This window comes from Enterococcus cecorum DSM 20682 = ATCC 43198 (genome assembly GCF_000407565.1).
GTDB lineage: Bacteria > Bacillota > Bacilli > Lactobacillales > Enterococcaceae > Enterococcus_E > Enterococcus_E cecorum.
This window is the reverse complement of the sequence record NZ_ASWI01000003.1, coordinates 350,343-408,013: the sequence shown is the minus strand read 5'-3', so window position 1 is coordinate 408,013 and position 57,671 is coordinate 350,343. Positions and strand designations below refer to the sequence as shown.

At 37.7% G+C, this 57,671-nt stretch carries 56 protein-coding genes (2 of these 56 cut by a window edge); 9 read left to right on the top strand and 47 right to left on the bottom strand.

Annotated elements, in window-relative coordinates:
- From rpoC to I567_RS02705, 7 genes are all read right to left on the bottom strand, one after another.
- Positions 1 to 2,959: the 5' portion of a DNA-directed RNA polymerase subunit beta' gene (gene rpoC, locus I567_RS02730; RefSeq protein WP_016250712.1), read on the bottom strand. Its footprint begins 698 nt before the window's first position; only the first 2,959 of its 3,657 coding nucleotides appear in the window; its start codon is at positions 2,957 to 2,959; its stop codon lies off the left edge, out of view.
- Positions 2,960 to 3,075: 116 nt separating this feature from the next.
- Positions 3,076 to 6,687: a DNA-directed RNA polymerase subunit beta gene (gene rpoB / locus I567_RS02725; RefSeq protein WP_174362041.1), complete on the bottom strand. Its 3,612-nt coding sequence runs from the start codon at positions 6,685 to 6,687 to the stop codon at positions 3,076 to 3,078.
- 517 nt (positions 6,688 to 7,204) lie between these two features.
- Entirely contained in the window at positions 7,205 to 8,371 is a 1,167-nt protein-coding gene (locus tag I567_RS02720; protein WP_016250710.1) for an MFS transporter, read from the bottom strand.
- Positions 8,358 to 9,122, bottom strand: coding sequence for an arginase family protein (locus I567_RS02715; protein ID WP_016250709.1), 765 nt, complete (start codon positions 9,120 to 9,122; stop codon positions 8,358 to 8,360). The genes I567_RS02720 and I567_RS02715 overlap by 14 nt, the downstream gene beginning before the upstream one ends.
- Entirely contained in the window at positions 9,119 to 10,342 is a 1,224-nt protein-coding gene (locus tag I567_RS02710) for a radical SAM/SPASM domain-containing protein (RefSeq protein WP_016250708.1), read from the bottom strand. Before I567_RS02710 ends, I567_RS02715 begins: the two co-directional genes overlap by 4 nt.
- A gap of 217 nt (positions 10,343 to 10,559) precedes the next feature.
- Positions 10,560 to 10,730: a KGR family RaS-RiPP peptide gene (locus I567_RS12720; RefSeq protein ID WP_016250707.1), complete on the bottom strand. Its 171-nt coding sequence runs from the start codon at positions 10,728 to 10,730 to the stop codon at positions 10,560 to 10,562.
- Between the two features lie 52 nt (positions 10,731 to 10,782).
- Positions 10,783 to 11,577 (bottom strand): hypothetical protein, encoded by a 795-nt coding sequence (locus I567_RS02705; protein WP_016250706.1) that lies wholly within the window; start codon positions 11,575 to 11,577, stop codon positions 10,783 to 10,785.
- A 1,137-nt stretch (positions 11,578 to 12,714) separates the two neighbouring features.
- On the opposite strand from I567_RS02705, the gene I567_RS02695 reads away from it, so the two are divergent.
- On the top strand, positions 12,715 to 13,449 hold the full coding sequence (locus I567_RS02695; protein WP_016250705.1) for a LytR/AlgR family response regulator transcription factor: 735 nt from the start codon (positions 12,715 to 12,717) through the stop codon (positions 13,447 to 13,449).
- Entirely contained in the window at positions 13,434 to 14,741 is a 1,308-nt protein-coding gene (locus I567_RS02690) for a sensor histidine kinase (protein WP_016250704.1), read from the top strand. The genes I567_RS02695 and I567_RS02690 overlap by 16 nt, the downstream gene beginning before the upstream one ends.
- Before the next feature lie 275 nt (positions 14,742 to 15,016).
- Here the strand turns inward: I567_RS02690 and I567_RS02685 are convergent, their stop codons facing one another.
- The 22 genes from I567_RS02685 to I567_RS02585 form a co-directional block, all read right to left on the bottom strand.
- Positions 15,017 to 15,553: a hypothetical protein gene (locus I567_RS02685; protein WP_243180779.1), complete on the bottom strand. Its 537-nt coding sequence runs from the start codon at positions 15,551 to 15,553 to the stop codon at positions 15,017 to 15,019.
- 124 nt (positions 15,554 to 15,677) lie between these two features.
- On the bottom strand, positions 15,678 to 16,343 hold the full coding sequence (locus tag I567_RS02680; protein WP_016250702.1) for a CPBP family intramembrane glutamic endopeptidase: 666 nt from the start codon (positions 16,341 to 16,343) through the stop codon (positions 15,678 to 15,680).
- 117 nt (positions 16,344 to 16,460) lie between these two features.
- Positions 16,461 to 16,760, bottom strand: a complete 300-nt coding sequence (locus I567_RS02675; protein ID WP_016250701.1) for a type II toxin-antitoxin system RelB/DinJ family antitoxin — start codon at positions 16,758 to 16,760, stop codon at positions 16,461 to 16,463.
- Positions 16,761 to 16,891: 131 nt separating this feature from the next.
- Positions 16,892 to 18,163 carry a peptidase U32 family protein gene (locus I567_RS02670; RefSeq protein ID WP_016250700.1) on the bottom strand — a complete coding sequence of 424 codons (1,272 nt, stop codon included), beginning with the start codon at positions 18,161 to 18,163 and terminating at the stop codon, positions 16,892 to 16,894.
- A 12-nt stretch (positions 18,164 to 18,175) separates the two neighbouring features.
- A complete protein-coding gene (locus I567_RS02665) occupies positions 18,176 to 19,096 on the bottom strand; it encodes a peptidase U32 family protein (protein ID WP_016250699.1) in 921 nt (306 codons plus the stop codon).
- Positions 19,097 to 19,446: 350 nt separating this feature from the next.
- A complete protein-coding gene (locus tag I567_RS02660) occupies positions 19,447 to 21,945 on the bottom strand; it encodes an ATP-dependent Clp protease ATP-binding subunit (RefSeq protein WP_016250698.1) in 2,499 nt (832 codons plus the stop codon).
- 35 nt (positions 21,946 to 21,980) lie between these two features.
- A complete protein-coding gene (locus I567_RS02655) occupies positions 21,981 to 22,439 on the bottom strand; it encodes a CtsR family transcriptional regulator (RefSeq protein ID WP_016250697.1) in 459 nt (152 codons plus the stop codon).
- Between the two features lie 83 nt (positions 22,440 to 22,522).
- Positions 22,523 to 23,086, bottom strand: a complete 564-nt coding sequence (locus I567_RS02650; protein ID WP_016250696.1) for a TetR/AcrR family transcriptional regulator — start codon at positions 23,084 to 23,086, stop codon at positions 22,523 to 22,525.
- Positions 23,087 to 23,205: 119 nt separating this feature from the next.
- Positions 23,206 to 23,589, bottom strand: coding sequence for a hypothetical protein (locus tag I567_RS02645; RefSeq protein ID WP_016250695.1), 384 nt, complete (start codon positions 23,587 to 23,589; stop codon positions 23,206 to 23,208).
- A 51-nt stretch (positions 23,590 to 23,640) separates the two neighbouring features.
- Complete coding sequence (locus I567_RS02640; protein WP_016250694.1) at positions 23,641 to 24,312, bottom strand: ABC transporter ATP-binding protein; 672 nt, start codon at positions 24,310 to 24,312, stop codon at positions 23,641 to 23,643.
- Positions 24,313 to 24,324: 12 nt separating this feature from the next.
- Positions 24,325 to 25,392: an ABC transporter permease gene (locus I567_RS02635; RefSeq protein WP_016250693.1), complete on the bottom strand. Its 1,068-nt coding sequence runs from the start codon at positions 25,390 to 25,392 to the stop codon at positions 24,325 to 24,327.
- 310 nt (positions 25,393 to 25,702) lie between these two features.
- Positions 25,703 to 25,849 carry a hypothetical protein gene (locus tag I567_RS12715; RefSeq protein WP_016250692.1) on the bottom strand — a complete coding sequence of 49 codons (147 nt, stop codon included), beginning with the start codon at positions 25,847 to 25,849 and terminating at the stop codon, positions 25,703 to 25,705.
- A gap of 116 nt (positions 25,850 to 25,965) precedes the next feature.
- Entirely contained in the window at positions 25,966 to 28,173 is a 2,208-nt protein-coding gene (gene pknB / locus I567_RS02630; protein WP_016250691.1) for a Stk1 family PASTA domain-containing Ser/Thr kinase, read from the bottom strand.
- A complete protein-coding gene (locus tag I567_RS02625; protein ID WP_018345306.1) occupies positions 28,163 to 28,909 on the bottom strand; it encodes a Stp1/IreP family PP2C-type Ser/Thr phosphatase in 747 nt (248 codons plus the stop codon). The genes pknB and I567_RS02625 overlap by 11 nt, the downstream gene beginning before the upstream one ends.
- Positions 28,910 to 28,951: 42 nt before the next feature.
- Positions 28,952 to 30,316, bottom strand: coding sequence for a 16S rRNA (cytosine(967)-C(5))-methyltransferase RsmB (rsmB, locus tag I567_RS02620; RefSeq protein ID WP_016250689.1), 1,365 nt, complete (start codon positions 30,314 to 30,316; stop codon positions 28,952 to 28,954).
- Positions 30,309 to 31,256, bottom strand: coding sequence for a methionyl-tRNA formyltransferase (gene fmt / locus I567_RS02615; RefSeq protein ID WP_016250688.1), 948 nt, complete (start codon positions 31,254 to 31,256; stop codon positions 30,309 to 30,311). Before fmt ends, rsmB begins: the two co-directional genes overlap by 8 nt.
- 4 nt (positions 31,257 to 31,260) lie before the next feature.
- Positions 31,261 to 31,755, bottom strand: coding sequence for a peptide deformylase (def, locus tag I567_RS02610; protein ID WP_016250687.1), 495 nt, complete (start codon positions 31,753 to 31,755; stop codon positions 31,261 to 31,263).
- 12 nt (positions 31,756 to 31,767) lie between these two features.
- The gene (gene priA, locus I567_RS02605; protein WP_016250686.1) at positions 31,768 to 34,182 is read right to left on the bottom strand and encodes a primosomal protein N'; all 2,415 of its coding nucleotides are present in this window, start codon (positions 34,180 to 34,182) and stop codon (positions 31,768 to 31,770) included.
- An 84-nt stretch (positions 34,183 to 34,266) separates the two neighbouring features.
- Positions 34,267 to 34,566: a DNA-directed RNA polymerase subunit omega gene (rpoZ, locus tag I567_RS02600; protein WP_016250685.1), complete on the bottom strand. Its 300-nt coding sequence runs from the start codon at positions 34,564 to 34,566 to the stop codon at positions 34,267 to 34,269.
- A gap of 5 nt (positions 34,567 to 34,571) precedes the next feature.
- Entirely contained in the window at positions 34,572 to 35,186 is a 615-nt protein-coding gene (gene gmk, locus I567_RS02595; protein WP_016250684.1) for a guanylate kinase, read from the bottom strand.
- 131 nt (positions 35,187 to 35,317) lie between these two features.
- Positions 35,318 to 36,172, bottom strand: a complete 855-nt coding sequence (locus I567_RS02590) for a YicC/YloC family endoribonuclease (protein WP_016250683.1) — start codon at positions 36,170 to 36,172, stop codon at positions 35,318 to 35,320.
- 3 nt (positions 36,173 to 36,175) lie between these two features.
- On the bottom strand, positions 36,176 to 36,400 hold the full coding sequence (locus I567_RS02585; RefSeq protein WP_016250682.1) for a YdbC family protein: 225 nt from the start codon (positions 36,398 to 36,400) through the stop codon (positions 36,176 to 36,178).
- A 366-nt stretch (positions 36,401 to 36,766) separates the two neighbouring features.
- Between I567_RS02585 and I567_RS02580 the strand changes: the two genes are divergently transcribed.
- Positions 36,767 to 37,528, top strand: coding sequence for a hypothetical protein (locus tag I567_RS02580; protein ID WP_016250681.1), 762 nt, complete (start codon positions 36,767 to 36,769; stop codon positions 37,526 to 37,528).
- Positions 37,529 to 37,572: 44 nt separating this feature from the next.
- Here the strand turns inward: I567_RS02580 and I567_RS02575 are convergent, their stop codons facing one another.
- The 12 genes from I567_RS02575 to I567_RS02520 all read right to left on the bottom strand — a co-directional run bounded on the left by I567_RS02575 (position 37,573) and on the right by I567_RS02520 (position 48,149).
- Positions 37,573 to 38,052, bottom strand: coding sequence for a hypothetical protein (locus I567_RS02575; RefSeq protein ID WP_016250680.1), 480 nt, complete (start codon positions 38,050 to 38,052; stop codon positions 37,573 to 37,575).
- Positions 38,053 to 38,180: 128 nt separating this feature from the next.
- Positions 38,181 to 38,759, bottom strand: a complete 579-nt coding sequence (locus I567_RS02570; RefSeq protein WP_016250679.1) for an alpha/beta hydrolase — start codon at positions 38,757 to 38,759, stop codon at positions 38,181 to 38,183.
- Positions 38,760 to 38,776: 17 nt separating this feature from the next.
- Positions 38,777 to 39,733 carry a VOC family protein gene (locus I567_RS02565; protein WP_016250678.1) on the bottom strand — a complete coding sequence of 319 codons (957 nt, stop codon included), beginning with the start codon at positions 39,731 to 39,733 and terminating at the stop codon, positions 38,777 to 38,779.
- A complete protein-coding gene (locus I567_RS02560) occupies positions 39,734 to 40,123 on the bottom strand; it encodes a MarR family winged helix-turn-helix transcriptional regulator (RefSeq protein WP_016250677.1) in 390 nt (129 codons plus the stop codon).
- A 618-nt stretch (positions 40,124 to 40,741) separates the two neighbouring features.
- Positions 40,742 to 40,933 (bottom strand): hypothetical protein, encoded by a 192-nt coding sequence (locus tag I567_RS02555; protein ID WP_016250676.1) that lies wholly within the window; start codon positions 40,931 to 40,933, stop codon positions 40,742 to 40,744.
- 166 nt (positions 40,934 to 41,099) lie between these two features.
- Entirely contained in the window at positions 41,100 to 41,750 is a 651-nt protein-coding gene (locus I567_RS02550; protein ID WP_016250675.1) for a tetratricopeptide repeat protein, read from the bottom strand.
- Between the two features lie 126 nt (positions 41,751 to 41,876).
- Positions 41,877 to 42,854 (bottom strand): ribose-phosphate diphosphokinase, encoded by a 978-nt coding sequence (locus I567_RS02545; protein ID WP_016250674.1) that lies wholly within the window; start codon positions 42,852 to 42,854, stop codon positions 41,877 to 41,879.
- Positions 42,855 to 43,243: 389 nt separating this feature from the next.
- Positions 43,244 to 44,617 (bottom strand): bifunctional UDP-N-acetylglucosamine diphosphorylase/glucosamine-1-phosphate N-acetyltransferase GlmU, encoded by a 1,374-nt coding sequence (gene glmU / locus I567_RS02540; RefSeq protein WP_016250673.1) that lies wholly within the window; start codon positions 44,615 to 44,617, stop codon positions 43,244 to 43,246.
- A gap of 15 nt (positions 44,618 to 44,632) precedes the next feature.
- The gene (purR, locus tag I567_RS02535; RefSeq protein ID WP_016250672.1) at positions 44,633 to 45,469 is read right to left on the bottom strand and encodes a pur operon repressor; all 837 of its coding nucleotides are present in this window, start codon (positions 45,467 to 45,469) and stop codon (positions 44,633 to 44,635) included.
- A 246-nt stretch (positions 45,470 to 45,715) separates the two neighbouring features.
- Positions 45,716 to 46,534, bottom strand: coding sequence for a metal ABC transporter permease (locus I567_RS02530; RefSeq protein ID WP_016250671.1), 819 nt, complete (start codon positions 46,532 to 46,534; stop codon positions 45,716 to 45,718).
- Positions 46,507 to 47,187, bottom strand: coding sequence for a metal ABC transporter ATP-binding protein (locus I567_RS02525; RefSeq protein WP_016250670.1), 681 nt, complete (start codon positions 47,185 to 47,187; stop codon positions 46,507 to 46,509). Before I567_RS02525 ends, I567_RS02530 begins: the two co-directional genes overlap by 28 nt.
- Positions 47,188 to 47,195: 8 nt before the next feature.
- Positions 47,196 to 48,149, bottom strand: coding sequence for a metal ABC transporter substrate-binding protein (locus I567_RS02520; RefSeq protein ID WP_016250669.1), 954 nt, complete (start codon positions 48,147 to 48,149; stop codon positions 47,196 to 47,198).
- 370 nt (positions 48,150 to 48,519) lie between these two features.
- On the opposite strand from I567_RS02520, the gene I567_RS02515 reads away from it, so the two are divergent.
- From I567_RS02515 to I567_RS02490, 6 genes are all read left to right on the top strand, one after another.
- Complete coding sequence (locus tag I567_RS02515) at positions 48,520 to 48,738, top strand: hypothetical protein (protein ID WP_016250668.1); 219 nt, start codon at positions 48,520 to 48,522, stop codon at positions 48,736 to 48,738.
- Positions 48,739 to 49,047: 309 nt separating this feature from the next.
- A complete protein-coding gene (locus tag I567_RS12895) occupies positions 49,048 to 49,359 on the top strand; it encodes a helix-turn-helix domain-containing protein (RefSeq protein ID WP_016250667.1) in 312 nt (103 codons plus the stop codon).
- On the top strand, positions 49,331 to 49,891 hold the full coding sequence (locus I567_RS12335; RefSeq protein WP_016250666.1) for an Rgg family transcriptional regulator: 561 nt from the start codon (positions 49,331 to 49,333) through the stop codon (positions 49,889 to 49,891). Before I567_RS12895 ends, I567_RS12335 begins: the two co-directional genes overlap by 29 nt.
- A 151-nt stretch (positions 49,892 to 50,042) precedes the next feature.
- The gene (locus I567_RS02500; protein WP_016250665.1) at positions 50,043 to 50,930 is read left to right on the top strand and encodes an ABC transporter ATP-binding protein; all 888 of its coding nucleotides are present in this window, start codon (positions 50,043 to 50,045) and stop codon (positions 50,928 to 50,930) included.
- Positions 50,927 to 51,661: an ABC transporter permease gene (locus I567_RS02495; protein WP_016250664.1), complete on the top strand. Its 735-nt coding sequence runs from the start codon at positions 50,927 to 50,929 to the stop codon at positions 51,659 to 51,661. Before I567_RS02500 ends, I567_RS02495 begins: the two co-directional genes overlap by 4 nt.
- Positions 51,654 to 52,214, top strand: a complete 561-nt coding sequence (locus I567_RS02490; RefSeq protein ID WP_016250663.1) for a hypothetical protein — start codon at positions 51,654 to 51,656, stop codon at positions 52,212 to 52,214. The genes I567_RS02495 and I567_RS02490 overlap by 8 nt, the downstream gene beginning before the upstream one ends.
- A gap of 242 nt (positions 52,215 to 52,456) precedes the next feature.
- Here the strand turns inward: I567_RS02490 and pepF are convergent, their stop codons facing one another.
- The 6 genes from pepF to I567_RS02470 form a co-directional block, all read right to left on the bottom strand.
- Positions 52,457 to 54,274 carry an oligoendopeptidase F gene (gene pepF / locus I567_RS02485; protein ID WP_016250662.1) on the bottom strand — a complete coding sequence of 606 codons (1,818 nt, stop codon included), beginning with the start codon at positions 54,272 to 54,274 and terminating at the stop codon, positions 52,457 to 52,459.
- Between the two features lie 41 nt (positions 54,275 to 54,315).
- A complete protein-coding gene (locus tag I567_RS02480; RefSeq protein WP_016250661.1) occupies positions 54,316 to 55,314 on the bottom strand; it encodes a competence protein CoiA in 999 nt (332 codons plus the stop codon).
- Between the two features lie 75 nt (positions 55,315 to 55,389).
- Entirely contained in the window at positions 55,390 to 56,241 is an 852-nt protein-coding gene (ispE, locus tag I567_RS02475) for a 4-(cytidine 5'-diphospho)-2-C-methyl-D-erythritol kinase (protein WP_016250660.1), read from the bottom strand.
- A 62-nt stretch (positions 56,242 to 56,303) separates the two neighbouring features.
- Positions 56,304 to 56,474 carry a hypothetical protein gene (locus tag I567_RS12610; protein ID WP_154656935.1) on the bottom strand — a complete coding sequence of 57 codons (171 nt, stop codon included), beginning with the start codon at positions 56,472 to 56,474 and terminating at the stop codon, positions 56,304 to 56,306.
- Between the two features lie 40 nt (positions 56,475 to 56,514).
- A complete protein-coding gene (locus I567_RS13020) occupies positions 56,515 to 56,814 on the bottom strand; it encodes an ATP-binding cassette domain-containing protein (protein ID WP_080637640.1) in 300 nt (99 codons plus the stop codon).
- An 11-nt stretch (positions 56,815 to 56,825) separates the two neighbouring features.
- A protein-coding gene (locus I567_RS02470) for an ATP-binding cassette domain-containing protein (protein WP_016250657.1) crosses the window boundary here: on the bottom strand, positions 56,826 to 57,671 show its 3' portion. Its footprint extends 417 nt past the window's final position; only the last 846 of its 1,263 coding nucleotides appear in the window; its start codon lies off the right edge, out of view — the gene reads right to left on this strand; the stop codon is at positions 56,826 to 56,828.

The window sequence follows — 57,671 nt, the reverse complement described above, 5'->3', positions numbered from 1 at the left end:
TTGAAGCTTCTTCATTAATCTCAATGACTTCACCAGTTACTTCAGTGATCACGGCTTGTCCTTTAGGATTACGTGCTTCGAAAATTTCTTGGACACGAGGAAGACCTTGAGTGATATCATCTCCGGCAACCCCACCGGTATGGAAAGTACGCATGGTTAACTGAGTACCAGGTTCACCGATTGATTGCGCAGCGATTGTACCGACTGCTTCACCGACTTCAACTTCACTACCAGTAGCCAAGTTGCGTCCATAACAGTGTTTACATACCCCGTGACGTGTATTACATGTAAATACTGAACGAATCGTTACTTCTTCAATCCCTGCATCCACGATTTGTTTGGCAATATCTTCGGTAATCAATTCATTTGAACCAATGATTACTTCACCAGTATTTGGATTGATAACAGATTTACGAGTATAACGACCAATCATGCGTTCTTCAAGAGATTCAATGTTTTCGTTACCTTCTTTAATCGCACGGATAACTAAACCGCGGTCAGTACCACAATCATCTTCACGAATAATGACATCTTGTGCCACGTCAACCAAACGACGAGTTAAGTAACCTGAGTCGGCAGTCTTCAAGGCAGTATCGGTCATTCCTTTACGAGCCCCGTGAGTAGAGATGAACATTTCCAAGACAGATAGTCCTTCACGAAAGTTAGAGATGATTGGCAATTCCATGATTCGACCATTTGGAGCGGCCATCAAACCACGCATTCCGGCAAGCTGTGTAAAGTTAGAGATGTTACCACGAGCTCCAGAATCTGACATCATGAAGATTGGGTTTTTAGAATCCAAACCTTCCATCAGTTTCTTTTGAATTTGGTCTTTGGCATCATTCCAAACACCGATAACACGCTCATATCTTTCTTCATCCGTAATCAAACCACGACGGAAAGTACGCGTAATATTGTCGACTTGTTTGTGGGCATTTTCAATAATATCATGTTTTTCGTGTAAGACCATGATATCGGCAATCCCTACAGTAATACCCGCTAAAGTAGAATGTTTGTAACCTAAGTCTTTCATTCTATCTAGCATGTGAGAAGTTTCAGTGACTTTGAAACGTTTGAAGACTTCAGCGATAATATTTCCTAAGTCTTTCTTCTTGAATGGGGCAACTAATTCTTGACCCGCAATTAACGCTTTAATGTCCGTACCAGGTGCAACAAAGTATTTATCTGGTGTTTGGACGGTTAAGTTAAAGCTACTTGGTTCGTTTAAGTAAGGGAATTCTTGTGGCATGATTGAGTTAAAGATAATCTTACCAACAGTCGTTACCATTAACTTAGATTTTTGTTCTTCAGTAAATGGTTTGTCCCCTAAGGTATTTGGATTCACAGCGATACGAGAATGTAGGTGCACATAGCCATTGCGCCATGCAGTTACCGCTTCGTCCATATCGCGGAAGATCATACCTTCACCTTCACGACCAGCTTCTTCCATGGTTAAGTAGTAGTTACCTAAGACCATATCTTGAGAAGGAGTTACGACTGGTTTACCATCTTTAGGGTTCAAGATGTTTTGAGCCGCTAACATCAATATTCTTGCTTCGGCTTGAGCTTCTTCATTCAATGGTACGTGAACCGCCATTTGGTCCCCGTCAAAGTCCGCATTGTAGGCTTCACATACTAATGGGTGCAAACGAATCGCACGGCCTTCCACTAAGACTGGTTCAAAGGCTTGGATACCTAGACGGTGCAAGGTAGGTGCGCGGTTAAGTAGTACTGGGTGTTCTTTAATTACATCTTCCAATACATCCCAAACATCATCTTCTTGACGTTCAATTTTGCGTTTAGCATTTTTAATATTTGAAGCTAATTCGCGTTTCACTAATTCATGCATGACGAATGGTTTGAATAATTCAATCGCCATTTCTTTTGGTAAACCACATTGATACATCTTCAAGAATGGTCCAACTACGATAACTGAACGTCCAGAGTAGTCAACACGTTTACCTAATAAGTTTTGACGGAAGCGACCTTGTTTCCCTTTCAACATGTGTGATAGAGATTTCAATGGACGGTTACCTGGACCTGTTACTGGACGGCCACGACGACCATTGTCAATTAAGGCATCCACCGCTTCTTGTAACATACGTTTTTCGTTTTGAACGATGATACTTGGTGCATTTAAGTCTAATAAACGTTTCAAACGATTATTACGGTTAATCACACGACGATATAAGTCATTCAAGTCAGAAGTCGCAAAACGGCCACCTTCTAATTGAACCATTGGACGTAAATCAGGTGGGATAACTGGAATAACATCCATCACCATCCAGCTTGGTTTATTACCAGAAGACCGGAATGCTTCTAAAATATCCAAACGACGGATCGCGCGTGTACGTTTTTGACCAGAAGCTGTTTTTAATTCTTCTTTTAATTCAGCAACTTCTGCTTCTAAATCGACACCTTCTAATAATTGTTTCACCGCTTCAGCACCCATCGCAGCCGTAAATTCTTGGCCGTATTGTTCACGTTTTTCACGGTATTCACGTTCTGTTAATAATTGTTTTTTCTCTAAGCTTGTGTTACCTGGATCGATTACGACATAAGAAGCAAAATAGATGATTTCTTCTAATGCACGAGGGCTCATATCTAGGACTAATCCCATACGTGATGGAATCCCTTTGAAGTACCAAATATGTGATACAGGAGCGGCTAATTCGATGTGGCCCATACGTTCGCGGCGCACTTTAGAACGAGTTACTTCTACCCCACAACGGTCACAAGTAATCCCTTTGTAGCGGATTCTCTTATATTTACCACAAGCACATTCCCAGTCTTTTGTAGGACCGAAAATACGTTCATCAAACAAGCCTTCGCGTTCAGGCTTTAAGGTACGATAGTTAATGGTTTCTGGTTTTTTTACTTCACCAAAAGACCAGCTTCTGATTTTCTCGGGAGAAGCCAAACCTATTTGCATACTTTCGAAATTATTTACATCGATCAAAAGGGGTTCCCTCCATTTCCTTTTTTCACTCGATTTTATACAGCAAGATAAGCGGGCAGAAAATCATCCCTTCTGCCACTACTTATCATTCATTTATACTTTTGACAAGCACGATTTTAGGCTTCGTCGTTGTCCTCTTCTTCGGCTTGAATAGCGGCTAAAGCTTCTTCTTCAGCTTTGCGTTGTGCTTCTTGTTGGGCTTTTTGTTTTTCAGCATATTTTGTTAAAGCATCAACGGTAATTAGATCATCGTCATCATCCATGTCACGTAATTCAATTTCTTGATCGTCAATGTCTAATACGCGCATATCTAAACCAAGAGATTGTAATTCTTTGACTAATACGCGGAATGATTCTGGCACACCTGGTTTTGGAATTGGTTCACCTTTCACGATGGCTTCGTAAGTTTTCACACGTCCGACAACATCATCTGACTTGTAAGTTAAGATTTCTTGTAAGGTATAAGCAGCACCATAAGCTTCCAGTGCCCATACTTCCATTTCCCCGAAACGTTGTCCACCAAATTGAGCTTTACCTCCAAGTGGTTGTTGGGTAACTAATGAGTATGGTCCAATTGAACGGGCATGTAGTTTGTCATCAACCATATGGGCTAATTTGATCATATACATGACACCGACAGAAATACGGCCATCGAATGGTTCCCCTGTACGTCCGTCGTAAAGGATTGTTTTAGCATCTTTAGCTAAATCAGCTTCACGAACCGTTGCCCATACATCTTCATCGCTCGCACCATCAAATACAGGTGTTGCAACATGAATACCAAGGGCACGCGCAGCCATACCTAAGTGTAATTCTAATACTTGTCCGATGTTCATACGTGATGGCACCCCTAATGGATTCAACATGATATCCACTGGTGTTCCGTCTGGTAAGAATGGCATATCTTCTTCTGGCATAATACGGGAAACAACCCCTTTATTACCGTGACGACCGGCCATTTTATCCCCTTCATGGATTTTACGTTTTTGAACAATATAAACACGTACTAACATATTTACGCCTGGTGATAATTCATCGCCAGCTTCACGTGTAAAGATCTTCACATCGTGGACAATACCGCCACCGCCATGAGGAACACGAAGAGAAGTATCACGAACTTCACGCGCTTTTTCACCGAAGATTGCATGTAATAGACGTTCTTCTGCAGATAATTCAGTCACTCCTTTTGGTGTCACTTTACCTACTAATAAGTCCCCGTCTTTTACTTCTGCCCCGATGCGGATAATACCCATTTCATCAAGGTTCTTCAAGGCATCTTCACCCACGTTTGGAATTTCGCGAGTGATTTCTTCAGGTCCCAATTTGGTATCACGTGCTTCTGATTCGTATTCTTCAATATGCACAGAAGTATACACATCATCTTTTACTAAACGACGGCTCATGATAACCGCATCTTCATAGTTGTAACCTTCCCATGTCATGAAGGCAACTAACACGTTTTGACCTAAAGCTAATTCTCCACCTTCCATTGATGGACCGTCTGCTAAAATATCGCCTTTAGCCACGCGTTCATGCAATTGAACTAATGGACGTTGGTTGTAACTTGTTCCTGAGTTTGAACGACGGAATTTCGTTACTTTATATTTATCTAAGGTACCATCTTCACGGCGAACGCGAATTTCACTTGCATCCACGTATTCAACGATACCATCGTGTTTACATAATAAAGCTGCTCCAGAGTCATGTGCTGATTTGTATTCCATACCAGTACCAACCCATGGTGCTTTAGGATTAATCAAAGGCACTGCTTGACGTTGCATGTTGGCCCCCATCAAAGCACGGTTAGAGTCATCGTTTTCTAAGAATGGGATACATGCAGTCGCCACGGCAACTACTTGTTTAGGAGATACGTCCATGTAGTCCACTTTTTCAACAGCAACTTCGATATTTTCACTTGTTGCACGTGCCATGACAACAGGTTCAGCAAACGTACCATCTTCGTTTAACTTACTGTTTGCTTGGGCCACAACATAATGGTCTTCGATGTCAGCAGTTAGATAATCAATTTGATCAGTTACGCGTCCTGTTTCACGGTCTACACGACGATATGGTGTTTCGATAAAGCCATATTTATTCACTTTCGCATAAGTCGCTAAACTGTTGATCAACCCGATATTTGGACCTTCAGGCGTTTCAATCGGACACATACGACCATAGTGAGAGTAGTGAACGTCACGAACTTCATATCCGGCACGATCACGCGTCAAACCACCAGGCCCTAACGCAGATAGACGACGTTTGTGGGCTAACTCACTTAGCGGGTTGGTTTGGTCCATGAATTGTGATAATTGAGAAGAACCAAAGAATTCTTTGATACTTGCAACTACTGGACGGATATTGATTAATTGTTGTGGTGTTAATGTTTCAGTGTCTTGAATTGACATGCGTTCACGTACCACACGTTCCATACGCGCTAATCCGATACGGAATTGATTTTGTAATAATTCTCCAACTGAACGGATTCGACGATTTCCTAAGTGGTCGATGTCATCCACTTTACCGATACCTTCCATTAAGTTTAAGAAATAACTCATACTTGCGATAATATCTGCAGGACGAATCGTGCGCACATCGCTTGGTAAGTAGCCATTGCCAATAATATTAATTTCACGTTCTGGATCTTTTGGTGAAAAGACTTTGATTACTTGAACAGTCATCGGCTCAGTGACAACCCCATCTTCTGAAGGATAGTAAGTAACACTATTCAAGCCGTTTTCTAATTGTTCAGCAATGCTATCAATCACTTGGTGTGTTAAGACTGTGCCTTTTTCAACTAGAATTTCACCGGTTTCAGGATCTACTAAAGTTTCAGCTAAAGTTAAGTTTAAAAGACGTGTTTTTAAGTCTAATTTCTTATTCACTTTGTAGCGACCTACTGCAGCAAGGTCATAACGTTTTGGATCAAAGAAACGCGCATTTAAAAGATTTCTTGAGCTGTCGGCTGTCTTGGGTTCACCCGGACGTAAACGCTCGTAAATATCTTTCAAGCCTTCTTCTGTACGTGAATCACTCGCATTTTTATGTAAATCTTTTTCGATGGTGTTACGTAATGATTCGCTATCTCCAAAAATTTCAAAAATCGTATCATCCGAACCAAAACCTAACGCACGAACTAACACTGTCAATGGAATCTTACGGGTACGGTCAATACGTACATAAGAAATATCTTTGCTATCTGTTTCCATTTCTAACCATGCGCCACGGTTAGGAATGACAGTTGAACCGAAACCTTCTTTACCATTCTTATCTACTTTCCCATGGAAGTACACACCCGGAGAACGGACTAATTGTGAAACGATAACACGTTCTGCCCCGTTGATGATAAAGGTTCCTTGTTCAGTCATTAATGGGAAATCGCCAAAGAATACTTCTTGTGACTTGATTTCGCCAGTTTCTCTATTTGTCAAACGTAATGTTACATGTAATGGTGCAGAATAGTTTGCATCGTGTGCACGTGCTTCATCTACATCATACTTAGGTGTCTTCAACTCATAATCTACGAATTCTAGAGATAAATTGCCGTTGAAATCTTCAATCGGTAAAATATCTTCAAACATTTCTCTTAGTCCTTCATCTAAGAACCATTGATAAGAATCTGTTTGAATCTCAATCAAATTCGGTAATTCCAATACTTCACTGATACGTGCGAAACTTCTACGTTCGCGGTGCTTTCCGTATTTTACTACGTGTCCAGCCAAGCTCTTCACCCCTTCAAAAATCTTTCAAAATAGCTACCAACCAATATTACTTTTTTGTTACAAACATTAAACTTAGGTAACAAATCGTATTTTTTGCGGCTTTAAGGCAAAAAAAAATCAAAAATAGAAAGTGTTCAAATCCCTGTTCTACTTTTGTTTTCCTTATGCTACAGCCGAAACGGACAATATTTCGTTCCTACTGATAATACTTTTTGATAGTTTTTGCATCTATATATTGTAGACAATTCTAGCCTATTTGTCAAGCTTTCATGAAATTTTTCATTTTTATTCTCAACATTGATTTTTCATCCCTATGTGCGAATAAATCCAAAAGTTTTCCCACCTATACTCTAGAAAATGATGAAATCACAAAGTTTTTACACTTATATTCTAGAAAATGATGAAATCACAAAGTTTTTACACTTATATTCTAGAAAAGTAAAAAAACCGAGAACTTCCACAGAAAAGTTTCTCGGTTTTTAACTAATATGACTCTGTAAAAATATTCTAGAATATGCGCAAAAATTTACGTCTTCTTTTTCAAACTTATACTCACTAAAAGAAAAATAAGGAACATTCCCATTGCAACCAAACTAAAACTTTGGAATACAACAAAAAGCGCAGTGACATCAGGTGAAAATACTCCCACTGCCAAAACAAAGCCCCCCGAAATACTCCGACTTAAAACTTCATCCCACACCATGTAATTTTGAATCTCTTCATCAGGTAAACTTTGTTGTACATAAACATTTTGCACAAGACCAGCAATCGTTTGTCCAACCGCAAGTAAAATGTAACTAAATAAAACCTGAAAATAGCTTTTAGCAAACGAAAACAGAATCAAATACAAAATATAAATAAACATTCCTATTAAGAATACATTTTTAGGTGATTTAAACTCTTTTTTAAAACTCAACAACACACTCGTCACCAAAAAACAACCAGCTAAAAATGAGAGCGAAAAAGAATATTGCTGCTCGCTCAGTCCTATTCCTTGGATAAGATACCTCACTTCATACGTATCAAAAAGTACCCCTATTGAACTTAGCAAACCTATCACCATCATCATCAAAAAAGCAGTCGGATGTCTCATAATACTCATAAATTGATAATTATGTCTGACTTTCTCTGCTTGTTTAGTCTTTTTGTCCTCATTCATTTGGATATGCATAAATAACAAGCCTATCGAACCAATTAATACTAGCAAAGCATATAAGACAAATAGATAATGCTGATGATGCATGAGATTAACCCCAACAATCATCGGCGCTAAAAAATAAGAGAGCGAACCAATACTTGTATACACTGAATTAAACCGAATTAAATTATTACTAGCAATTAAATTGGGAACCGTCGCATACAACTTGCTAGAAAACAACGTATTGCATATCTCTAAAAGAAAAACGAGTAAAAACAGTACCAGTGATTCAAAGTAGAAAGCAAGTAATATCAACAAGAGCGCTTTCGTCACTTCCAGAGAAAATAGCACCATTCGACTATTGCTTTGTGGCAAATAATTTTTGACTTTAGCTGCGACTAGGCTGGCTAGTAGCTTCACCGCCCAAAAATACATCACAAAACGCACAGAAATTCTCGATAAATAAATGTTAATCAATATCGTATAACCATATTCAGCAATCAGCGAAATAAAACGATTCGCATAAATAATCGTTGCATTTTTATTTTTCATCATCCTTTAGATTTCCTTCTTGAATTTTCAATAAACGAGTCACAAATTGATAAAACATGATTGCATTATCTCCTCCCACTAAAGGATTATATTCAACAATATCACAAAACAATATCTGACCGACACTAAATATCCATTCGATAAAATATAATAAACAAGTAAAATTTATCCCTCCAATAATAGGAAAAGAAACTGAATCAAATTCAGCAGGTGATACCACATCCATATCAACAGACAAGTATATATCGTTCGTTCTTTCTATTAACTTACTTATACTTTCTTTTACGTATCGGCTATTATACTCTAAATCACTGCTACTGAACAAGTATATTTTTTCATGTTTCGCACACTCATGATATATATTTCTATATCCTAGAACAATAATATATTCGTATTCATCTAATAGTTCTTCAATAAAGTTCCAGTTACAGATTTCACTAGTATGATTAGGAAAATAATCCAAATGTGCATCAAATATGATTAATAGTGATTTATTTGTCATTATACTTTTACTTAAAGTGTAAGTTATAGAATGATCTCCACCAATAGCTAAACTAATATCATTATTAAAAATCAATTCATTCATGTATCTAAAATTAACTTCTGAGTTTGGTAAGTTATTGAACTTAACAGTAATCAAATTTAACTTCAAAATTCCTTTCATTATATGTTGCTCATAAAACTTTTGTATAGCAAATCGACACCCCGGAATCTTACTTGAAGCATCATAATCAATTAACAAAATATTTTTCACTCTAAAATCTCCCTAAAACTCGGCGGAGTAATTCCTGTTAAACAAAACGCCATTTTACACTCTAATATGTCTGGATCATCAATATTACCTCTATACGACTCTGCTCTGCTTCTACAACCGCCATTACAAATATAATTTAATTTACACTCCTCAAAATACTTACAACGAATATTCCTTATTCTTTTAAAAAAAGTTGAACTTTCCCAAATTTCTTTCAAACTTTGACTCCTAACATTTCCACCAGAAAATTTATTAGACGATAACGTAGGACAAAAAGTAACATATCCCTCGTTATTTATATACACATATGAGTTACCAGCTTCACAATAAAAACAACTAGTATTAATTTTTTTATGTTGCTTTAATTTGCTAAAGTCCACACTTTCTATTCTTAGCATATTATCAATATACACCTCATCAGGTAACTGTAATTCATCACCTCGTTCAAACGGGATAAATTTATCATAACGAAAACGGATATCCAGTTTCCGAGATAAAGACTCTAATGCATCAATTTCAGAAATATTCGCACTATTTAAAACCACATTTACCTCAACTGGTACACCCATTTTTTTTAACCACAATATATTGTTGTATGTTTTTTTGAATGAGCCTTTACCTCTAATATAATCATGAACCTCTGGAGTGCCTCCATCCAAACTTACTTTGAAGCTGATTCTATCACTTAAAACAATAATACGTTTAATATTATCATTTAAGTTAATTAAATTTGAAAAAATTGTAATATTCATACCTGTCTGGAGTAAATAAATTAAAATTTTTTCAATATCAGTATGAAGCAAAGGTTCTCCACCTGTGATACAAAAATTCATAACACCTAATCTTTCTGATTCATCTATAATTTTTAAAATATCTTCTACTTCTAAATCATCTGTATAACTTGGTATATAACAATGTTTACACCTCAAATTACACCTATTCGTTATCTCTAATTGAACCGTTCTCAACGGTATTTTCGAATAAAATTGAATCAGCTTAACCGTTTTTCTATTTATAACAATATTCCTAGACTTAAAAAATGATAATACAGATTTCAAAGATTTTGGAATATCATATCCAACGGTATCCGTATGTCTCAGTAAATATTCAATTGATAATAGATGAGATTTTTTTATTACATATGCCTTTTTTTCGGAATTATCAAGCATTATCCCCGTTTTACTGTAATCGTTAAAAAAAACAGATATACTTCTACACATAACTACTACATCAGCCTCCAACTAACGTTAGTAAAAAAACAAAAAATATCAATATAGTTATTATTCTTCAAACTGAATTTATGTAAATAAAAAATATATTGCATAAATTTTTGATAATTTTCAAAAATACTTAAACTCGAATAAGTATAGATCACTTTATATTTCAAAAGCAACAAAGGTGTATCTATATCACCAATATAAATACACCGAGGTTGCTTTATAAATCTTGTTCAATTTCTACAAGTCCACTAATACTTGGGGGACATCTTCCCTTCATTGAATCCACAATTTCCGAAACTGACGTAGGAACAATTTCTAAAATTTCCGTTTTTCTTTCCATTTCTTCTACTTTCTCAATAAGTTTAATTTCCTCTAACGCTGTCTCCATATCAAAGACCTCCTCAAGCATTTTTAAGATTTTTACATAGGAATCTTCTAACCTATTTCAACAGTCTCAACTTGTGTTTATTTCGTACATCTTTGCTAAATTCATTACGTAAAATGATATATTGATTGGTACGATTAAAAAGCTTTAGTCTATCCATATTTTTATAAAATGTTTCTTTAAAAATTACAAATAGCGTATCAGATTGCGATGGTGTTAATTCCATAGAAAACTTATCCCATCTAAACTCCAAGTAAAACATCAAATACTCATCTATTATAGAAGCTTTACAATTCAAAAGCCTGTATTTCATCCTGTTTTTAAACATTTTTTGATAATCTAATTCAAATTCCAACCTATTTTTGGAAACACCCGTGTCTAAAGTGGTTATGGGCACTTTAGAACGAATATACTCATGAAGTATCGGCAAGCAATCTTCTTGATTTATAGCTGTTGGAGAATCATTTTTATATTCAAACCTTGGACAAGGATGAAAAGATACTATATACCAATTTTTTATTTTTTTAATCTTCAACGGATATAATTGACATGTCAACGGCTTATCCAACCCATAACAAGTAATTTCACATCCATCATCTGTGTGAAACCAACAATTTCTCCCACAATTCAACAATGTATAATTTGATTCTAATGTTTGCGAAAAATCAAATAACATTTTAACAACATCATCATGATTTTCATTATTTCTAATAAACTTTGATGAGCTTTTTTTAGTCAGCAATAAATTATTTTTTAAAAAACAACATTGTCCTCTACACTGAAAACAATTATATGAAACCGCATTATCAAGGAATGTAAAATGAATATTGATTTCCTCCACCTCCCACATATTTATTTCCAAAATCAAAAGGAATGTCATGGATTAGTGAATCTATAGCACACTCAAAACACCTCTAATACCTTGCAATTACACTATATACTCATGTTTTTCTGGTTTCAATAATTTTTGTCGCGAACAACAGTAAATATAGGCTGAACAACAAGTCTAATAAAATTTGCTTATTACGTCTACTATATTAATTTTTTAGTGACATTAAAATAAACTTCTCAAAATTTTCTATTAAATTGGTATTATACTGAGAAATAGTGGACTTCTATTTTATCCTGGACAATGTTTATCATAGGTGTTTTTCTGCATCAAGTTGCGTTAAGCATGTATTATTTTTTAAACAGTTGATGTATTGTGCCTCGGCTTCTTCACAAATTTTATACAGTTTTAGTGTAGCGAATACACTATCTCCAGTTCCTGATTTGAGACTATTGTCAAATAATGGACAAGCAAGGGTTTGATAAATCCACCTACACCGTTAGAAGTATAGTGATTTTCTGCACATAACTGTAATTTCAGATAATATCCAGTTACACAACCAAAATCAACGAATGTGGGGACCGTATATTTGGTAATGGACGTTGTAATTTGCTTGTTCTCGGCATCAAAAAATGTCTGTATGGGTGATAATAAAATCACTGTCTTCATGAAAAGATGCACTTTATCAAGTAAATCTTGATTCACTTTTGTAGTTCTTCAATATTCTTTTCGGTAAAACAATCTAAAAAGCGAGAAATGGTAGATTGAGAAGCAAGGGGTTCTTTTTCTAATAATAACTGTCAGATAGAATCTTTACATAAAATATTGATGTCACTACCTGTGTCATATCTCTCAATAATCTAAATAATAATTTATTCTAAAAAGATTGTATTACAGTGTATAAGTTAGGTACAAATATCATGAAAATAGAGATATTGATTGGTTAGATACTTAAAACAAGAAGATGTAACAGTTGTTTGACTATAAAAAATCTGGCATCACTAGTTAAACATCTATTATCATTGGAAAATAGAAAGATTTGAAAAAAATTAAAGCCAAATTAAATCATTGAAAATTAAAGCCTGATTAAATTATTATTGTGCAAGTTAATTACAAGTATTATAATAAATATGTACAGCTATTAGCGAGGTGATTCGAATGATTTTTGCAATCTGCGATGACGAACGACTTTTTCAAGAAACATTAGAAGAACAATTATATTCTCTATGCAAAAAAATGAAAATTGATGTAACTATATTAAAATTTAATAATGGACAAGAAGTCCTTAATTACATAACTAAACCTCATTCCACCTCCATTGATATGCTATTTTTAGACATTGATATGCCAGAAATGGACGGACTCACATTAAAAGATAAGTTAAGCAATCAAAAATTAGTACGATATATCGTCTTTACTACAAACCATCAAGAACATATATATGAGGCCTTTGGTACAAAAACATTAGGCTTTTTAAACAAACCTACGAATGATTTTGACTTAGAGAAGAAAATTCAACAATACCTGCAAATCACTGAAAAAGAAAAAGTGCTTGAATTTACCGATATCTTTAATGTTATTCATCGTCATTCTATAGATGAATTTGTGTACTTCAAAGTAGATGATCGCTATATCGAAGTACACTTAGTAAATAAAAAAGACAATTTTCTGATTTTAAGTCGAATAAAAGATTTAGAACAAAAATTTGTAGAACTACCTTTCATCAGATGCCATAAATCGTATATTATTTCATTAATACAGTCGGAAAAAATTACTGTAACCTCAGCTAGCTTATCTAACCAAGAAACCATTCCTGTAGGGCGAAGATTCTATCCAAAATTAAAAGAAGCTTATTTTACATTTAGGAGAGATTTGGTATGGAGAAGCATTTAATTCCCTTTTTATGGGACTTATTAAGAATATTTTTCGATGGTAGTGCTTGTTTATTAGGGTATCAAATTCTAGAGGGCTTTTCTTTTTCTAAAAATATAACTAAATGGTTACTGGTAACAGGTGGCATGATAGCTATTTATTTCCTTTTTCTTGATACTTTACCGCCAATTTATAAAGAGCCCTTATGTATATTACTTTTTTCATTAATTCATCTATTAGTTGAACCACCCAATCGCAAACGTGCCCTAGCAATCTATCCGTTTATCTACCTAGCAACTTCAGCTATTTCAGTAACTCTATTGATGTTTGAAGGAATTTTAATAAACGGAAAAATCATTCATTTAATTTATAGTGATTTTTATTCTTTTCTACTTGTAAATATCTGTACACTTGCTATTTTGCTTAGTATTTTATATTATCGTAAAAAATTCAACAACAATCCTATTGAATTGACGATTAGACAATATATTATTTTCTACACAACAGTCTTTGCAACGCTCGCCATTCTCAGCGCTTGGCAATATGTTGCTATTCATTTTGACAATTCAAGAACATTCGTAGTTATTGGTAGTTGCACTTCTATTGCTTGTCTGTTACTCCTATATTTAGTTGTTTACCAAGCATTCTTAAATACAAATCGGCACTTATTAGAGGAAAAACAAAGATTACAAGATAAATTTTATCAAATGCAGCAGGAATATTTAAAAAATAAAATCAAACAAGATACGCAACTCAGAAAATTCCGGCATGACTACCAAGCGCATATGATTATCTTAAACACACTTATCGAAAAGCAGGACTATACTGCTCTAAAGGATTATCTAAAAAAAATGAACGAATACTCGTTACTCGAAAATCAAAAAAAATATACTGGTAATTTGATTATAGATTCTTTATTAAAAAATTTATTGGATCAAGCCAAAAGTAAAGGAATCGATGTAACAATTAACGGGCATTTACCACTTGAACTAGAAACCGATTCTTATGATTTAGGTGTCGTTTTCTACAATTTATTCAAAAACGCCTTAGAATCAGCCGAGAAAATGCCCGTAAATCAGCGGTGGATTGAAATTACAGTCAGTGAATTTACCAAATGTCGTCCTTATCTAAGTATAGTCAATCCCGTGAATCATCCAATTAAAATTGAGAACAACACAATTGTTACCTCTAAACATGATACATTTAATCATGGATTGGGACTAAGAAATGTCAAAGATATTGCTAAAAAATACGATAATCAATTCAATTTATTTTATAAACAAGGAACTGTTATTGCTGAAATTTTCCTTTAGTATTTATCTTAACTGTCATTCACCACAGATTTAATGTTGTTGAGCAAACTCCTTCTAGTCAAAAATAAAGAAGTTGCTAAACTAGTCATATCAAGAACTAGTAGGGGGAAAATAGTTATGATGTTATTGACAAATGATCTTACTTGGTTTTTTGAATGGATTCGAGGAAAAAAGTAAGTTGGATATTTCAATTAGAAAGAAATCGCACAATTGTTGATGAAACATTTGTGCGATTATTTATTACTTAGGATAACCATAAAAGGTTTTTTATAGCACTATGATTCTCTCATCACAAACCAATGAATGACAAGTAGTAACCATAATATCAAGCCTATATATGTCTCGCAAACGGAGGTATAACTAATCAAATAGAAAAATACGCCACTGAGGGTAATTACCTCTGAAACAATTATTTTTTCACGCGGTAGGAAACGAGAATCTTTAAACCAAGCGTAAAAATATAAAATCATTAATAAAATTTCTACCACAATCACTAAAGCTAACACAAATAACGGCAATGTCTTGAATACGTCTTTTTCTAAATAGGCCAATTGAAAAGCAACCGTGGACATGATTAGATATTCCCATCTTACCGGCAGAGAGGGCTGTTTTTGTTTATCGAAACGCTTAGCCCATATGTAGAAACGATAACAACTTAATCCCGCACTCAACCATAGCAAAACACCTATAGCTACCATATTAAATCCACCATACAAGCTCGCCACACTCACAAGTAAAAAGCAAGCCAAATCCACATATGGCGTTTGATATTTTTGTGAGATAAAAATGTAAAATACACCAAATACTACCATCCACAACAATTTTACCCCTCCACTCTCTAATTATTTTCTCAAAATTATTGTAACAAAAAAAACGTTTATTACAAATAGCAAAAAGAAGAACCCCAAATGATAGGATTCTTCTCTACATTATTTCTTACATCACTAACAATGCCACAAAACCGATTAAATTATTTAAGAAATGAACGGTTATACTTTCATTTAAGTTTTCGTGACGTGCATAGGTAGCGGTCAAAATCAAACTCATCACTAAGTAAATCAGTACATTCCATTCGAGCGTTTGCACATGTAACAGTGTAAAGATCAGCATTGCTACAATAAATGCCACTTTTTTATTACGAATCGTCTGAAACACTAGCGAGCGACAAAAAAATTCTTCTACTATTGGTGCCACAATCAAAATCATCAGTCCCATATACCAACGTGGCAGACTATTCATAGATTGCTCGATTACCTGTTGATTAACTGTATTACCAGAAATGCCTAGAAACTGAAAGATTAATTGTAAAGCGAGTTGCGAAATATAGGTTAAGGCAAACATCCCTAAAATAAATTTCCAGTTTTGTTTCGTAATCGTTTGACGCAGTGGCTTTAGCGAACCATTCTTTCTAGCAAGATAGCAGGCAACACTCACAACTATCCCCATCAATAAAACACCAATTGCTAATACAAATGATTGATTATCCGATATTTGCTTTCCGATAATTGGAAAGACAAAAGCAATCTGATCCAAAAGAAATAATCCGATAAACAATAATATAGCCAATAAATAGCGAATAATTGGATTTTTAATATTTTCCATTTTTTACGCCTCCTTTTAGATAACAAATTCATTATACTAAAAACAGACCAAAAACACTATCCGTCTCTGGTCTAAGTTGGATAATTTTAACCATAAAATGATTGACAAGTACAATCTCTACTTCTTTTCAAAATCTTCAAAGGCATCTTTTGCATCACAAACTCTTCCTGCAAGCACATCGTTCATTCCTGCTTGCAATAAGTCAGAAATTTCTTCTTTACTTAATCTCCCCATATCGATAGTTTCTGGTGCATGAGGCAAGGCAACTTTAAAAGGGATTCCTCCTGTCAGTGCGATTTGATTCAAATACATATCTATTGCAGTAGACATCGGTATCCCTAATTTAGACAATACACTTTCTGCTTTTTCCTTAACTGAAGCATCCACTCTTAAATTTAATGTCGCATTTTTGACCATCGACTATCCCTCCTTCATGTACAATTGTAACGCAAACGACATTACTATTCAACTCGATTGACCACTTCCTTTGATTCAAAAAAACAGACCAGAAACACTATCCGTCTCTGGTCTAAGTTTATTGGTATTCATTAGGCTTGAGCGACTTTTTTCTCTCTAACCTTTTCTTCTTTTTTCTTTCGTAACATATCGCCTGGTTTGACTGGTTCAGCAACCGGCATTGTTAAGAGCATCATCGGATTTGGTGCACGATCAATCATTTCGCCCTCTTCATTTTTCATCCATTCTACACTTTGATGGAAATGATGGAAGCCAGGTCCATAAATCTCGATTTCATCGCCTACGCTAAAGTGATTTCTTTGGCGAATGGTCGCAATTTTGGTCTCTTCATCATAGCTAATTACTTCACCAATAAATTTATATTCTGGAATTTTACGACGTGGACCAAATAATTGTTCATTTTCTGTTGGGATATGATAGTAAAAACCAGTCGCTAATTCACGTTGCGCCACTTTCCATAGTTCATCAATCCACTCTTGTTTGCAGACATAATTTTCTGGATCTGCCATAAAGCTATCCACGGCTGCACGATAAACATTACATACCGTTGAGACATAGTGAATAGACTTCATACGGCCTTCAATCTTGAAACTATCTACACCATTTTTAATCAAGTCTGGCAAATGTTCAATCATCGACATATCTACGGCACTCATCGAAAACTCTTCCGCAACTGCCCCATTTTTCACCAAGCTGCGACGTTCAGTTCCGAATGGCATGTCATATAAGTCATATTTCCAACGACAAGATTGTGAGCAACCGCCACGATTGGCATCACGCATGGACATATGGTTAGACAATGTACAACGCCCTGAATAAGAGATACACATCGCCCCATGAATAAAGGCTTCAATCTCGATATCCGTATTTTGGCGAATCGTTGCGACCTCTTCCATAGAAACTTCACGCGCTAATACCACACGCTCTAAACCTTCTTCTTTCCAAAATTCTAAGGTTTCAAAGTTGGTGGCTGAAGCTTGTGTGGATAAATGAACAGGCAATCCTGGTGCTTCAGTAATACAAATTTCGATTAAAGCCGGGTCTGAAACGATAACCGCAGAAATCCCCACATCACGCAATTCACGGAAAAATTCACCAGCCCCTGCTTGGTTGGCTTCGTGCGTGACCATATTAGCCGCCACATAGACTTTGGCATTGTGCGCCTTGGCAAACTCCACGCCTTCTTTCATTTCTTCATAGGTAAAATTACCCGCACGTGAACGCAATCCATAGGCATTTCCACCAATATATACAGCGTCTGCCCCATAATGGATGGCTGTTTTTAATTTTTCGAGTGTCCCAGCTGGTGCTAGAATCTCGGGTCGTTTATATTGAACAGTCATGATAGTCTCTCCTTATTTAATAGCATCTGGTTCGATATAGTAAAAACCAGTCGTTAATTCGCGATTGACAGGATGATTTGCCTCAATCGTAGCGACAAGTTGTGCTTGCAATTCATCGGTAAAATTGTTCGCTTCAATGGCTTTTCTGGCCGTATCAAAAGCCTTCGCAATCGCCACAAAGCCTTCTCCAGGGCAATAGATACCGTCTAATTTCCAAGTCGTAAAATGATAGGCCACTAAATCTGTTAATTCATTCATCAATTGAATATCTTTATCAGCAAAAATATGCGTGCCATGGCTATCTTCGTAAATCGAATAATGGGTTTCTTCTTTTTTTGGTTCACTTAAGAATAGTCCGCGCTCTTTTTTCACCGATTCTTTTTGTTGCGTAAAGTTATAGTAATTTTGTAAAAGCGGACGTAAGGATTGATGGATGCAAGTCGCGCCATAGACTAAAACTTCTGCGGGGACTTGTAGCTCTTGAGACATCACTTTCATCTCTTCAAAAGGCACTTCGCGGGCAAGGACAGCTCCTAATGCGCCTTTTTTCGCCCAGAAGTTAATTTGACGCGCACTCGTAACCAATGTTTCCCCATCATAAATAAAAGGTACGGTCAATTCTGGATTTTTGCGCATCACATAGATAATCCCAGGGTCGCCAAGGGAAATCACATCTACATTGATTGAACGTAGAAAAGCCAAGTATTCAGGGATTTCTTTCATCTTTTCCGGATGCATAATCCCGTTTACCGCAATCATCGCTTTTTTGCCGTGCTGATGGGCTAAGTCTACTAATTGTTTTTGTTCTTCTCTGGTAAAGCTGGCTGGCAAGCGTAGGCCAAAACGTTCTTCACCAAAAAAGATAGTATCTACATACGGTAATAATTGCTCAGCTTGGGCCAAAGATTCTACCGTTGCGACAATATTAATCATCAAAAAACCTCAATTCTTTGTCATAATTCAAATTTATATGTAACAAGCACTATTTACTGTATCATTAATTCAGTGTTTGTGCAATGAAACGGCGCCGACTTTTTATTGATACTTATGTTATTTCTTGAAAGATAACAACGATTAAAAATAGGATGATTCTAAAGGATTAAAAAACTTTCTCGTTAAAAAAATATTTCACAATTGATATTTTTATCGTATCAAACCTATCTGAGCGAATCCACCGATTTTGTGATACTTAACACGAAATCATTAAAAAGCAAGCCCTTCTTTTTAAAACAACTTCAAAAACAGACCAGAGCACAATGACCCCAGTCTGCTGAAAATCTATCTTATTTACCACTACCGACAAGTTCAAGCGGTTGGGTTTTGCTATTCTTGACAGTCAAAGTGATATTGCCTTTAGAAGCACCGATTGTCACTGCATCGCCTAATTGAACTTGGCCAGAAATCAACGCTTCACTTAGCTTATCTTCAATTTCACGTTGCAATGCCCGACGAATTGGCCGTGCACCGTATTCTGGATCAAAGCCGGCTTTACCGATGACATCAATGGCACTTGGCGTAATCTTCAATTGAATGCCTTGTTCTGCCATACGTGCGACAATTTGACGACTCATGATTTTCACAATTTCATGAATTTCGCTCGCATCTAATGAATTAAAGACCACAGTTTCATCGATACGGTTCAAGAACTCTGGACGATATGCTTTCTTCAATTCTTCTAAAATACGTTTTTCCATCGCTCTTTGGTCTTTGCTTTGGTCCACCGCATTGAAACCGACACTCTTTTCTTCGCGTAATTGCGTTGCACCTAAGTTAGAAGTCATAATCAAAATCGTATTTCTAAAATCAACTTTGCGTCCCTTGGCATCGGTTAAGTAACCATCATCCAAAACTTGTAATAAGATGTTAAAGATATCTGGATGGGCTTTTTCTACTTCATCTAACAAGATAACAGAATAAGGTTTGGTCCGTACTTTTTCTGTTAACTGTCCGCCTTCTTCATAACCTACATACCCTGGAGGCGAACCAATCAAGCGTGAAGTCGAGTATTTCTCCATGAATTCAGACATATCTACCCGAATTAACGCATCTTCACTACCGAACATCGCTTGGGCTAAGGCTTTGGCTAATTCCGTCTTCCCTACCCCAGTTGGCCCTAAGAACATGAAAGAACCAATTGGACGGTTTGGATCTTTTAAGCCACTTCTTGCACGGCGAATAGCTCTAGACACCGCTACGACTGCTTTATCTTGACCGACGACTCGTTGATGCAAGATTTTTTCTAGATCCATCAAACGTTGACTTTCTTTCTTAGCGATTTGTTGCACAGGCACACCGGTCCATTGTGACACAACTTCAGCCACATCTTCGGCACTCACCACTTGCAACTCTTGATTTTCGATTTGTTTTTGTTGGGCTTGTGCTAATTTTTCAGCAATTTTCCGCTCTTCTAAACGCAATTGAGCTGCTTGTTCAAACGCTTGATTATAAATGGCTTCTTCTTTTTCTGCATTGACCCGAACCAATTCATTTTGTAAATCAGCAACCTTTGAAGGCTTGTTGCTAGCATCTAAGCGGACCTTAGCTGCTGATTCATCAATCAAATCAATGGCTTTATCTGGCAATTGACGAGAATGAATATAGCGCACCGACATCGTTACAGCTGCTTCAATCGCTTCATCGGAAATTCTCAATCCATGGTGTTCTTCATAGCGTGGACGCAAGCCTTGTAAAATCTGAACGGCTTCTTCTTGACTAGGTTCATCGACTTGCACTTTGGCTAAGCGACGTTCTAAAGCACTGTCTTTTTCCACATATTTTTGATATTCATTCAGGGTGGTCGCACCGATTAATTGGATTTCGCCACGGGCAAGGGCTGGTTTTAAAATATTGGATGCATCCACAGAACCTTCTGCACTTCCCGCACCAATCAAGGTATGAATTTCATCAATAAAGAGAATAATATGACCATCATTGTAGATTTCGTCAATGATTTTCTTCAAACGTTCTTCAAATTCGCCTCTAAATTTCGTACCAGCGACTAAAGAACCCATATCTAGCATCATCACGCGTTTATGCAACATATCTTCTGGCACTTGACCATGAATAATGCGTTGCGCCAAACCTTCCACAATTGCCGTTTTTCCAACACCAGGTTCCCCAACAAGTACAGGATTATTTTTTGTACGTCGGCTTAAAATTTGCACTAAGCGGCGGACCTCTTTATTCCGGCCAACCACTGGATCTAAGCGTTGTTCGATGGCTTGACGGGTTAAGTCACGAGCCAAGGCATCCAACGTTGGGGTACCTTCCATAGTTTCTTGTTTTGCTTGGGTTGGTTGCTTACGACGATTAGGTGTTTGCATTTGATTGCGTGTAGGTTCTTGACCCATTTTCTTCTTCAATAATTGACGCATTCTTGACAAACTAAGCCCTAAATTGAGCATAATGCGTGAAGCTAAAATTTCTTCATCGCGTAATAAACCTAAAAGTAAATGCTCCGTCCCGATTTTTTCAGCACCAGAACGTTTGGCTTCATCATTGGCATAAGCGATAATTTGTTTCACTCGTGGCGAATAAGGTAAGAAGTAGTTATCAGGATAATGCTTCACCATGCCAAAACCGGTGTAATGTTCGATTTCTTCACGGATATCATTTTCTTGAATATTCATTTCACGCAAAGTTTTTCCCGCAATACCTTCTTTTTCCACCACTAAAGCTAATAATAGATGCTCTGAGCCAATTGTTTGATGTTTGAAGTATTTTGCTTCTTCTTGCGCTAACATCAAGACTTCTTTTGCTTTAGGTGTAAATAAATCCTCCATTTTTCATGCCCCCTTCATATCTCTAGCTATCTAGCTTAATTTTCATAACTTAAACGCTGTAATAACGCATGCATTAACTGTGCGCGAATTCGTTGATCATCGGGGTGATTAATCCCTTGTTTTGAAAATAATGATGACAAAAGATTGCCTTCACGCTGCGTTAATAAATCTTCCTCGTATAATTTTTGAATCATCGCCTTGGCATCATTTTCTGATAAATAATCCTCAAATAATTGATCCAAACTAGCTAAAAAGGCTTGGTGATTGCTGATTTGTACCTTTTCAATGCGGATATAGCCTCCACCACCACGTTTGCTGATGACGTTATATCCTTGCTGAATGGTGAAACGTGTATTAATCACATAATTAATCTGTGAAGGTACGCAATCAAACAAGTGAGCCATTTCCGCACGGCGAATCTCAATAGCGGCTTGTTCTTCTAAAAACTTCTTTAAATAGGCTTCGATTAAATCCGAGGTATTCTGATTGCTCATCTCATCCACCTTCCTTGACTAATATTGACCTTAATTATACAGAAAATTTACATAATTAGCAAAAAACTCGCCTTTGCTCCTATCTAACGCTTGATAGCCCCATATAAAAATAAATCAATGACCTGCTCGAGTGGAACTTGCTTTTTCGCATGCCCAGTGGGACGAACCATCGTATAACTCGCCAATAATGTAAAGAGCTGCGTGACCAAGACTTCTTCATTTAACCCCTGACGTAAAGGCTCTTTTCCACTCGTTAATACCTTGATAAATGGCGCTTGATAACTCTCTTGCCAAACCATTAATAAGCGTACCATCGATTCTCTAGGCAACTCATTATGAATATCCTTTAACATCTGTGCAAAATCAAAGTGGTATTCCTTTTGTAAGAAACTGGCCATCTCCACTAATTTTTCTTTTAGTGGTAAATCTTTGGCAGCTAATAAATTCAACTCAGTGGCTAATTGTTGGGAAATATGCTCCACAACAGCGACGTACAATTCTTCTTTATTCGGAAAATGATAATATAAATTAGGCTGAGTAATCCCGACTTTTTGGGCAATTTGGCGAGTTGAAGTTGCCTTAAATCCCTGTGATAAAAACAATTCCGCAGACGAAGCTAAAATTGTCTCACGTAAATCCTCCCTCATTTCTAACCTTCTTTCTATCTCTTTACTTCTATTTTAGCATTTTTCCAGGGAAATATTCACTTATTTTGATTAAATGCAAAGAAAAAAGCTAGCCCTAATTTGAAGCTAGCTTGTTAGATTCAATAGATAAAATCCACTAATATTTTAAAAAAAGGAAATGCCATCAGTAACCAACAAATTTCCCCTACTACAGTATATGGATTGAAACTTGCTCCCCACCCTGTAGGATATTTTTCATGCCAAATGAGCAAACCCGTCTTTTTACCACGCTCTGACACAAATCCTTTAAAAGCCCATAAGTAACAATCTAGCCAAAATACTAATACACCAACAGTCGCGATAATTCCGAATACTTGAGCATCTAATTGACGGTATAATATGTAACAGATAAAGCTAAAGACTGCTAAAACTAGCGCTATAATTCGATAGGTTTGCAACTTAGACTTAACTTCTTTTTCCTCATTGAACGTCTCTGATTTTAATAGTTTTTTTGCACGATTCATGTTTATCACTTCCTCATGCTCACTTTATCACTAAAACAAAAAATACAATTGTTACGCTAATTTTTCTGTTAGTACGCCATCTTTCATTTCAAAAATACGGTCGCAATACTTAGTCATACGAATATCATGCGTAACCATAATCGTTGCTTTATTTTTCAGCTTGGTTTCTTTCGCTAATAGTTCCACCACCTCAAAGGCACGGGCAGAATCTAGACTTGCTGTCGGTTCGTCGGCTAAGATAATTGTCGGATCATTATACAGCGCTCTGGCAATGGCGACTCGCTGACGTTCCCCACCGGATAAGTTTTCCGGATATTTTTTTGCTAAATGTTGAATAGATAGTTGCTCAAACAATTCCTGTACCAATTGTGGTCGTGGTTGATGCGTAATTTTATCTACCAAACGCATTTGGTCTTCAATCGTCAAAAACGGAATCAAGTTAGAGCTTTGTAGAATGAATCCAATTTCTTTAAAACGTAATTGCGCTCGCTTTTTCTCTGCTACTTGACTAAATGGCTGATTATTCACCAAAATTTCACCTTCGCTCGGCGTTAGTAAGCCTCCTGCTAAAGTTAAAAACGTGCTTTTTCCTGAACCAGATGGACCGACAATTGCAACAAATTCGCCCTTGTTAATCACCAAATTCGTTGGTTTGAGTGCTTGAATGATTTGTGAACCGTCTTGATATTCTTTACGGACATTTCTAAATTCTATTGCTTGCATCAATAAATCCTCCTAACTGATTGCTTGTAATGGATCGATTTTTACTACTGTGCTGACAGAAAAGACCGCACTTAAAATGGCAATCACCCACATGCCGACACTAACTGCGAGATATAAGCCCCAGAAAATGGCAAAAGGTACCGCAGCAGGCAAGACAAGCGAACTCAAATAGGTCAGCGCTAAGCCTAAGACAATACCGACAAAAGCTAAAATCGCCGTCTGTACAAATACGCTACGAGCAATGAAGAAATTCGAAATACCTTGGGCTTTCATCACGCCGAAAATGGCCTGTTTTTGCATCGTTAAAATATAGATGAAAATGCCAATCACAATCGCCGCGATAACAATTAAAAAGCCAATCATAAAGGCAAAGGTTAAATTTTGTGCGCGATAACCAGGTAAGTCATCAATAAAGTCACTGATTTTTATTTCTTCTAGATGATTTGCTACTTGTTTTGGTTTTTCTCTCAGTACAATCGCATTAATCTTTTGTGCCTCTTTAGGTAAAATCTGATTAAAACGAATTTCTTGAAAATCAGCCAGACTCATATAAATGACAGGTGCTACATTATACATCGCTTCATCGGTAAAACCAACAATCTTTAACGTTTGTTTACTACCAGCCACTTTTAACTGATCTCCCACTTGCAGTCCATCTTCTTTTGCTAGACTATCATTAACTACTACTTCACCAGTATTTTTGAACATGCGCCCTTTCACCAAATTAGGCGCCAAAAATTCATCTGCTTCTATGCCAAAAAAGCTGACATTGATTTGTTGGTTCTTCTTTCCTTTTTGATACACAATGCCAGGAAACTGTGCCAATGCCGCTTTATCCTCTGCTTTCACTGATTCATAATCATCCATCGTTAACATCGACATATTTAGCTTTCCATTAGCCTCGTCGGATAATAAAATACGATCTGCCTGCCATTTATCTACTGCTGTACGATTTTCTTGCGCCAATCCATAGGCTAGACCGGTTAAGAAAAAGACTAAATAAGCAATTAAAAAAACTACGCCAATCACGAGAGCATAGCGTAACTTTGAATGTTTCATTTCATTGATTGCTAAAAACATACTTACACCTCATTTTTCAATTTTTATCAACTAATAAATTTATCAGTTGATAAAAACATGATAGTCGAAACACTCAAATGTTGCAACTATTATGTATCAAAAGGGCTTTATTATTTTTAGCGAGGCTACAGCTAACTTGCTGATAAACTAAAAAATCAAATAAAACCGTCTGTATCGCAACAAACACAGGCGATTTTTTGTTATTTAATTGGATTAACGGATAGCACCGCATTAGTTGAATTTACAAGTACAGTCGTGCCCTCCTCAAATTTGATTTGTAATTGCTCTCCTTCATAATCATCCCACGTGGCTACCTTGCCTTTTTTATCGTGCCATCTACTAATTTGACCATCGCGTAGTTAAACGTATAAGTCGTATCAAAAAATTGTTTATTCCCACAGGCACCTAGTAATACTAAGCCGATACCTAACACACTGACCATGACTAACTTTTTCATTTTTTCATTCCTTTCCGTCTTTTCCTCATTATACCAAGAAGATTGAGACAACACGATACGGCTTAAGATGTAAAAAAATCCTAGCTAAACGTTTGATGTCTAGCTAGGCTATATTTTTATGGTACTTGGATAGTGGTCGCTTTAGAGACAACCATTGAGACTTCTTTACCGTTATCTCTTTGGGCATAGATGGTTGCTGTACCACCGTGAGCGACTGAAACATCGACACTCACTCGTTTATAATTACTGGACGAATCCACGATAAAGGATTGGACTTGTTTTCTCACATCACCGGTGCTAGCATCTTTTAGCCAGATGGTGATGGTTTGGCCGTTGCTATCATTTTCGCCACCTGTGAAGTTTGCAACGACATCCACAGTGAAATTACTTAAGTTGCTACCTTTAGAAAGTGTCACAGTCACGCTACTATTTTTCTTCACTTTTTCACCTGCACTAGGATTAGAGCGAATGACTTGGCCAGCTGGGACTTGGTTATCATAATCTTCTTCAAAGTTAGCTGTCAAACCTGCTTCTTTAGCGGCGTTTTGGGCTTCTGATTTACTCATTCCCGTAAAATCAGGAACACTGACTTCATTTGGTCCTGAGCTAACCACAAAATAAATCATCGTATTACCTGGTGTCACACTAGAACCAGCAGAAGGTGTTTGACTTAAAATCGTGCCAGCTTCTTTATCACTTTCTTGTTGGGTTGGTTCGACTTGTGATTCATTGATACCATTATTCGCCAAATCAAGTAAGGCTTCATTTATCGTCATGCCAACATAATCGCTAATCTTGATTGGTTTGGCCCCTTTGCTGACTACAAATTTAACCGAAGTCTTATCTGGCGTCACTTCACTGTTCGCTTCAGGCGTTTGTGAGATAATCTTCCCTTTTTCAACCGTATCACTGTATTCTTCTTTTTTCTTAATCTTGCTTTCTTTAAAATCAAGTTTTACCAGTGCTTCAACCGCCTCTTTATACTCCATATCGGTGTAGTCTTTCATCTTAATCTTGCGTCCACCGGTACTGATATAAAGCACAACTTCGCGGCCCTTTTGCACAATCGCTTTGGCTTCAGGATTTGTCTTGACTACTTTGCCTTCTGGTATTTTATCACTGGTGATTTCTTCCGTTTGCCCAGCTGCTTTTAATCCAGCTTCTTGTAACTTGCTTCTTGCGGCGGATTCGGATAGATTGCTGACATCTGGCACGCTAATCTCATTTTTACCGCCACCTAAAACACTAAAGGCAATGGCTGCAATCCCCACGACTAAAATGGCTACGATACCTAAAAATAACCATTTTTTCTTACTCTTAGGCTTTTGGTCTTTATTTTTCTTTTTCGCCGGCTTTGGTTTTTCCTCGATATCTTTTTCTGGCGGCGTTGTGACTTCTACCGCTGGTGCCACACTTGGCATTTGTTCTGTTAGATTTGGTAGGACCTTGGTTTCTTCGACATGATTTGCTGGATGCCAGGCAGGTTCATTTAAGCGACTTGGATCCAATGCTGTAGCCAAATCAGCGCTCATTTCCTCTGCACTTTGATAACGGTCGATAGGATCTTTCGCTGTGGCTTTTAAGACGACATTTTCCAAAGATTGCGGCACATGACGATCATATAAGCGCACAGATGGAATCTCTTCTTGAAAATGCTTCAGCGCAATCGTTACCGCAGATTCACCGTCAAACGGCACTTTTCCTGTCAACATTTCATACAAGATAATCCCAATTGCATAAATATCTGATTGGTTCGTAGCCATACTTCCTCTCGCTTGTTCAGGAGAAAGGTAATGCACTGAACCTAACATACTATTGGTTTGGGTAATGGAAGTTTCAGATAACGCCACCGCAATCCCAAAGTCCGTAATCTTCACCGTACCAGATTCATCGATTAAGATATTTTGTGGTTTTAAATCGCGGTGAATAATCCGATGCTGATGGGCCAAGGCTACCGCAGACAAAATCTGTTGCATAATATCCACAATACGGCCATAAGGAATTGGATACTGCGTCTGGATATAACGCTTCAAATCCATCCCCTTCACGTATTCCATCACTAAAAATTGCGTTTCGCCTTCTTGACCTGCATCATAGACCGTCACAATATTTGGATGGACTAACTCTGTGGAAGCAAGCATCTCTCTTTGGAAACGACGGATAGCTGATTGATCATTTAAAAAGTCATAACGCAACACTTTAATCGCTACTTCGCGGTCCAAAATCAAATCACGGGCTAAAAAGACATTGGCCATACCCCCGCTACCGATATTGCCTAAAATCAAGTAGCGACCATTAAACTTTTTCCCGATTTCAGTCGGCATCCCTTTCACCTCCTAAAGAAATAACTACGGCTGTAATATTGTCTAAACCACCCGCATCGTTGGCTTTTTGAACTAATGATTGCAAGGCTTCTTCTAAGTTTTCAGCAAAAAGTATGGTATTGGCGATTTCGGCATCACTGACCATATTCGTCAAGCCATCTGAACAAAGCACGAGATAATCTCTAGACTGTAAATAAAAACTGGCAACATCCACTTCGACCATACCGGGCATACCGACTGAGCGCAATAAGACATTTTTACGCGGATGATTGGCTGCTTGTTCTTGGGTAATTTCTCCTGATTTGACCAATTCATTAACTAGCGAGTGGTCCTCAGTTAATTGCTGTAATTTGCCTGAACGTAAAAGATAAATACGACTATCTCCTACATGGGCAATCGTAAATTGATCTTCGAAAATGGCTACAGCAACAATTGTCGTCCCCATCCCAGCTAATTCGACAGCGCCAGCACCCATTTCAAAAATAGCTTGGTTTTCGATTTGAATTTGTTGAATCAACCATTGCGCGCATTTTTCTGGATCAGTGATTTCACTTGCTTGCCAGGCAGCCCCGAGCTCTTCTACGGCTTTTTTGCTAGCGACATCGCCTGCTTGATGGCCCCCCATCCCATCAGCCAAAATTGCTAAAGGATAATTAGCTTGATTGTAATAGACATCTGCATAATCCTGATTGGTATTACGCTTTTTACCGACGTCACTTAAAAAACGAATTTCCATCGCTCTCACCTCTTTAAAATCGTCACTTGTCACGCGATTTTCCTATTTTTTCTCTAAGACTGCAATAAAAAAGCCGTCTGTTTGATACTGATGTGGATAAATCGTCAACATTTGATTGTGCACACTTTGAGGTAAATGGGCAAAAATTTCAGGCGCTACCAGTGAAAAGTCTGGATTCTCCTGTAAAAATTGCATCACTACCCCTTGATTTTCTTCCGGTGCAATTGTACAAGTGCTATAGACTAATCTTCCCTTTGATTTTAACACACTTGCGGCACTTTTTAGTATTTGTAATTGAATTTTTGGCAATTGTTTAAAATCTTCAACCGTTTTTTGGTACTTAATATCTGGTTTTCGGCGCATTAAACCAAGGCCAGAGCAAGGTGCATCCACTAAAATACGATCAAAGCTATTAGGTTTAAAATGCTCATGAATGGTTTTGGCATCCATTTTGACTGCATGTACAACCTCATCTACATGTAGACGCGCGGCATTTTCTTGGATGAGCTTAATTTTATGATCATGGATATCTAAAGCCGTGACTTTTCCGCCGGCTGCTTGATCTAAAAAGCTCGCAATATGCGTGGTCTTACCACCTGGAGCCGCACATGCATCCAAGACCTGACTATTGCCTTGAACTTCTAATGCACGGGCCACCAACATCGAGCTTTCATCTTGAATGGTCATAGCACCTTGCTTAAACAACGTACTCCCTGCTAGAAAGCCTTTTTGCGCCACAATGCCATCTGGTGCCACCGTACTTTCGCGCGCTTCAATGCCTTCTGTAGCTAACTGCTCAATAGCTTGGGTACGACTAATCAAAGCCGGATTCACTCGAGCAGAAACATGACTTGGTTCAAATAAAGATAAGCCTAATTTTTCGGTTTCTTCTATGCCAATTTGTGCGACCAACTTTTCCACGAGCCACTTCGGCATACTGATTTTCACACTTAAACGCTCTATTGGATCTTGAATTTGTTCAACAGTTGGGACGCCTTGTCGTTGAATATTACGCAAGACGCCATTGACAAATTTGGCGATCCCAGGATTTCCCTTCACCTTAGCAATCTCCACCGCTTCATTGAAAATCGCATGGCTTGGCACTTTATCCAAATAATTTAATTGATATAAAGACATTTCTAATAATGCCAATACCCAATCATCGACTTTTTTCGCTTTTTGGATAAAAGGCGCCAGTTGATAATCTAACAGCATTCTACGCGCAATCGTCCCGTAAAGCATTTCTGTATATAATTTAGCATCTTGGGGATTTAACTGATTTCTTTCAATGGCTTGTGCAACCAATAAATTCGAGTACGCGCCCCCTTTTTTCACTTTTAATAAGCTATCTAAGGTCACGAACCGTACCGAATGCTTGATTTTACTAGGAATTTTACGTTTACTCATGCAGGCCTACTTTCTCACCGACTTGTACGTGTTGACCGACGCCATTTAGAAAATCTTGAATCGTTTGTTTCGCCTTACCCGCAATTTGTAATTCGTCAATCGCTAAGGTCGTTTGTTGACCACAAGCAATCACTAGACGTTTTTTAGATTTCTCGATAATCGTACCCGGTGCTTGCGTCGTCGTTTCCTCAAGAACAGTCGCGCGATAAATCTTCATCCGCTTGCCTTGATAAGTGGTAAATGCGACCGGCCATGGATGCATTCCACGAATTTGGCAATCAATTTGTTGGGCAGTCTTTTGCCAGTCGATTTCTTCTTGTTCACGGGTGATATTAGGAGAAAAAGTGACGCGTGCTTTTTCTTGAGGAGTTGGTTTTAAGCCATCCAAAATTTTAGGCAACGTTTCTAATAATAAATCACGTCCTAATAGGCTTAACTTTTCAAACATCGTACCTACATCATCTTGTGGCGTAATAGGTAACTTACTTTGGGCATAAATGCCACCGGCGTCCATTTTTTTAATCATTTCCATAATGGTGACACCCGTTTCTTTTTGACCATCAATAATCGCATAATGAACAGGAGCGCCCCCACGATAAGCCGGTAAAAGAGAAGCATGGACATTTACCGCACCAAATCGTGGCACTTGCAATAATTTTTCGGGTAAAAACTGACCAAAAGCTGCGGTCACAATCACATCTGGGTTTAAAGCGATAATTTCGTCTAATTCTTCAGATTGGCTGATTTTTTCTGGTTGATACACAGGTAAATGTAAATCTAAAGCCGCTTGTTTAACGGGTGGAAATTGAATTTGTTTTTTTCTGCCTACTGGTCGATCCGGTTGGGTGACCACGGCTAAAACTTCATACCCCGCTTCTACTAATCCTTGTAAAATTGGCACTGAAAAAGCTGGGGTGCCCATAAATACTACTTTTGTCATCTTGTCACTCCTCATTTTCTCTTGATTCATAATAGCTTTCTAAGTCTTCTTCTTTGATTTCTTCAATTAAATGATCCGTAAATAAAATTCCGTGTAAATGATCAATCTCATGTTGGAACGCACGCGCTAAAAAGCCCTCCGCTTCGACTTCGTATTCATCGCCAAGACGGTCATAAAAACGGACCTTTACATAATCTGCACGCTTGACTGTACCATAGAAATGCGGGATACTCAAACAACCTTCCACATCGATGTCTTCTCCGGATTGTTCGATAATTTCTGGATTAATTAACTCAAATTTATCGCCTTCTTCTACTTCCACAATGGCCACTTTCAAATCTGAGCCAACTTGCGGCGCGGCAATCCCAACACCATCACTTGCGACCATGGTTTCGTACATATTATCTAAAAGGGTGAGTAATTCAGGCGTGATTTGCTGCACGTCTTTGGTTTCTTTTCTTAAAATCTCATTTGGAACTTCAACAATATTTAATAACATCTATTCCTCCGTTTAAATATAATTCAATGGCTCATGGTCAATCGAGACAAACAAGCCTTTTCTTTGCTCAGCTTGTGTTTTCATCAGTATATCTTTCAGTAAAGCTGATAGGTGTGGTTCGTGTTTATATTTAATAATCATCTGATAATAATATTTATTTTTCACCCGCATAATTGCACTAGGACTCGGACCTAAAAAAACAGCTTGCGGACTCAAATGTTTTTTCAACTGATTATAGATAGCAAAACTCATCTTGGCAGCGACTTGTTCCACTTCATGCGTACAAGTGATTTTCACTGTGAAATAATAGGGTGGATAGCCGCCTTGGTGCCGGATAAACATTTCTTGTAAGTAAAATTGTTCATAATTTTGACTTTGTGCAAGTGTAATGGCGTGATGCTCTGGGTTAAAGGTTTGAATCACCACTTCGCCAGCCTTATGCGCACGACCTGCCCGACCACTGACCTGTGTTAATAGTTGGAAAGTCCGTTCACTCGAGCGAAAATCCGGTAAATTAAGTGAAGTATCTGCATTTAAGACCCCCACTAAAGTAATATCCGGAAAATCCAGTCCTTTGGCAATCATCTGTGTACCTAACAAAATATCTGCTTTTTTCTCACCAAAAGCCTTCAACAAACGTTCATGTGCCCCTTTTTTCCGGGTGGTATCGACATCCATCCGAATAATTCTCGCTTCAGGAAACAACTCTAGCGCTTCTTCTTCAATTTTTTGCGTCCCTGTGCCATAATAACGAATTTTTCGACTACCACACATCGGACATGTATGTGGAATCGCTTCTTCATGGCCACAATAATGACAGCGCATCTTCTTGACATCCATATGCAAAGTCAGGGAAATATCACAGTTCGGACAAGGCAGCACATACCCACACTCCCGACACATCACAAAAGAAGAGTAACCCCGACGATTCAATAGTAAGACAATCTGTTCTTTTTTTGCTAGGCGGTCAGCAATTTTATCTTGTAATATTTGTGAGAAAGTCTGGGTCTTAGGATTTTTAGCCTCATTTTTCATATCAACAATTTCTACTTGCGGTAGTTTGGCATTGGGATTCGCACGTTTAGGCAAGGTTAAGAGTTGATAGACATTCTTTTGGGCGCGGGCTCTGGATTCCAATGATGGAGTAGCACTTCCTAGGACAATCGGACAATGATGAAACTGCCCACGCCAAATGGCAATATCTCTCGCATGATAGCGCGGTGCCTCATCTTGTTTATAACTTGACTCATGCTCTTCATCGATAATAATCACACCGATATTTTCTAGCGGAGCAAAAACTGCCGAACGCGCACCGACGACGACTTGGGCCTCTTTGCGTTCAATTTTGCGCCATTCATCATATTTTTCACCTTGAGAAAGCCCGCTATGCAACACCGCAACCAAATCTCCAAAGCGCCCCTTAAAACGCTCAACCATCTGTGGCGTTAGGGAAATTTCTGGCACGAGCATCATCGCTGTTTGCCCATTTTTCAAGACTTTATCAATAATTTGTAAGTAGACCTCAGTTTTTCCACTACCGGTAATCCCCTCAAGTAGGAAAGTCTTGGCTTCTTTTGCTTGGTTGGCTTGTAAAATCATATCGCAGGCGTATTGTTGCGACTCATTTAAAGCAAGATGTGCGGTCTTTTCGAAAGTCTGATTAGCAAAAGGATCACGATAGGCCTCCACTTCTTCAAAGGCTAACCAACCTTGCTCTTGTGCTTGATTCAAGACACTTGTAGAAATTTTGCGCTCAGTATAATATTTCACTGGCAGATAAGCTAAAGTCGCTAATTGTTGCAATAATTCTTGCTTTCTCACCGCTGTTTTACTTTGTTGTAGTTGCAATTGCTCATAGTCTTCTTTACTTAATAGCGGACGAACATAGCGAATCGTCTTAACTTGATTCTTGTTTTTAACCAAATATTCTAAACGCACTTCTTCTGCTTGGACTGCTTTTTTCAATTCGGCTAATAATTGCTTTTCTTCTGCCTCGGCAAATGATAAGACGGCACTTTCCTGAAAGTAGGGCGCAACTTTAGCCTTTGGATTTAATAGGCGGAATTGCTTATCATAACTAGCCTTTAGTAACGCAGGAAGCATCGTCTGTAAACAAGTAATCTTAAAAGCAAAAGTCGTTTCTTTCATGTAATCCGCTAGTTGTAGTAATTCATCATTCAGTACGGGCTGTAGGTCTAAACAGCGAATCAATGGCTTTAATTCGATTTTGTCTTGAGTCATTTTTTCTGGATGGACTTGTTCAATTGCGAGGACAAAGCCTTGAATATGACGATTTCCATTGCCAAAAGGTACCTCCACTCGCATCCCGACACTAACGACATCGCTTAAATTTTCCGGAATCAGATAGCTATACGGCTGGTCTGTCTGCATAGTCAGCACATCGACAATCACTTGAGCAATAAGCATCTACTCACCTGCTTTCTAAAACATTTCAACTAATGAAAAACCGACATAGAGATTGCTTTCAAGGCTCTATATCGGCTAACATCATCATTTATCTGTGGCAACTTTTTCTTCTAATTCACGTTGCTCGGCTTCTTTTTGAGCTTTGCGTTGTTCTTCTTCCATTTTTTGTCTTTGACGCTTCAACTCAGGATTGGGATCGTTAATCACAGTTAAGGCATCAATTTCTTCCAAAGCTTTCCCTACACTTTTTACAGAATCAAAATGGTCTAAAGTTCCTTGGGCTCCTGCATCTAGTTCGTGTGCACGTTTACTAGCTAAAATAACTAATGAATACTTAGAATTGACCCGGTTTAATAGTGAGTCAATCGATGGTTTTAACATCATAATTTTTACAACTCCTCTATCATTTTTCTATATTTATCAATTACGCGATCGACACGAAAATGTTCGCTAGCGATAATCTCTTTGATACGTTTCACGGCTTTTGGTACTTCATCATTCACCACGGCATAGTCATATAAAGCCATCATTTCAATCTCTTCTTTCGCTACTTTCATTCGTTGATCAATCACATCGGCATGATCGGTTCCACGATTGACAATTCTCGAACGTAATTCTTCCAAATCTGGCGGCGTTAAGAAGATAAATACCCCATCTGGCACCTTTTCTTTGACTTGACGGGCACCTTGGACTTCAATCTCTAAAAAGACATCCTTACCCTTTGCTAAAGTCTCTTCTACATAAGAAAGTGGTGTACCATAGTAATTGCCGACATATTCAGCATATTCTAACATCTCGCCTGCTTCAATCAAGGCTTCGAACTCTTCTTTTGTCCTAAAGAAATAATCGACACCTTCTTCTTCTCCTTTACGCATGTTTCTCGTCGTCATGGAAATTGAATATTGGAAGTCATTATCGCTACTTTCAAAAATAGCTTTTCGTACCGTGCCCTTCCCCACACCGGATGGACCGGATAATACAATAAGTAATCCTCGCTCTGTCATAATGGGTCCTTTCAAACTTATATTGTTTACATTTCATTTTGCACTTTTTTTTGAAAAGTTTCAAGAATAAATTCCGTATATGAGAAAGTTTATAGGAAAAAACTATGCATTCTTTTTTTTGCGTTAATTTTTTACTCTACGTTTTGAATTTGTTCGCGGATTTTTTCTAAGATTGTCTTTAATTGGATGACATAGCCTTTTAAGGTGACATGACTCGTCTTAGATCCGATGGTATTGACTTCACGATTCATTTCTTGCACTAAAAAGTCTAGCTCTCTTCCTATAGGCACCTTTTTTTGCAAGGTAGCGGCATAGGTCTGTAGATGAATATTCAAGCGGTCCATCTCTTCGTGGATATCGCCTTTTTCTAATAAAATGGCTAATTCTGTTAAAAGGCGATCTTGATCCACCACACCGCCTAAGTAATCTTGTAATTTCTTTGTATAGCGCTCTTGATATTCTTTTTCATAAATATCTTGAAAAGCGACTAATTGCGTTAAGACGGCGGCTGCTTCTTGACCTTGCTGCTGTAAAACTTGGTAAATTTGCTCACCTTCTTGCGCTCTTTTTGCCACTAATTGATCTAAAGCTTGGTCTAAAGCACTAAGAACCAAACCTTGCAAACGCTCTGTCGCAATTTCTTGATTGGTTACTTCGATAAATTCTTCACGAAGTAATAATTGACTAATCAAATTTTCTGGTGAAATTTCCGGCAATTGCGCCATCACTTGGGTAAATAATTCATGATTTACCTTAGCTTTTTTTGAGCTAGCCTGCAATTCCTCTAATTTACAAATTAATTCGACCCGACCACGACTCAATTTTTGACTAACTTGCTTTCTAATCGCTAAATCAAAAGCACTCATCCCCGTTGGCAGCTTTAATTGCACATCTAAAAACCGATGATTCACACTCTTGATTTCAATATTTACACGATAAACCTCATCTTCCACACTGGCTTTTCCAAAACCTGTCATACTCTTCATCATTTACACCTGCATTTGTTCTAAAGTCGATTTTAAAGCGGCTAGTTCTTCATTTGTCAAAGTAATTCCCTTGCCCATTTTTGCGTGTTCGCTATCCCAATCACGTAGGTCAAATTTCGGTGGTCGTCCATTCCAACTCACCAAATTCAGTTCTTTCTTCCATCCTTTTGCATTTTCTGATAATACGGCAATGTGTTCGACAATCTCAAATGAAAATGAATCTGCCATCGCTCTTCCTCCTTCAATTTTTTCATTTTTTAGGCACACCACTCAAATCTAAGCGCGTCTGATTGAGCTGAGTGATAGCCTCTATTAGTCCGCGTTTGCAGGGGATTAACCGACCCGCATCACGCTCCTATATATTATATTCGCTTTTTTTGTTTGTTTGCGTTTTTATTATACTATGAAATTGGTTTGAAAGCGAAATTTTCATTTTGGGTAGGTATTGTTGTTGAAAATGTAAATGAAAGAAAATGATTTTCCATGAAAACGATTAATGATAATCTTTTGTAATATATTTTTAAAAGAAAAGAAATGATTATTTTCCCTTACTTTATTGTAGAATGAAAACAGACTAGGAAAGGAGTTTGTCAGATGAATTCACCAATTTTTGTACATATGGATACCACTAGCAATGTCGTTTTGAGTCGCGGCATCCAAGCTAAAGATTTCCAACGAGGTCTGATTCATCGTCCGAATAATCTCCTTTTACTGAACCCAGCTAGTCTTGATGGTGAATTTGAAAACCATACGAACTTAAAAGTCATAAAAGGTAGTTTTGCGGTCGAACAATTTTTACAAAACATGTCTAAACGCCGTAACAATCAAGATGTGCGTTGGATTGATTTTACTGACCTAACCATGATTAAAGAACTTTCCGCCTTAGAAATTTCCGAGCTACTCTATCTTGGTCATATGAAAACACACCTTCATTCACCTTTTTTCTATAAATTACAAAACAATTTCGTCTACTTCGATTTAGGTGATGACCTATTGCGGGTTTATTATCGTTATATTGAAGAATTTTATCGCATTTTGGCCAAACAAATTACTTGGATTATTTACCAAGAATTAAATGATCAACGCCCTTTCTTCAAACGCAAACCAATTGAAGTACCGACTTTACCCATTGATTTGGTCAAAGATTTACGTGAATTATTAAAAGACGGTCTAGTTTTTTACTTTCCAAAAGCTAAAGTTACCAATAAATCTTTTGAAATTCCTCTTTATGCCGCAGAGGAAGCCGGTTTGAAGCTAAGCCAACAAACCATTAAGTCTAAGGATTTTGTCGGTACGCTCACTTACTATCCAAAACAAAATAAATGGGAATTAGATGCCGAAGAATTATATCTGTAAACACAATGTCCACCCTACTCATGTAAAATAGGATGGACATTTTTTTATTTCGTTGTCACACTAAAAATTTTTGCCTGAGCTGCTTGTGAATCAGAAAGCTTGGCCACCGATTTTTGTGCTTTTCGATAAATTTTTTCATCATTGGTAAAAATCATACTGCCTAATTTTTCTGGGAACTGATCCTTATTAGCTACAAACGCCGCATACTGATACGATTTATCCAGTTTTAGACGTGAGGTGGCACCAATATCGCTTTTCTTATCCTTAAGCTTTATTTCATAACCATTCTTATCTACTTTGATATTCAATTGTAATTTCATGGCAGTCGGATATTTATCTTTAGCAATCTCTACAGCCTTCTTATCCTCAACCTTGACGACAAATCCTTCCTTTTCTTGCAGTTGCACAGTGTACACGCCTTGTTGATCGGTTGCTTGAATCCTTTCATTGGCTTGTTTTTGTCCACAACCGAAACTAATCATCCCAATGACAAACAGAACTAACCCTAACCATTTACGCTTCATCCAAATCACCTCATTTTTATTGAGCTCTCACTATTATAGTAACCGTTTTTTTGTTATGTTCAAGAATTTTCTGATAATTACCCTCAAAAAAAGAGAGCTTACCCATGATGGCAAACTCTCTTATTTTCTTATGCATTTAACCATTTTTTGACTTTTTCAATTTCAGCATCACTGACTCCATGTCCTCCATCCAACAGTTCTAACTGTGTATCTGGAAAAGCACTTTGTAATCTTTTAACGAGCTGCATACTTGCGCCAGGTGACACCAAGGTATCTAGGCTTCCTGCTGTCACTAATAGGCGTTTTGGTTTACTTGAAGGCGTGAAATCAAGTTGAAAATCGCTCGGATGCAATAATATCGCTTGATCCGCAAAATCTGGACGTTGGCTTAAAATCCCTTGCAAGAAATTCGCGCCATTTGAATAGCCGATTGCCACAATTTCACTTGCTGTAATCTCTAAGCTATCCCAAAGTTGTAAAAATCGCGAAACTTGGTGCGTAAAATCTTCGCGGTCCAATTCTTGATTGACCAAAGGATTGAAATAGCGGCGATTCACCCCTACTCCCTTATCACCTAAAAAACTAAGGACACCCGCTTTAGCATCTAGTTCCTCTGTTAAAAAATACAAACTATATAAGTTGCCTCCAGTGCCATGAAAAGTGACAAAAAGTCGTTGATTCCTTCCACGATTATTAAGATAACGCATCAAACTCGCCTCTTTTCTTATCTTTCTTGTTGTGCTAAATCACGTTCAATCGTTGCGCGTTGGTCTTCTAAAAAGCTTGGTAAAATTAATTCATACTCATCAAAAGTCGCTTGTGGCGTTTGTAAATATGGCACGCGATCAATTGGCGGAGTTGCAATTTCATATAAAATACTATTTGGTTCACGATAATATAAAGATTGGAAAAATTCACGATTCACAATTCCAGAGTGGTGGATATTTTCTTCATCTAAGTATTGTGCAAAAGCTGCCAAAGTTGCTTCATTATCGACCCCAAAAGCAATATGGTGCATACCTCCTACGCCTAGTCGTTCGCGCTTATTGTCTTTATCTTCAATTAAGTATATTTCGTGCTGCCACAAATTATGGATATGTAAAGGAATTAAGGTGTGATTAAAATAATCGATTGGCTCTTCTTGGGTAAATCCTAGGCGGGTGGTCAACATGTCTAAACTTGCTTCTAAATAACGAACTCGTAGGAAGACTGCCCCCATTCCAAAAATCAAATGTTCATCAGGAATTTCTGGATGTGGCGTTCCTTTAGCAATCGAGGCATCTTTAGCCACCATCAACCCTAACTTCATGCCGTCAAAATCTTCAAAACGCAAAATTTCTTGATTGCGGAAAGTCTCGATACCATAATGTAAGACCCCCATTTTCTCTAAGCGTTCTTGCCAAAAGTAAAGCGAGTCCACTGATGGCACCAAAAACATCACCCGTTCAATCGCATTGGTACCAAATTGATTATCACGAAAATGACTCATCTCAAAAACAGTAAACTCGGTCCCTTCCCGTGCTTCTTGATCACAAAAAAATAAGTGATACATGGTTGGATCATCTTGATTGACGGTCTTTAAAAACATCTTTAGGCCTAAAATATTCGTATAGAAATCATAAGCTTTTTTTGCACTTCTTACTAAAACTGATACATGGTGAATGCCGGTATTTTGCATCATTCATCGCTCCTCTATCTTTTCTTGACTTAATTTTGTTAATAATTGAAAGAGTGTTTGTAATTCGTCTTTAGTTAATGAATCAAACATCTTAGCTTGATTAGTCACTTGTTTTTCATAAACTTGACTTAATTTTTCTTGTCCTAAAGCAGATAAGAAAATATGTTTTTCCTTTCCGCAAGCCTTCTTTTCAATGAGTCCTGCTTGTTGCATCCGCTGTAATAACCGCGAAATCCCACCTTGCGTGACAGTTAATTGATTGGCTAGTTGTTGTTGGCTGATGGGTTGATAGCGTTCGATTAACACTAAGACTTCAAATTGAGCTGCAGTTAACCCATCTTGTTGTAAAAATTCATTAGATTGTTGATTCATGCGTGCGGTCAGTCGAGCCATCCGCAGCCAAACCAAAACGGCTAAGGGTAATTTTTTTATGTTCCTCACCTCTTGATTAACACTTTACATGTAAAGTGAAATTTTGTCAAAGAAAAAGACTCCCCACTTAGGAAGTAAGAAGTCATCATTTTTACTACTTATGAATCAGCAATTTTCTCAGCGGTAGGTAACACACGAATTTCTTCGAGGCTTCCCAAGCTGCTTTGCGACCTTTATACTCGGCGTTCGAAGGGTAGCTCCTGTGCATCTAAGCCGGACTGTCTAGGAAAATCTCAACATACGATTGATTTTCCTGACATTCCGGACAACCTTATCTTTCTCGGTATCAATCAACTAAATACTCGGAAAATTCACCCTACCGCTTAAGAAAATCTCCTTTCATCCGATTTTCTAAGCAGTAGGTAACACATGAATTTTCTCGTATTTTCCCAAGTTGATTGATAACCTTTTGCTTGGAGCTAATCGACCCTTCTTACGACCTTTTTCTAATCTGTGTTCAGCGACTAGCTACTTCGGCGTATAAGCCAGCCCGTCTGGGAAAGTCTTTACTTCTCGGACTTTCCCGACGTTCTGGACAAACTTATCCGCTTGTAGCTGACCGCGTCGCTTCACATCCTTTTAGCTATTTACGCCGAAGTGTGCAACATAGACAATCCAAAGTGTGGCTAGAATGACTAGTAAGCCTAACAAAATTTTGACAATTAAGGGGATTCTTAATTGTTCTCGTACTTTATAGCTGACAAATGCGACTAAATACATTAAAAAGCTGGGAATCATAAACAAAAATTTTAACCATAGGATACTAGCCATGCTGCTCACCTTCCTTTATCTTATTGAAAATCTTTAAGATCGCCGCCCATTCCACCAACTAAACCAATTAAAATCAAAAAAACCAATGCAGAATAGTTTTAACCGCTTTCATTCCTGGCATCCTCCTCTTCTTTTCATCAAATTCATTCTACCATCTTATTACAAATTAATTATCCGTCTTGGGAATGGTTGTGGCAAGTTGAGCTAAAAAATTTTGAACTTCTTTCATTCCTTGCCTTTCATCTACTTTGGCAAAATATTCATAAGCTTTTTGGAAATATTTTTTTGCTTGTTGCTTATCTTTTAGCGCTAAGGTAATCTCACCTAAACCGCGATAACTACATGCTTTTGCGACCTCATCATCCGTTAATAATGACTCTTGCAAGCTATTTTCCAGCCATTTTTTAGCAGTAATCGCATCGCCCAATTTCAATCGTAAATATCCTTGTTCATAATCATTGACTGCTTTTTTCAATGAATCATCGGCAAAATAATGATCAATAATGGTACGCTCTTTTTCAATTAAGATTAATGCTTGCTCATATTGCTTGCTTTCACGGTACACCATCGCTAGTTGATGCCAGGCAATATGCTCTAATTCGCTATCGGGCTGATTTTTAGCAACTGTGAGTAACCGCTGATAGATTTGGATGGCGCCCTCATAATCTTGCTCAGCTAATGTCACATACCCGATAAAATTGAGTAACTGGTCATCTTCACAAGTGAGTAAATTAAAATCGGCTGCTACTAATTTCTTTGCTTGTGCGACTTGTCCTTCAGAAAATAATTGCCATGCTTGCATCAATTTTTCATCCATATTATCACCCTATTCTGTGCCTTTCAGCTACTTTGAAAAAGCTTTTATTCATCTCAACTATATATCATTCCAAATTTTTTCACAAATAATAAAAAATCCCCCGCAACAGGTGCAGGGGACTCACTTTTATTTCATTGGTTGTTTTGATTCAAACAATGGACTAACTGGTTTGTTCTCATGAATACGTTTGATGGCTTCAGCGACTAATTCGCCCACGCTGATTTCATCAATTTTATCAATTTTACGTTCTTCTGGTAAGTTGATAGAATCTGTTACCACTAGACGTTCAATCGCTGAGTCTTGAATACGTTCCAAGGCAGGACCTGAAAGCACTGGGTGAGTACATGAAGCATACACACTCTTCGCACCGGCTTCTTTTAAGGCATTGGCAGCTAAGGTAATTGTACCGGCTGTATCAATCATATCGTCAATCAAGACACATACTTTTCCTTCCACTTGACCGATAATATTCATTACTTCAGCCACATTTGCTCTTGGACGGCGTTTGTCAATAATAGCAATTGGTGATTTTAAGAATTCAGCTAATTTACGAGCACGTGTCACCCCACCATGGTCTGGCGAAACAACAACGACATCATCGCCGACAATTCCTTTTTCTAAGAAGTAGTTAGCAATTAATGGTGCGCCCATCAAATGATCGACTGGAATATCAAAGAAACCTTGAATTTGAGCTGCGTGCAAGTCAAGGGTAACCATTCTTGTGGCACCAGCTGTTTGTAACATATTGGCTACTAATTTAGCAGTAATTGGTTCACGAGAGCGCGCTTTACGGTCTTGACGAGCATAACCATAATAAGGCATCACCACGTTAATTGTTTTCGCACTGGCACGTTTTAGCGCATCAATCATGATTAATAGTTCCATTAAGTTGTCATTAACGGGTGAACTAGTTGATTGAACAACATAGACGTGTGCCCCACGGATACTTTCCTCGATATTTACTTGAATTTCTCCATCGCTAAATTGTTTCACTGTACATTTTCCTAATTCTACACCTGCAGCTTCAGCAATTTTTTCAGCTAAAGGACGATTAGAATTTAAAGCAAAAATTTTCAACTTTGGATCAGAATATTGGTTTGACATGAGAACCTCCACTTTCTTTTTTACAAAACAGAATGACTACTACATTTACGTATTCTTCCAAATAAAATAGTAGTCATTTTTTGCACATAAATCAAGGTTTTTTGGCGATTTTTTCATTAAAATATTAAATAGGCGAACAATTAGAGCTTTCCTCTCAGCAAACTATCAGAAATCGCACTTTTGATTTCTGATTAAGAAAAAAATAACTAGCCAAACAGCACGTAACTTTTGCTATTTGGCTAGTCGCCTCACATCCTTATTCACGGTGTTCAGCAGCTAGACATTGTGAAATTCGCCCTTCCACTGTGAAAATCTCCTTTCATCTGATTTTCTCAGCGGAAGGTAAGCAAACGAATTTCTTCGAGGCTTCCCAAGCTGCTTCACATCCTTTATTCAAAATATGGTAGTTTTTTGGCTAGGTTTTCTTTGTTGACTTGGCGGGCGCGGGCAATGGCCATGGTGTGCTCGCTAATGTCTTGGGTAATGGTTGAACCTGCAGCCGTGGCACTGTTTTTCTCCATATTCACTGGTGAAACAATAATCGTGCCTGAGCCAATAAAGCTATTGTCGCCGATTGTACTGTGATGTTTATTCTTACCATCATAATTAGCAAAAATCGTCCCGCAACCGACATTGATGTTTTCGCCTAAAGTTGCATCGCCGACATAAGTCAAATGTCCTACTTTAGTATCTTTACCAATCGTTGCTTTCTTCACTTCCACAAAGTTACCGACATGAGCATTCACACCGATATCTGCTTTTGGACGTAGATGCGCAAATGGACCGACATCTGCACCTGTGCGAACAATACTTTCTTCCACGACAGAATGTTTAATGGTCACGCCATCTTCAATCACGCTATCGACAATTTCACTATGCGCTGTGATATAGCAATCTTGACCAATCTTAGTTTGACCTTTTAAGATAACGCCTGCTTCTATCACCGTATCTGAACCAATTGTAACGTCTGCTTCAATATAAGTATTTGCTGCATCGACAAAAGTAACCCCATTAATCATATGTTGACGGTTAATTCGTTTGCGCATGATTTGATTAGCTGTTTCAAGTGCCACACGATCATTAACCCCTAGTGATTCTTCAAAGTCATCCGTTTGATAAGCGGCCACTTTATTGCCAGCATTTTTCAAAATTTCTAAGGCATCAGTTAAATAATATTCACCTTGCGCATTGTCCGTTGTGATTTGGCTTAGGGCTTCAAATAACAATTCATTATCGAAGCAATAAGTTCCGGTATTGATTTCTTGGACTGCGGCTTCTTGTGAATTAGCATCTTTTTGTTCCACGATTTTTTGTACATCGCCAGCTTCATTGCGGATAATGCGTCCATACCCAGTTGGATTGTCCGCATGCGCAGTTAATACAGTCACTGCGGCTTGATTTTGCTCATGATAGTCAAATAATTGTTGTAAAGTCGCACTCGTTAATAGCGGTGTATCCCCACTAATGACTAAAGTTGTACCTTTTTTGCCTTCTAGCGCTTCTTTGGCTTGCATCACCGCATGACCTGTTCCTAGTTGTTCGGCTTGTAAGGCATATTGACTACGACCGCCTAAACGTTCTTGGACCATTTCAGCACCATGACCCACAATCGTAATAATTTGCGCAGGTTGTAATTTTTCAACTTGCGTTAACACGTGATCCACCATGGCTTTACCACATACCGGATGTAGTACCTTGTATAATTTTGATTTCATGCGGGTACCCTTACCAGCAGCCATAATAATTACATAACGATTTTCCAAAATAATTCCTCTATTCTAATTCAATTTTTCTTCGTATTCTTTAAAGTAATTCCCTGGTACAACAGAGATGGTCTTATCTTGCGTATTGACATCTTTAACAAATAATAAGGAATTATACTCATCAATCACACGTTTACCTTTGAAATTTCCTTCAGCAAAGACGGTAATGCCGACTAATTCTGCTTCGAACTCTTCAATCAAGCTCTTCATCCCATTTACTGTACCGCCGCCTTTCATGAAATCATCTACCACTAACACGCGTGAGCCACGACGTAAACTGCGCTTAGATAATTCCATTTTTTCGATACGTTCTGATGAGCCTGAAACATAATTCACGCTAACTGTTGAACCCTCTGTAATCTTAGAATCACGACGCACAATCACAAACGGTACATTTAAATAATAAGATACCGCTTGAGCAATAGGAACCCCTTTTGTCGCAACCGTCATTACAGCATCGATTTCTTTATCTAAATATTTTGAAGCGATAATGCGACCCACTTGGCGTAATAATTCGGGCTCGCCCAAAAGATCAGATAAATACACATAGCCACCTGGTAATAAACGGTCTTGCTCAGATAAACGTTCGGCTAATTTGTGCACATACTCATACGCTTCTTTTTCTTCCATCACCGGGATAAACACCACACCACCTGCAGCACCTGGCAAAGTTTCTAACAAGCCTATACCGCGCTCTTTAAAGGTCTTTTTCACAATACCTAAATCTTCACTAATAGATGACTTGGCAGATTCATATCTTTTTGCGAATAAACTTAGCGAAATCAATTCATGTGGATGTGACAATAAATAGTTAGTCATGTCAATCAAGCGTTCACTCCGACGAATTTTCATAGATTCTTCTCCCCTCAAAAGCTATTTGTTCTTAATTTTAAGTTTTTCAAATATTTTCCTTTCCATTATAATCAAAAAATACGAGTTTTGCGAGAGTTTTTGCATAAATTATCGAAAAATGTTCGTAAAATTATCTAAATCAACGTAAAAAAACGAATGAAAGAGAATGATTGACAAAAATCATTCCTAGTTTGCAGCAAAAAACAGTCCTCTTATTTAGAAGACTGTCCATCATTTAGTTCTCACTTATTTTCGTTTTGCTTGAATAACTAGGATGCGCACCACATTAGCCAACAAGAAAATCGCAATATACACAAGTGTAATCGTCGCTCCCGGTGGGGTATCCAAGTAAAAGGAACTCGTTAAACCACTAAGCATTCCCACCAAGCCGATAAACATACTCAAATAAATCACTTGGTTAAAGCCTTTACCCACTCGTAAACTTGTCGCTGCCGGTAAAACCATAATTGCTGAAACCAATAACGCGCCAGCAATCGGAATCATAATCGCAATCGCCACTCCAGTTAAAATATTAAAACACATCGACATTAAGCGCACCGGCAACCCATCGACATGGGCCGTGGCTTCATCAAAGGTTAAAATATACATTGGTCGGCGAAAACGCAAGAAACTCAAGAAAATCACGACGAATAAAATGCCTAAAAACCACACTTGGCTATTGGTAATCGTCACAATCGAACCAAATAAGTAAGACTGAATACTTGTTGAGGAATTACCGCCACTTAATTTCATCAAAACAAGTGCTAAGGCTAGTCCACCCGACATTAAAATAGCCACCGAAATCTCGGAATAACTATGAAACATACTGCGCAAATATTCCAGTAAAATCGCTGCTAAAATCACAATCAGCAAAGTCGTTACATTTGGACTCAAATTAAGGAAAAAGCCCAGTGCCACCCCCGCTAATGAGACATGTGATAAAGTATCGGCCATTAAAGATTGACGGCGTAAAACTAAGAATACCCCTAACATCGGTGCAATACCTGAGATAAAAATCGCCGCTAAAAAGGCTCGTCTCATGAATTCATATGAAAGCAACGCCATGGGGAATCCTCCTTTCGCACCAAATGAATTTGGCGGTCTGCATAATTTTTGATTTCTTCATGATCATGGGTAATCATCAAAATCGCTTTTTGGTGTTGATGGGCACTATGTCGTAATAACTTATAAAAATTATTGCGCGATTTTTCATCCATCCCAGTCGTTGGCTCATCCAAAATGAAAAGATCTGGATCAGTCGCAAACACACGCGCGAGGCTGATTCGCTGCTTTTGTCCACCAGAGAGCTCGCCGATTTTTTTATGGCGCATCTCCCACATTCCTACTGCATCCAAAGCTTTTTTCACATGCTCGTGATCACGGTCTGTTAAACGTTTGAACCAACGATCTTTAGGAAAACGCCCTGACTGCACCAATTCCAAAACCGTACTTGGAAAACCAACGTTAAACGAGGCAATTTGCTGCGGAATATAGCCCACACTGAGTTTCTTGCCCTCGATATTTTCTTTTGCTATCTTCACTGTGCCTGTCTTTGGTTTTAATAAGCCCAATGTCGCCTTCACCAAGGTCGATTTTGCCGCACCATTTTCCCCGGTTAAAGTAACAAATTCGCCCGCATCAACATGATAATTTATCCCGGTTAAGACTGGCTCTTCATCATAATAAAAGCTCAAATTTTCGACTTCAATATAGCGCATCTTTTCACCTACTTTTCATTCAAGGTTTGTTGTAAAGCTTGTAAATTTGCTTGCATCACGCTGAGATAATCCTCGCCATCTGCCAATTGATCTTTGGTTAAACTTTCGAGCGGATTTAAGACTAGTAAGCGTACCCCAGTTTCTTTGGCTAGGGTTTTTGCTACTTTGGCTGAGGCATTTTCTTCAAAGTAAATCACATGAATCTGCTCTTTTTGAATATATTTTTTCAACTCAACTAAACGACTTGGTGTAGGCTCTTCCTCTGGAGAAAGCCCAGTAACCGCCACTTGCTCTAATCCATAACGTTTCGCTAAATAAACAAAGGCATCATGTTGTACGACAAACGTTTTATTCGTCGCTTTTTGTGCAGCCTCGCGGTATTGTTGATCCAAAGCTTGTAGTTTTTTGATATAGGCTTGAGCATTTTTCTTAAAGGTTGCTTGATACTTCGGATATCGCTTGCTTAATGCTTTTTGAATATTGGTCACTTCTTTTTGTGCTAAGACCGGATCGAGCCAAACATGAGGATTGACATCACCATGGTCATGATCGTGTTCATATGTCTCTTCCGCATGATGCTCATGTTCTTCTTCACCACTTAGTAACTGAATACCGGTGCTAGCTTCCACAAGTTGCGTGTGCTTGGCGTCAATATTTTGCTTCACATCAGTCATCCACGTCTCAAAATGACTACTATTATACACGACCAAGCCCGCTTCATTTAACTTTGCAATATCTCTGGCACTTGGCTCATAGTCATGCGGTTCTGTCCCCGCAGGAATCAGTAGCTTTACCTCACCCGTATCACCTACTACCGCCTTAGAAAAAGCATACATCGGATAAAACGTCGCCATGACTTGAACTTTTTGATTTTCTGATTGACTCGCTTTTTCCTGATTTTGACAACCAGCCAAAAGCCCTATCGTAAATATTAATGTAATAACAGCTACAATTCGCTTCATTTATTATTTATTAGTCCTTTCCTTAGGTTGTAAATCTAAATCGGAATGTAAATCGTAATATTCCGATTTATCCAGCATTCCTTAATTTATCAGATAGTTTCGCAAGCGTCAAGGAAAATGGCCTAGATTTTTTTGAAACTTTTTTTACTTTTTGTTCAAAGTTTCTTCACACTTCTGCTTTATGATTTAAGTATCCCAATAAACAACCCTATATAAACACTTTTTCATTTTTAACTCCTTGTATTGAAAGCTAAATGGCCACGTGCTGTTTAGCTTTTAGTCGTTTAGGCCCATTTTTTGTTTATCGCTATCCTATTTGTTAAGAAAACAGTATAATAAATCTGAGAAATATAAAAGGGTGTGCTAAAGGATGACTAAGAAAGAACAACTAGCAAATGTTGTAGCAGCGTTAGATGAACGAGAAACCGAATTAGTCCTTCGCTATATTTACCAACTACGAAATGAAGACCTAATCAACGAAGATGGTGAAGTTATTATTGATTCATTTTATAAGAATCTACTTGAAGATATCGATCCAAATGAAGCAGCTGTTGCATACACAAAAGAAGAAATATCAACTATAAGTTAGTTTTTACACATTCCTAAAGATTTATTCAAAGTTTCTTCATATTTCTCTATTAGTATATAAGTATCCCAATAACAACAACCCTTATAAACACTTTTTCATTTTTAACTCCTTGAACAGGCGTGCCAATAAATTAGGTGCGTCTGTTTTTTGTATTGTTCATTTATTAACATTACTATATAATTAAATGAAAGAACGATTAAAAGAAGCCTGCCTCAACTTGAATCACGCCTATGAAATAAAGAAAATTCACAGATATCATTGTTATCATCTTACCTTTAAAATTTTCATATATGCAAACGAGGTTACTCAATGAATAATTTAGGAAAATATTTCAAAAAATTTAGAGAATCTAGACATTTAACGCTTAAAAATATTGCCAATGAATCCCTATCGATGGCTCAATTATCTAGGTTTGAAAATGGAACTTCCGATTTAACAATATCTAAGTTTCTATATTCTTTAAATGAATTAAATATGTTGCTTGAAGAATTTATGTATGCTGTTAATAACTATAAAATGTCCCCTTTGAGTGAATTGTTACTAAAAATTAACGAGTACTCCATCACAAGGAATGATAAATCTTTAAAAAAAATTGCTGTATACACAACAGAATATAACTGATAAAAATAAAAAATTATCCAATATTCTCATCCAAATATGCTTGTATGATTTATCCGGTGAAAAACTTTACACTGAAGAAGATATCCGTTATTTATCCGACTATCTTCTTTCTATTGATGACTGGGGAATGTATGAACTCTTACTTTTTTCTAATTCTATGAAAGCAATGAATCACCAAACAAGAATGATTCTGCTAAAAGAGATGAACCGCCGAACAGATTTATATACAAACATTCCAAAATATCGCCGAATTATTGCTTCTATGAATGTGAATGCTTATATCTACTGTATTGAGTTTGAAGAATGGATAGACGCTCAATATTTTGAAAAGCAGTTGGAACTTGCCTACTTTCAAGAAGCAGAAATATACGAAAGACTTGTATTTAAATATGCAAAAAATTTTTACAAGTTTAAGAAATTTCAAGATCAAAAAGCCTTACTCGAAATGAAAAAATGTATTGAATTATTTCAATTTGTCGATAGCGAGAACTTAGCTGAAAATTTTATTGAGCATTTAAACAAACATTTATAACGTTTCTTATTCTTATAGATTTTCATATATGTAAAAAATTTTTACGGTAAACTTTTTCATGATACTATCAAAAAAAGGATAAGTCTTATCAATTAATAGCATAAAGTGTAAGCAATTTATCCGTGACATAAAAAATAATTAGGAGTTAAAAATGATTGAAATAAACAAGGTGGTGAAAAGCTTTCATCACAAAGAAGTATTGACTATTGAACAATTAACCATTCACAAAGGGGAAACTGTGGCAGTCATGGGGATGAATGGTGCCGGGAAGTCTACTTTAATCAAACTCATTTCTGGGTTATTTAATCAAGATCAGGGCACGATTTTCGTCGATGGTCTGGCAAATACCGACCGTCATATCCACCAAAAAGTCAAATTCGTCTTAGAAAGCGGACGTGGCTATTATGACTATTTGACTGCCCTGCAAAATATCCACTATTTTTTGAAACTAAACCAACTCTCTGTCAAACAAGTGCAACAAGAAATGTTAGACTATTTCGAATGGTTTGATTTCACTCCGTATCAAAACACCTTGGTCTCTGAGCTTTCTCAAGGGAACCGCCAAAAACTCTCCTTAATTATTGCGCTTTTATGCCAACCAGAAATTCTCTGCTTGGACGAACCAACGAATGGCTTAGATGTAGTCAGCAAGCGTAGATTAGGAGAAACGTTAGCCAAAATCCAGCAAAAGCGCGACCTGACCATCATTATGACGACCCATGATTTTACCTTCACCAAAGATTTTGCCAGTCGGATCTTAATTATGAACCAAGGCAAACTCACCAAGGATGGATCATTTACACAATTATTTGGTCGTGAGCAAGATTGGTTGAGTTATCATTTCACCTGTCCATTAGAAAGCAAATCAGCCTTGCAAGCAAAATTTCCTGAACTTCACTTTGAAGAAACGCAAGAAACGATCCAGTTTACTTGTAAAGAAGAAACGCAAAAAGATGAGATTTTACGCAACTTTAAAGTCTTGAGTTTTAAGGTTGAATTGCAGGATATGGATGACATTTTATACGAGGTGATTGCATGAGTTTAAGTGATTTAACGCGTGAATTTTTCCGCCAGTTGCAAGAAATGGGCCAATTTAAATTGAACTTGCTTTTTGCTAATCTCTCAATCGTGATTATGGTTTCGGGTTATTTAGATTATTTTACGGGCCACCAATCTGTTGAAGCACTCTTTTTCTTGCTATTTACTTGGTATTTTGCCACCCACAGTATCACGCATCCAACGTTTTTTGTAGAAGATGAAGTCTATGATCGCACTCTCATCAGCGTGATTCAAAGTCGCAAAAGCTTGGTTAGTGTCTTGTTGTTAAAGATTATTGTGCAGATGCTGATTGATTTGGTAAAGGCGATTCCACTATTCTTATTGATTGCCTTCGTTATGAAAGTACCGTTTAATCATGGCGTTGCAGGTAGCCTCCTGATTTTTCTACTTTGCTTTGTGGTTATCTTTGGTCTGTATGGAATGGGCTTAGGATTTGCCGGATTTAGCCTTTTATATAGTCGCACTTCAAGTGTTACAGGGTTAATTTCGTATTTTATGCTCTTTTTTACCGGGATTTTAACGCAGTCTACCAATCTCGTCCTTACTTATTTGTTTCCTTATCAGTATTTACGTAGCTTTATTCTACAACCCAATTTGGCTACAGCGAGCATTCTTAGTCTATACGCAATTATTTATTGGGTGATTGGCCTACTCGTCTTTTATGCCCTCTTTTCACACGCAAAAAAGAAGGGAGCGATTTTCAATGTATAATGAATTCCTGCGCTTTATCTATAATAAAAAACGCTATGGCTTTGACAGCTTCTCAGATGGACTGTATTTAGTCATCTTTTTATGCGGGACCTTACTGATTTTAAAAGGAAATCCTGAGGTGAATCTCTTTTTATATCTACTCTTCTTTGCCTTTACCAATATGATTGTTTTAGCCAATGAAGAATTAGAATATGAAATCCGCACCGATCAAATCAAGTATATCGAGCTTTCCAGTCAAGGCGTCTTTCAAGTTTATGCTAAGCGAGCAGTCATTTATTTTACCTACTCCGCGCTTTTATTTTTACTTTGTGCAGCCTTTATTTCACCAGTAAGTATTCCCGTACAATTAGGTAGTTTATGGATTGCACTATTTTGCGGCATTTTATTTTTCGCCTTGTATCAACTCGTGATTTGGCTGACCATTCGCTATCAAAGAATTTCCGTCGTGGTTGATTTCTTTTACACGATTCTCTTGTTTTACTCTGGGATGGTCTTTCCGCTCAAACATGGATTTAGTTTCGGCCAATTTCTCATACAAACCTTTTTATCTTAAAAACAAAAAACAAGCAGTCCAACAATCACGGACTGCTTGTTTTTTGATTTACTTCACGAGCTTAATAGACGGCCTTTTGCAAAGACCCGGATCACATCTTTGGTTTTAATCGGCGTTCAGCAGCTAGACATTGTGAAATTCGCCCTCCCACTTGAGAAAATCTCCTTTCATCCGATTTTCTCAATGGAAGGTAAGCACACGAATTTCTTCATGTCTTACCAAGCTGCTTCACGACCTTAATTTTACTTTTCTAGCTCACTTACTAGTGCTTCTAGTTCGTCTAGGCGTTGTGCGAAGACTTGCATGGCTTCTTTTAGATAATCTGCTTTAGTCATATCTACGCCGGCTTTTTTCATGACTTCGATTGGGTAGTCACTATTACCAGCTTTTAGATAGTTCAAGTAGTTTTCTAAGGCATTTTCTTCCTTGCTTAGAATCTTCTTCGCTAAGGCAGAGGCAGCACTAAAGCCAGTTGCATATTGATAAACATAATAATTGTAGTAGAAGTGAGGGATACGTGACCATTCATAGCTGATTTGTGGATCACTTGTTACTGCATCGCCATAGTAGCGTTTGTTCAAGTTGCCATAATAATCATTTAAGAATTCAGCAGTTAATGGGGTACCTTTTGCATCTTCCACATGAATAAAGTGTTCAAATTCTGCAAATTGGGTTTGACGGAAAACAGTTGCCTTAAAGCCATCTAGATAATGATTTAAGACAAAGGCACGCACTTTAGGATCTTTTTGTGTTTCTAATAAATATTCAGTTAAGATATTTTCATTCGTTGTAGACGCAATTTCAGCTAAGAAAATCGAGTAATCACCGTATACATATGGTTGATTTTTGCGTGTGAAGTAACTATGAACAGAGTGGCCCATTTCATGAACCAAAGTAAATAATTGGTCTAGGGTGTCATGCCAGTTTAACAAGATGTATGGATTGGTATCATAGCAACCTGATGAATAAGCCCCACTGCGTTTACCTTTATTTTCCACCACATCAATCCAGCGGTTTTCAAAAGCTTCTTTCACCACAGCTAAGTATTCCTCGCCCATTGGTTCTAATGCTTTGAAGGCTTCTTTGGTGGCTTCTTCATAAGTATATTTCAATGAACTTTCACCTAAAAGTGGTGTGTAGACATCGTACATGTGCATTTCATCTAAGTTTAATAAACGTTTGCGCAAAGCCATGTAGCGGTGTAACAATGGTAAGTTTTCATTAACCACGCTGACTAAAGTTTCGTACACACTTTCAGGAATATGATTGCCACTTAATGCTGCTTGACGGGCAGATTCAAAATGACGTACTTTTGCAGCATAGTTATGGCGTTTCACATTGGTACTTAAAGTGGATGCAAAGGTACGCGCAAATTGTTGGTACACTTTATATAAACCTTCAAAGGCATCTTTACGTACACGACGATCAGTGCTTTCTAATAATTGACCATATACGCCATGAGATAATTGGACTTTTTCGCCTTTTTCATCTTCAATCACCGGAAATTCTAGGTCAGCATTGTTTAAAACAGAGAAAGTATCTGCTGCAGCGCCAAAAATTTCACCGGCACCAGCTAATAATGCTTCTTGCTCAGCTGGTAAAATGTGTTCGCGATTGTCCACGATTTGTTGGATATAATGGCGATAAAGACTTAATTCTGGTAATTCATCGAAATAACCCCAAATTTTTGCATCCTCTAAAGACAATACTTCCGGTTCAAACCAGGCAATGGCTTCACTAGCTTTAGCAACTAAGGCATTGGCACGTGAATGCAAGGCTTGATCTGTCGCATTGGTAGTGTCTTGGTCATTGCGTAAATGAGAATAAACATAAAGCGTTTCTAATTGACGCATCACATCTAAGCAATATTCTAAAGCAGCTAAAAAGGCTTTGGCACCATTGGCTAGTGTTCCTTGATAGTTGCCTACTTCTGCCAAACGATCATTCAATGCGGCAAATGCTTCTTCAAAGGCTGCATCGTCTTTAAAAATGACAGATAAGTCCCAAGTTAATTCTTCTGGTACTTCAGAACGTAATGGTAATTGTTTTGTTTCTGACATACAAACACCTCGTATAATTAAATTTTAATCATCTCTAAGTATTATAACACATCTCTCTCATTTGAAAAAAGGTTTGCACTTAATTTTTCACATTCGATAAAGATTTCCTCTAATATTTCTGCTTGATTCAAAAACGGATAATCCCAAGTAAAAGAAAAGTTTTTTAATGCTTTCAGCCAAGACGGATAGTTGTCTGTCTGTAAATACAACATCCGTAAAATCAACAAATCATGCTCAAACAAGACGTGATAAGGACTTGATAAATAGCACCAACCAGGTAAAGCGAGAAGATTGTGCTGATGAAGATAACAAAATTCTTGTAAATCCATGATATGTTGCTGCCGATGAAACAACTGATCTTGCAAATAAAACTGATATTCTTTCACCGTCCACGAAAAAGGCTGTACAGGTGGTAACTGCAATTGAAACACTGACTTCAACTTTAAATCAGCCAAAGGAAGCTCTTTGCAATCATAAAAATACCCACGACGATAATGCCAACGAAGATTACTATAGTATAAAAGGACATTGCGCTTTTCATCCAATCCATAAAATTGAAAAGCCGTTTGTTTTCTACCACGACAAATCATCGCCTTCATCAAAGGATGTAATTGATGTTTTTTAGGCTGCAATTTGCGTCCCACTAGCCACCAGGGATGATAATTTTCAGAAAAATAGCCTTGATTACGCTCCTGAAAACGTGTAGTAGATAATGGTGAACACTGCATTTCTATGGCAATTTTTCCTACTAAAAGATCCGGTCGCTGCTTTAATTGTGGCAAATAAGCCTCCATCTGTACGGGCAAATTTTGCTGTAACAACCATTGATAAAGCTGATTTTTGGCGCGTAAATGCTCGGCCGTCTCTCCTTCACTAAAACTCTCACAAGCCTGGTGTTTGAAATGGGCAAAATGAGCAATTTTATGCTTGCCTCGTTTTAACTGAACTTGCTGCTTACAAGCGGGACAAAAATAATGTTGACTGCGCTTTGCTTGATGCGCATAAGTCATGATTTGCTGTTCATTCATCGCCAAAAGCATCGACATCACCTCTACTTAATAAATACGCAAAAAAAAGAGAAAACCTTGTCGTCAAACAAAATTTTCTCTTTTTAATTATGGTAAGGTCCGCACAAGATAAACTTCTTCACAGAAACCTTTGAGGGCATTGTAGATTCTTTGGGCACGCGAATATTTCTGACATAAAGCAAAGACAGTCGGACCACTGCCACTCATCATCGCCACATCGGCACCAAATTTCAACATTTTATCTTTCATTTTTTGCACAACAGGATATTTTTGAATCGTCACACTTTCCAAATTATTGCCCATATTTGCAATCATCGCCTGATAATCTTGGGCTTCAATCGCGGCAATCAAATCATCAATCGGCACATGCTCAAGCTGGGTCGCATCCACGATTTGAAAGATTTTGCGGGTCGATACACTGATTCTAGGCTTGACCAAAACCACCCAACACTGCGGCATCGAGACAATGGGTTCCACAATTTCGCCTTTACCACTGATTTTTGCGGTCGTCCCATGCAAACAAAACGGCACATCGGTACCCACTTGCATGCCGATTTCGATTAACTCATCCATGGATAATCCTAAGTCCCACAAACGATTCAATCCACGTAAGGCTGCGGCACAATCACTACTACCACCGCCCAAACCAGCTGCTACCGGAATGCGTTTTTCAATCGTGATTTTGACCCCTTTTTGAATCTGATAACGTTTCTTTAAAATTTCTGCGGCTTGATAGACATTATTGCGCTTATCGACCGGCAAAAAGGCTTTATTACTTGTGACAATAATCTCATCAGTTGGCAAGGACTCAATCTTCAAATGGTCAGCCAAATCCACGCTAGCCATTACCATCTTAAGCTCATGATAGTCATCTGCTCTTTTGTATAATACGTCCAGTCCAAGATTAATCTTCGCTGGGGCTTTTTCGTAAATTTCCATCGGCCTCACCTATCTCTTTAGACTCTTTGTTGTCCATTTTAACATAGAGGACGCCTGCTTGCCTAGTCGCGCGTGTTGTGAGGTGTATCATAGAACAATGCTTGCTCCAATTCATCTAGCGTATAATAGTTACCTTTCTTCATTTCCAAATAATTGGCATCGATTGTTTCTTGCAGATATTTTAATGCCGCTTCTTTTTCAAAATTTAAAATCTCTATTTTTTTATCCATCATCCCTCATTTCTATCGCCATTTTACCACAGTTTATCCTTTTTCACGCTTCCAAACACACGACTTCATCAAAGCAGCCTGTACGTTCAGGTGTTAGATGATGGGTAATGGTTAGATAGGTTAAATCCGATTGTTGCAAGAACAGTTGCTCAATTTTCTGGGCATTTTGCTGATCTAAATTGGCTAAAGCTTCATCTAAAATCAAAATCTCACGCGGATGCAACAAGGCACGAATGAGACCAATGCGCTGTTTTTGCCCAGTTGAAAGTGAATGTTCATTGATTGATTCAGCTAACTTATTTTGAAAATCGGTTAAATTCATTTGTTCTAACAGGTAAATCAACTGCTCATCTGTTATTTTTTTTCATCCCACAAAGTTAAATTGTTTCGCAAAGTATCCTGAAAAATATGCGTCTGATTGCCCACAAAGTTGATTCTTTTTAGCAGACTATTTTCATCTAACGTCTGTAAATCCGTCTCGTTATAAAAGATTTTGCCGTGATAATCGCGTAAATTCCCTAATAGTAATGCAAGTAAAGTTGATTTGCCACTGCCAGACTGCCCAACAATGGCATATTTCTTCCCACGTTCCAAGTTTAAAGATAAATTGGTAAATACAGCATGGTTGCCAAACTGATAACCCACTTTTTCCAATTGAATTTGCTTGAAGTTTCCGGTAAATTCACGACGTTGTACCTGGCTTTCTGAATGAAACTTTTGAAATATCGGCCGTACTGATGCCATCGAGACACGCAACTGATTAAAAGTCGTTAGTGAATTAAAAATATTTCCCGCAATTTGTCCCACCGAAGAAATCGCCCCAATCGAAATTTGGCCTAACGCAATGAGCAAACCCGTCAGCAATAACACGCCAACTTGACCGATAATTGAAAAGAGTGCCATCACAACTTCAATTGCGGTACTTTTTTTGGTAAATTTCATCTTTTCAGCCATGAAGTGACGCATGATTTTCAAAAACTGTTGACTAATTACTTGCTTTTGACTAGCATAATATAACGTCGAATACCCCGCTAATTGATCGGTCATTGCCGCCACAAAGCCTTCATTCGCTATAGAAAAATCGCCCATCACACGCTCCATCCTCTTAGCAAACGGTTGTGGTAAATAAGTCAGCGCTAACGTTAACCCAATTGTCAAAACAACAATCCGATAATCAAAATTTAATAACGCTACAATTGA

Coding starts and splice junctions, on each gene's coding strand:
- I567_RS02720 (WP_016250710.1), bottom strand. CDS start 8,371: ATGATGAAAAATAAAAATGCAACGATTATTTATGCGAATCGTTTTATT.
- I567_RS02710 (WP_016250708.1), bottom strand. CDS start 10,342: ATGTGTAGAAGTATATCTGTTTTTTTTAACGATTACAGTAAAACGGGG.
- I567_RS12720 (WP_016250707.1), bottom strand. CDS start 10,730: ATGGAGACAGCGTTAGAGGAAATTAAACTTATTGAGAAAGTAGAAGAA.
- I567_RS02705 (WP_016250706.1), bottom strand. CDS start 11,577: ATGTGGGAGGTGGAGGAAATCAATATTCATTTTACATTCCTTGATAAT.
- I567_RS02695 (WP_016250705.1), top strand. CDS start 12,715: ATGATTTTTGCAATCTGCGATGACGAACGACTTTTTCAAGAAACATTA.
- I567_RS02690 (WP_016250704.1), top strand. CDS start 13,434: ATGGAGAAGCATTTAATTCCCTTTTTATGGGACTTATTAAGAATATTT.
- I567_RS02685 (WP_243180779.1), bottom strand. CDS start 15,553: ATGGTAGTATTTGGTGTATTTTACATTTTTATCTCACAAAAATATCAA.
- I567_RS02680 (WP_016250702.1), bottom strand. CDS start 16,343: ATGGAAAATATTAAAAATCCAATTATTCGCTATTTATTGGCTATATTA.
- I567_RS02675 (WP_016250701.1), bottom strand. CDS start 16,760: ATGGTCAAAAATGCGACATTAAATTTAAGAGTGGATGCTTCAGTTAAG.
- I567_RS02670 (WP_016250700.1), bottom strand. CDS start 18,163: ATGACTGTTCAATATAAACGACCCGAGATTCTAGCACCAGCTGGGACA.
- I567_RS02665 (WP_016250699.1), bottom strand. CDS start 19,096: ATGATTAATATTGTCGCAACGGTAGAATCTTTGGCCCAAGCTGAGCAA.
- I567_RS02660 (WP_016250698.1), bottom strand. CDS start 21,945: ATGGAGGATTTATTTACACCTAAAGCAAAAGAAGTCTTGATGTTAGCG.
- I567_RS02655 (WP_016250697.1), bottom strand. CDS start 22,439: ATGAGCAATCAGAATACCTCGGATTTAATCGAAGCCTATTTAAAGAAG.
- I567_RS02650 (WP_016250696.1), bottom strand. CDS start 23,086: ATGAGGGAGGATTTACGTGAGACAATTTTAGCTTCGTCTGCGGAATTG.
- I567_RS02645 (WP_016250695.1), bottom strand. CDS start 23,589: ATGAATCGTGCAAAAAAACTATTAAAATCAGAGACGTTCAATGAGGAA.
- I567_RS02640 (WP_016250694.1), bottom strand. CDS start 24,312: ATGCAAGCAATAGAATTTAGAAATGTCCGTAAAGAATATCAAGACGGT.
- I567_RS02635 (WP_016250693.1), bottom strand. CDS start 25,392: ATGTTTTTAGCAATCAATGAAATGAAACATTCAAAGTTACGCTATGCT.
- I567_RS12715 (WP_016250692.1), bottom strand. CDS start 25,849: ATGAAAAAGTTAGTCATGGTCAGTGTGTTAGGTATCGGCTTAGTATTA.
- pknB (WP_016250691.1), bottom strand. CDS start 28,173: ATGCCGACTGAAATCGGGAAAAAGTTTAATGGTCGCTACTTGATTTTA.
- I567_RS02625 (WP_018345306.1), bottom strand. CDS start 28,909: ATGGAAATTCGTTTTTTAAGTGACGTCGGTAAAAAGCGTAATACCAAT.
- rsmB (WP_016250689.1), bottom strand. CDS start 30,316: ATGAGTAAACGTAAAATTCCTAGTAAAATCAAGCATTCGGTACGGTTC.
- fmt (WP_016250688.1), bottom strand. CDS start 31,256: ATGACAAAAGTAGTATTTATGGGCACCCCAGCTTTTTCAGTGCCAATT.
- def (WP_016250687.1), bottom strand. CDS start 31,755: ATGTTATTAAATATTGTTGAAGTTCCAAATGAGATTTTAAGAAAAGAA.
- priA (WP_016250686.1), bottom strand. CDS start 34,182: ATGCTTATTGCTCAAGTGATTGTCGATGTGCTGACTATGCAGACAGAC.
- rpoZ (WP_016250685.1), bottom strand. CDS start 34,566: ATGATGTTAAAACCATCGATTGACTCACTATTAAACCGGGTCAATTCT.
- gmk (WP_016250684.1), bottom strand. CDS start 35,186: ATGACAGAGCGAGGATTACTTATTGTATTATCCGGTCCATCCGGTGTG.
- I567_RS02590 (WP_016250683.1), bottom strand. CDS start 36,172: ATGAAGAGTATGACAGGTTTTGGAAAAGCCAGTGTGGAAGATGAGGTT.
- I567_RS02585 (WP_016250682.1), bottom strand. CDS start 36,400: ATGGCAGATTCATTTTCATTTGAGATTGTCGAACACATTGCCGTATTA.
- I567_RS02580 (WP_016250681.1), top strand. CDS start 36,767: ATGAATTCACCAATTTTTGTACATATGGATACCACTAGCAATGTCGTT.
- I567_RS02575 (WP_016250680.1), bottom strand. CDS start 38,052: ATGAAGCGTAAATGGTTAGGGTTAGTTCTGTTTGTCATTGGGATGATT.
- I567_RS02570 (WP_016250679.1), bottom strand. CDS start 38,759: ATGCGTTATCTTAATAATCGTGGAAGGAATCAACGACTTTTTGTCACT.
- I567_RS02565 (WP_016250678.1), bottom strand. CDS start 39,733: ATGATGCAAAATACCGGCATTCACCATGTATCAGTTTTAGTAAGAAGT.
- I567_RS02560 (WP_016250677.1), bottom strand. CDS start 40,123: ATGGCTCGACTGACCGCACGCATGAATCAACAATCTAATGAATTTTTA.
- I567_RS02555 (WP_016250676.1), bottom strand. CDS start 40,933: ATGGCTAGTATCCTATGGTTAAAATTTTTGTTTATGATTCCCAGCTTT.
- I567_RS02550 (WP_016250675.1), bottom strand. CDS start 41,750: ATGGATGAAAAATTGATGCAAGCATGGCAATTATTTTCTGAAGGACAA.
- I567_RS02545 (WP_016250674.1), bottom strand. CDS start 42,854: ATGTCAAACCAATATTCTGATCCAAAGTTGAAAATTTTTGCTTTAAAT.
- purR (WP_016250672.1), bottom strand. CDS start 45,469: ATGAAAATTCGTCGGAGTGAACGCTTGATTGACATGACTAACTATTTA.
- I567_RS02530 (WP_016250671.1), bottom strand. CDS start 46,534: ATGGCGTTGCTTTCATATGAATTCATGAGACGAGCCTTTTTAGCGGCG.
- I567_RS02525 (WP_016250670.1), bottom strand. CDS start 47,187: ATGCGCTATATTGAAGTCGAAAATTTGAGCTTTTATTATGATGAAGAG.
- I567_RS02520 (WP_016250669.1), bottom strand. CDS start 48,149: ATGAAGCGAATTGTAGCTGTTATTACATTAATATTTACGATAGGGCTT.
- I567_RS02515 (WP_016250668.1), top strand. CDS start 48,520: ATGACTAAGAAAGAACAACTAGCAAATGTTGTAGCAGCGTTAGATGAA.
- I567_RS12895 (WP_016250667.1), top strand. CDS start 49,048: ATGAATAATTTAGGAAAATATTTCAAAAAATTTAGAGAATCTAGACAT.
- I567_RS02500 (WP_016250665.1), top strand. CDS start 50,043: ATGATTGAAATAAACAAGGTGGTGAAAAGCTTTCATCACAAAGAAGTA.
- I567_RS02495 (WP_016250664.1), top strand. CDS start 50,927: ATGAGTTTAAGTGATTTAACGCGTGAATTTTTCCGCCAGTTGCAAGAA.
- I567_RS02490 (WP_016250663.1), top strand. CDS start 51,654: ATGTATAATGAATTCCTGCGCTTTATCTATAATAAAAAACGCTATGGC.
- pepF (WP_016250662.1), bottom strand. CDS start 54,274: ATGTCAGAAACAAAACAATTACCATTACGTTCTGAAGTACCAGAAGAA.
- I567_RS02480 (WP_016250661.1), bottom strand. CDS start 55,314: ATGCTTTTGGCGATGAATGAACAGCAAATCATGACTTATGCGCATCAA.
- ispE (WP_016250660.1), bottom strand. CDS start 56,241: ATGGAAATTTACGAAAAAGCCCCAGCGAAGATTAATCTTGGACTGGAC.
- I567_RS12610 (WP_154656935.1), bottom strand. CDS start 56,474: ATGATGGATAAAAAAATAGAGATTTTAAATTTTGAAAAAGAAGCGGCA.